This window comes from Shewanella decolorationis S12 (genome assembly GCF_000485795.1).
In the GTDB taxonomy this organism is placed as follows: Bacteria; Pseudomonadota; Gammaproteobacteria; order Enterobacterales; family Shewanellaceae; genus Shewanella; species Shewanella decolorationis.
Map to the genome: position 1 here is coordinate 1 of NZ_AXZL01000059.1, position 57671 is coordinate 57671.

General features: G+C 46.1%; 50 protein-coding genes (1 of these 50 running past the window's edge). 16 read left to right on the forward strand and 34 right to left on the reverse strand.

Annotated features, from left to right (window positions below; all coding sequences use genetic code 11):
* Window positions 1-102 precede the first annotated feature (102 nt).
* The 3 genes from SHD_RS07630 to SHD_RS07640 form a co-directional block, all read right to left on the reverse strand.
* Complete coding sequence (locus tag SHD_RS07630; protein WP_023266578.1) at window positions 103-393, reverse strand: hypothetical protein; 291 nt, start codon at window positions 391-393, stop codon at window positions 103-105.
* Window positions 394-454: 61 nt separating this feature from the next.
* The gene (locus SHD_RS07635; RefSeq protein WP_023266579.1) at window positions 455-979 is read right to left on the reverse strand and encodes a class I SAM-dependent methyltransferase; all 525 of its coding nucleotides are present in this window, start codon (window positions 977-979) and stop codon (window positions 455-457) included.
* On the reverse strand, window positions 976-1386 hold the full coding sequence (locus SHD_RS07640) for a hypothetical protein (protein WP_023266580.1): 411 nt from the start codon (window positions 1384-1386) through the stop codon (window positions 976-978). The genes SHD_RS07635 and SHD_RS07640 overlap by 4 nt, the downstream gene beginning before the upstream one ends.
* Before the next feature lie 498 nt (window positions 1387-1884).
* Here SHD_RS07640 and fccA point away from each other — a divergent pair, with 498 nt between their 5' ends.
* The 3 genes from fccA to SHD_RS07655 all read left to right on the forward strand — a co-directional run bounded on the left by fccA (window position 1885) and on the right by SHD_RS07655 (window position 5714).
* A complete protein-coding gene (fccA, locus tag SHD_RS07645) occupies window positions 1885-3675 on the forward strand; it encodes a fumarate reductase flavoprotein subunit FccA (protein WP_039977819.1) in 1791 nt (596 codons plus the stop codon).
* Window positions 3676-3919: 244 nt separating this feature from the next.
* Window positions 3920-4909, forward strand: coding sequence for a lactate dehydrogenase LdhA (gene ldhA / locus SHD_RS07650; RefSeq protein WP_023266582.1), 990 nt, complete (start codon window positions 3920-3922; stop codon window positions 4907-4909).
* Between the two features lie 67 nt (window positions 4910-4976).
* Complete coding sequence (locus SHD_RS07655; protein WP_023266583.1) at window positions 4977-5714, forward strand: dienelactone hydrolase family protein; 738 nt, start codon at window positions 4977-4979, stop codon at window positions 5712-5714.
* 104 nt (window positions 5715-5818) lie between these two features.
* Here SHD_RS07655 and SHD_RS07660 read toward each other — a convergent pair whose 3' ends face one another.
* Both SHD_RS07660 and SHD_RS07665 read right to left on the reverse strand, forming a co-directional pair.
* Window positions 5819-6346, reverse strand: a complete 528-nt coding sequence (locus tag SHD_RS07660; protein ID WP_023266584.1) for a DUF3332 domain-containing protein — start codon at window positions 6344-6346, stop codon at window positions 5819-5821.
* 247 nt (window positions 6347-6593) lie between these two features.
* Window positions 6594-7139 carry a mechanosensitive ion channel family protein gene (locus SHD_RS07665; RefSeq protein ID WP_023266585.1) on the reverse strand — a complete coding sequence of 182 codons (546 nt, stop codon included), beginning with the start codon at window positions 7137-7139 and terminating at the stop codon, window positions 6594-6596.
* A gap of 98 nt (window positions 7140-7237) precedes the next feature.
* On the opposite strand from SHD_RS07665, the gene SHD_RS07670 reads away from it, so the two are divergent.
* The 4 genes from SHD_RS07670 (at window position 7238) to ahpF (ending at window position 12387) form a co-directional block, all read left to right on the forward strand.
* Complete coding sequence (locus tag SHD_RS07670; RefSeq protein WP_023266586.1) at window positions 7238-7981, forward strand: spermidine synthase; 744 nt, start codon at window positions 7238-7240, stop codon at window positions 7979-7981.
* An 89-nt stretch (window positions 7982-8070) separates the two neighbouring features.
* Entirely contained in the window at window positions 8071-9606 is a 1536-nt protein-coding gene (locus tag SHD_RS07675; protein WP_023266587.1) for a leucyl aminopeptidase, read from the forward strand.
* Window positions 9607-10003: 397 nt separating this feature from the next.
* Complete coding sequence (gene ahpC, locus SHD_RS07680) at window positions 10004-10573, forward strand: alkyl hydroperoxide reductase subunit C (RefSeq protein WP_011718128.1); 570 nt, start codon at window positions 10004-10006, stop codon at window positions 10571-10573.
* Between the two features lie 230 nt (window positions 10574-10803).
* The gene (ahpF, locus tag SHD_RS07685; protein WP_023266588.1) at window positions 10804-12387 is read left to right on the forward strand and encodes an alkyl hydroperoxide reductase subunit F; all 1584 of its coding nucleotides are present in this window, start codon (window positions 10804-10806) and stop codon (window positions 12385-12387) included.
* A 311-nt stretch (window positions 12388-12698) separates the two neighbouring features.
* Here the strand turns inward: ahpF and SHD_RS07695 are convergent, their stop codons facing one another.
* The 6 genes from SHD_RS07695 to brnQ all read right to left on the reverse strand — a co-directional run bounded on the left by SHD_RS07695 (window position 12699) and on the right by brnQ (window position 18620).
* Window positions 12699-13118: a GNAT family N-acetyltransferase gene (locus SHD_RS07695; RefSeq protein ID WP_023266589.1), complete on the reverse strand. Its 420-nt coding sequence runs from the start codon at window positions 13116-13118 to the stop codon at window positions 12699-12701.
* Between the two features lie 35 nt (window positions 13119-13153).
* Window positions 13154-13531, reverse strand: coding sequence for a hypothetical protein (locus SHD_RS07700; RefSeq protein ID WP_023266590.1), 378 nt, complete (start codon window positions 13529-13531; stop codon window positions 13154-13156).
* Complete coding sequence (gene recJ, locus SHD_RS07705; RefSeq protein WP_023266591.1) at window positions 13528-15252, reverse strand: single-stranded-DNA-specific exonuclease RecJ; 1725 nt, start codon at window positions 15250-15252, stop codon at window positions 13528-13530. Before recJ ends, SHD_RS07700 begins: the two co-directional genes overlap by 4 nt.
* Window positions 15253-15344: 92 nt before the next feature.
* Entirely contained in the window at window positions 15345-16070 is a 726-nt protein-coding gene (gene dsbC / locus SHD_RS07710; protein ID WP_023266592.1) for a bifunctional protein-disulfide isomerase/oxidoreductase DsbC, read from the reverse strand.
* A 150-nt stretch (window positions 16071-16220) separates the two neighbouring features.
* Window positions 16221-17123, reverse strand: coding sequence for a site-specific tyrosine recombinase XerD (xerD, locus tag SHD_RS07715; protein ID WP_023266593.1), 903 nt, complete (start codon window positions 17121-17123; stop codon window positions 16221-16223).
* An 81-nt stretch (window positions 17124-17204) separates the two neighbouring features.
* Window positions 17205-18620, reverse strand: coding sequence for a branched-chain amino acid transport system II carrier protein (brnQ, locus tag SHD_RS07720; protein ID WP_023266594.1), 1416 nt, complete (start codon window positions 18618-18620; stop codon window positions 17205-17207).
* A gap of 523 nt (window positions 18621-19143) precedes the next feature.
* Between brnQ and SHD_RS07725 the strand changes: the two genes are divergently transcribed.
* Window positions 19144-19869: a tRNA1(Val) (adenine(37)-N6)-methyltransferase gene (locus SHD_RS07725; RefSeq protein WP_023266595.1), complete on the forward strand. Its 726-nt coding sequence runs from the start codon at window positions 19144-19146 to the stop codon at window positions 19867-19869.
* Window positions 19870-19925: 56 nt separating this feature from the next.
* Here SHD_RS07725 and SHD_RS07730 read toward each other — a convergent pair whose 3' ends face one another.
* The gene (locus SHD_RS07730; RefSeq protein ID WP_023266596.1) at window positions 19926-20921 is read right to left on the reverse strand and encodes a response regulator; all 996 of its coding nucleotides are present in this window, start codon (window positions 20919-20921) and stop codon (window positions 19926-19928) included.
* A 2-nt stretch (window positions 20922-20923) separates the two neighbouring features.
* Complete coding sequence (locus SHD_RS07735; protein ID WP_023266597.1) at window positions 20924-24268, reverse strand: MHYT domain-containing protein; 3345 nt, start codon at window positions 24266-24268, stop codon at window positions 20924-20926.
* Window positions 24269-24642: 374 nt separating this feature from the next.
* Here SHD_RS07735 and srmB point away from each other — a divergent pair, with 374 nt between their 5' ends.
* The 5 genes from srmB to SHD_RS07760 all read left to right on the forward strand — a co-directional run bounded on the left by srmB (window position 24643) and on the right by SHD_RS07760 (window position 33832).
* Window positions 24643-25905, forward strand: a complete 1263-nt coding sequence (gene srmB / locus SHD_RS07740; protein ID WP_023266598.1) for an ATP-dependent RNA helicase SrmB — start codon at window positions 24643-24645, stop codon at window positions 25903-25905.
* Between the two features lie 244 nt (window positions 25906-26149).
* On the forward strand, window positions 26150-27367 hold the full coding sequence (locus SHD_RS07745) for an efflux RND transporter periplasmic adaptor subunit (protein WP_023266599.1): 1218 nt from the start codon (window positions 26150-26152) through the stop codon (window positions 27365-27367).
* Entirely contained in the window at window positions 27367-30570 is a 3204-nt protein-coding gene (locus SHD_RS07750; protein WP_023266600.1) for an efflux RND transporter permease subunit, read from the forward strand. Before SHD_RS07745 ends, SHD_RS07750 begins: the two co-directional genes overlap by 1 nt.
* A gap of 188 nt (window positions 30571-30758) precedes the next feature.
* Entirely contained in the window at window positions 30759-31463 is a 705-nt protein-coding gene (locus SHD_RS07755; protein WP_052030991.1) for a TatD family nuclease-associated radical SAM protein, read from the forward strand.
* 131 nt (window positions 31464-31594) lie between these two features.
* Entirely contained in the window at window positions 31595-33832 is a 2238-nt protein-coding gene (locus tag SHD_RS07760) for a PAS domain-containing protein (RefSeq protein WP_023266602.1), read from the forward strand.
* Here SHD_RS07760 and SHD_RS07765 read toward each other — a convergent pair.
* The 3 genes from SHD_RS07765 to SHD_RS07775 form a co-directional block, all read right to left on the reverse strand.
* Window positions 33813-35213 (reverse strand): hypothetical protein, encoded by a 1401-nt coding sequence (locus SHD_RS07765; RefSeq protein WP_023266603.1) that lies wholly within the window; start codon window positions 35211-35213, stop codon window positions 33813-33815. The genes SHD_RS07760 and SHD_RS07765 overlap by 20 nt on opposite strands.
* A gap of 84 nt (window positions 35214-35297) precedes the next feature.
* On the reverse strand, window positions 35298-35828 hold the full coding sequence (locus tag SHD_RS07770) for a hypothetical protein (RefSeq protein WP_023266604.1): 531 nt from the start codon (window positions 35826-35828) through the stop codon (window positions 35298-35300).
* Window positions 35821-36564: a winged helix-turn-helix domain-containing protein gene (locus SHD_RS07775; RefSeq protein ID WP_039977829.1), complete on the reverse strand. Its 744-nt coding sequence runs from the start codon at window positions 36562-36564 to the stop codon at window positions 35821-35823. The genes SHD_RS07770 and SHD_RS07775 overlap by 8 nt, the downstream gene beginning before the upstream one ends.
* A gap of 441 nt (window positions 36565-37005) precedes the next feature.
* Between SHD_RS07775 and SHD_RS07780 the strand changes: the two genes are divergently transcribed.
* Both SHD_RS07780 and SHD_RS07785 read left to right on the forward strand, forming a co-directional pair.
* Window positions 37006-37827 carry a cytochrome c3 family protein gene (locus tag SHD_RS07780; RefSeq protein WP_039977831.1) on the forward strand — a complete coding sequence of 274 codons (822 nt, stop codon included), beginning with the start codon at window positions 37006-37008 and terminating at the stop codon, window positions 37825-37827.
* 10 nt (window positions 37828-37837) lie between these two features.
* On the forward strand, window positions 37838-38359 hold the full coding sequence (locus SHD_RS07785) for a hypothetical protein (RefSeq protein WP_023266607.1): 522 nt from the start codon (window positions 37838-37840) through the stop codon (window positions 38357-38359).
* A 66-nt stretch (window positions 38360-38425) separates the two neighbouring features.
* Here the strand turns inward: SHD_RS07785 and SHD_RS07790 are convergent, their stop codons facing one another.
* The 13 genes from SHD_RS07790 to SHD_RS07840 form a co-directional block, all read right to left on the reverse strand.
* Window positions 38426-38965: a hypothetical protein gene (locus tag SHD_RS07790; RefSeq protein WP_023266608.1), complete on the reverse strand. Its 540-nt coding sequence runs from the start codon at window positions 38963-38965 to the stop codon at window positions 38426-38428.
* A gap of 1 nt (window position 38966) precedes the next feature.
* The gene (locus tag SHD_RS07795; protein ID WP_039977833.1) at window positions 38967-39713 is read right to left on the reverse strand and encodes a winged helix-turn-helix domain-containing protein; all 747 of its coding nucleotides are present in this window, start codon (window positions 39711-39713) and stop codon (window positions 38967-38969) included.
* A gap of 164 nt (window positions 39714-39877) precedes the next feature.
* The gene (gene nhaD / locus SHD_RS07800; RefSeq protein WP_023266610.1) at window positions 39878-41347 is read right to left on the reverse strand and encodes a sodium:proton antiporter NhaD; all 1470 of its coding nucleotides are present in this window, start codon (window positions 41345-41347) and stop codon (window positions 39878-39880) included.
* A gap of 240 nt (window positions 41348-41587) precedes the next feature.
* Window positions 41588-42325 (reverse strand): DUF481 domain-containing protein, encoded by a 738-nt coding sequence (locus SHD_RS07805; RefSeq protein WP_039977835.1) that lies wholly within the window; start codon window positions 42323-42325, stop codon window positions 41588-41590.
* Window positions 42252-42485, reverse strand: coding sequence for a hypothetical protein (locus SHD_RS21955; protein ID WP_023266612.1), 234 nt, complete (start codon window positions 42483-42485; stop codon window positions 42252-42254). The genes SHD_RS07805 and SHD_RS21955 overlap by 74 nt, the downstream gene beginning before the upstream one ends.
* Window positions 42486-42602: 117 nt before the next feature.
* Window positions 42603-43772 (reverse strand): tetratricopeptide repeat protein, encoded by a 1170-nt coding sequence (locus tag SHD_RS07810; RefSeq protein WP_023266613.1) that lies wholly within the window; start codon window positions 43770-43772, stop codon window positions 42603-42605.
* Entirely contained in the window at window positions 43762-44652 is an 891-nt protein-coding gene (locus SHD_RS07815) for a hypothetical protein (RefSeq protein WP_023266614.1), read from the reverse strand. The genes SHD_RS07810 and SHD_RS07815 overlap by 11 nt, the downstream gene beginning before the upstream one ends.
* A 26-nt stretch (window positions 44653-44678) precedes the next feature.
* On the reverse strand, window positions 44679-45245 hold the full coding sequence (locus tag SHD_RS07820) for an HD domain-containing protein (RefSeq protein ID WP_023266615.1): 567 nt from the start codon (window positions 45243-45245) through the stop codon (window positions 44679-44681).
* Window positions 45246-45611: 366 nt separating this feature from the next.
* Window positions 45612-46469, reverse strand: a complete 858-nt coding sequence (locus SHD_RS07825) for a hypothetical protein (protein WP_039977837.1) — start codon at window positions 46467-46469, stop codon at window positions 45612-45614.
* A gap of 355 nt (window positions 46470-46824) precedes the next feature.
* Window positions 46825-47889, reverse strand: coding sequence for a hypothetical protein (locus SHD_RS07830; protein ID WP_039977852.1), 1065 nt, complete (start codon window positions 47887-47889; stop codon window positions 46825-46827).
* Window positions 47890-48174: 285 nt separating this feature from the next.
* Window positions 48175-48558: a hypothetical protein gene (locus SHD_RS07835; RefSeq protein ID WP_023266618.1), complete on the reverse strand. Its 384-nt coding sequence runs from the start codon at window positions 48556-48558 to the stop codon at window positions 48175-48177.
* Window positions 48559-48764: 206 nt separating this feature from the next.
* The gene (locus SHD_RS21790; RefSeq protein ID WP_161629209.1) at window positions 48765-49055 is read right to left on the reverse strand and encodes a hypothetical protein; all 291 of its coding nucleotides are present in this window, start codon (window positions 49053-49055) and stop codon (window positions 48765-48767) included.
* An 8-nt stretch (window positions 49056-49063) separates the two neighbouring features.
* On the reverse strand, window positions 49064-49411 hold the full coding sequence (locus SHD_RS07840) for a hypothetical protein (protein WP_235056960.1): 348 nt from the start codon (window positions 49409-49411) through the stop codon (window positions 49064-49066).
* Window positions 49412-49800: 389 nt separating this feature from the next.
* Between SHD_RS07840 and SHD_RS07845 the strand changes: the two genes are divergently transcribed.
* Window positions 49801-51279 carry a histidine kinase N-terminal 7TM domain-containing diguanylate cyclase gene (locus tag SHD_RS07845; RefSeq protein WP_023266620.1) on the forward strand — a complete coding sequence of 493 codons (1479 nt, stop codon included), beginning with the start codon at window positions 49801-49803 and terminating at the stop codon, window positions 51277-51279.
* On the opposite strand, the gene SHD_RS07850 is transcribed toward SHD_RS07845, so the two are convergent.
* The 5 genes from SHD_RS07850 to tkt all read right to left on the reverse strand — a co-directional run.
* Window positions 51257-52840: a response regulator transcription factor gene (locus SHD_RS07850; protein ID WP_235056961.1), complete on the reverse strand. Its 1584-nt coding sequence runs from the start codon at window positions 52838-52840 to the stop codon at window positions 51257-51259. The two genes, SHD_RS07845 and SHD_RS07850, sit on opposite strands and share 23 nt — an antisense overlap.
* Before the next feature lie 248 nt (window positions 52841-53088).
* A complete protein-coding gene (gene fba, locus SHD_RS07855) occupies window positions 53089-54156 on the reverse strand; it encodes a class II fructose-bisphosphate aldolase (RefSeq protein ID WP_011621571.1) in 1068 nt (355 codons plus the stop codon).
* A 199-nt stretch (window positions 54157-54355) separates the two neighbouring features.
* A complete protein-coding gene (locus tag SHD_RS07860) occupies window positions 54356-55531 on the reverse strand; it encodes a phosphoglycerate kinase (RefSeq protein ID WP_011718153.1) in 1176 nt (391 codons plus the stop codon).
* 133 nt (window positions 55532-55664) lie between these two features.
* Window positions 55665-56681, reverse strand: a complete 1017-nt coding sequence (gene epd / locus SHD_RS07865; protein WP_023266622.1) for an erythrose-4-phosphate dehydrogenase — start codon at window positions 56679-56681, stop codon at window positions 55665-55667.
* 128 nt (window positions 56682-56809) lie between these two features.
* Window positions 56810-57671: the 3' portion of a transketolase gene (gene tkt / locus SHD_RS07870; RefSeq protein ID WP_023266623.1), read on the reverse strand. The gene runs 1133 nt beyond the window's last position; 862 of the gene's 1995 nt are visible here — the last part of the coding sequence; its start codon lies beyond the right edge, outside the window; it ends in the stop codon at window positions 56810-56812.

The window sequence follows — 57671 nt, forward strand, 5'->3', positions numbered from 1 at the left end:
TCGACAGAGCGCCACTATGCCTTCAAGCCTTTGCCTTGTCTAAAGCCCGTTTAACTCCCGCTGAATGAACAGATATTTAATACGATTGGTATAACCCCACCACTAAGAAAAGGCATTGCCATTGACATGCATAATGGTGAATGTCCACACCACAAACGCGAGAGGAATATGCACTAAGGCGTAAAAGCATTGATCCAGCCGACTCATCCCTTTGGCTAGCCAAATCAAATACAGGTGCAGACCAATCACCATAGGGAACAACATAAATAACGGATATAAGGCAAACGGGCTGGCATCGGCCAATAGGCTGTGACTCAACAGCGCCCAAGCCACCATCAGCGCCGTGGTTAAAGGTGGCGTGGCAACACGATACTGCTCTGGATACGGGAACATCCTTGGCCTCTTACACTTCTTCAATACTAATATGGTCAGTCGCCCCGCGATGGGGTGACGTCTAGGGTTTTCGTGCGATTAGCTGCACCTTGGCACTTTCAGTACCCGCAGCATCGCTTAACAGCCCTTCAAAGTAATGCAAAGGTTGCCAGTTAGCAAATACGGATTGCAGTTCGTTCTCTCTGAGTAAAAAGTCAGGGTTGCGAGGTCGACCAATTTGCGCCTGTTGCCAAGTAAAGGTCTCATACACAATGAGTCCTCCGCGCTTAAGGCTCGCAGCGATTTGCGGAAACAGTGGTCGATGTAAGTAATTAAAGACTAATACAATATCAAAAGACTCTTTGGGTAACTGAGGCGCGCTGCCGTCTTCTAAATTCCACTGCCATTGATGTGCTTTGTCGTGAGTAAGCTCGGCCAAGGCACCCAAATCCTGGTCGATAAAGGTCACTTCACAACCTTGGGAGAGAAACCACAGACCATTTCGGCCCGAACCACAGGCTAAATCCAATACCTTAAGCCCTGTAAGCTCAGGCCATGGAAACTGGGTAATTAAGCTCGAGGCGGTGCTGAGTGTAGCGTGTGTCATCCCTTTATCTCTTTTTTAGTGTCTATCTGTTTGCGATGCACTATCGAATAGTGCCTCAGCCCCGATGGGCCATGGGATACTATCACAGATAAAAATAACACTAAGATAAACAGTTCTGGCTTGTAGCTGGCAAGCGGCACAAATAGGCAAAGTAGCCCTAATTTCCCGAGGGTTAACACCCCCTTGAGTTGAATTAACCAACGCCAATCTCGAATAATTTCCCACAACATCAATATGCTGCCGCTAATCATCGCCAAATACCAATAATTGAGCCATAGGGATTTCTCAACGGAAAGTAATATTCCGCCGCCCGCACCAACAATCCCCAATATATGTAAAGCCCTGAAACTCGTTTTAGTGAGTCGCTGCATCCAAAAACGTTTTTCAGATATCTGCTGCCTCGCCATAGATTTAACCCCTTAACACCACTTAAGTAACATTTTGGAAAAATATATTGTATTTTTTCAAAAATACACTAGCGCTCTATTATTATTTATTGAATACTCAATCTGCGAGCAAAGAATATTTCAAACGATAAACGCATCAAAATACACAAATAAAATCAAAAATTTAAAAACAACCAACTAACTACAATTTATTTTACCATTGATTATTCAAATATAATTTAGCCCATCAAAATATGTTAACTCGTGCAAGTTATACCGTACTTACCGAGTGATTAACTTCAATTTCATTAATATTTTCAGCCATATTGCACATTTCTATTATGTAATTTTCAATGTAACAATCGTTATGTGACCTAAGCACACATATACCTCTTTAGATAGTGATAACTTTGTTCATGGAGAATGCTCTAAAAGTGCGTGAGCTACGCAAAATATAAATATCACGCCATAATTAATACCCCTTATTAAGTAGATGAAATGTACGGCGGAGGAACAATTATGTTCACAAGAAAGATTCAAAAAACAGCACTAGCCATGCTGATCTCTGGTGCAATGGCTGGCACAGCCTATGCTGCACCAGAAGTACTAGCCGATTTTCACGGTGAAATGGGCGGCTGCGATAGCTGCCACGTATCAGACAAAGGTGGCGTAACCAACGACAACCTGACCCATGAAAATGGCCAATGCGTTAGCTGCCACGGTGATCTAAAAGAACTGGCTGCAGCTGCGCCAAAAGATAAAGTTTCTCCGCACAAATCTCACTTAATTGGTGAAATCGCTTGTACCAGCTGCCACAAAGGCCATGAAAAATCTGTCACTTACTGTGATGCTTGCCACAGCTTCGGCTTCGATATGCCATTTGGCGGCAAGTGGGAACGTAAGTTTGTGCCAGTTGATGCAGACAAAGCGGCTCAAGATAAAGCCATTGCCGCTGGCGTGAAAGAAACCACTGACGTCGTAGTTATCGGTTCGGGTGGTGCAGGTCTTGCTGCCGCCGTTTCAGCCCGTGATGCAGGCGCGAAAGTGATCCTGTTAGAAAAAGAACCTATCCCAGGTGGTAACACTAAACTGGCTGCCGGTGGTATGAACGCCGCCGAAACTAAGCCACAGGCTAAGTTAGGTATCCAAGATAAGAAACAAATCATGATCGACGACACCATGAAAGGTGGTCGAAATATCAACGATCCTGAATTAGTAAAAGTTCTGGCCAACAACTCTTCAGACTCTATTGATTGGTTAACCTCTATGGGTGCCGACATGACTGACGTGGGTCGTATGGGTGGCGCAAGCGTTAACCGTAGTCACCGCCCAACCGGTGGTGCGGGTGTGGGTGCACACGTTGCACAAGTGCTGTGGGACAACGCCGTTAAACGTGGAACTGACATCCGTTTAAACAGCCGTGTTGTACGCATCCTTGAAGATGCAAGCGGTAAAGTGACTGGCGTGTTAGTGAAAGGTGAATACACTGGCTACTATGTGATCAAAGCCGATGCAGTCGTGATTGCTGCAGGTGGTTTTGCGAAAAACAACGATCGCGTCGCTAAGTACGATCCTAAGTTAAAAGGCTTTAAAGCGACTAACCACCCAGGTGCAACGGGTGACGGCTTAGACGTTGCGCTGCAAGCGGGCGCTGCAACTCGTGACTTAGAATACATCCAAGCTCACCCAACTTACTCACCAGCCGGTGGTGTGATGATCACCGAAGCGGTACGTGGTAACGGTGCTATCGTGGTTAACCGTGACGGTAACCGCTTTATGAACGAAATCACGACCCGTGATAAAGCGTCTGCTGCGATTCTGCAACAAAAAGGCGAAAGCGCTTACCTCGTATTCGATGACTCTATCCGTAAGAGCTTAAAAGCCATCGAAGGCTATGTTCACTTGAACATCGTTAAAGAAGGTAAAACCATCGAAGATTTAGCAAAACAACTCGATGTGCCTGCCGCTGAACTGGCGAAAACCGTTACTTCATACAACGGATTTGTGAAATCAGGTAAAGACACTCAATTCGAACGTCCAAACCTGCCACGTGAAATCGCTACTGCGCCTTTCTATGCCTTAGAAATCGCACCAGCGGTTCACCACACTATGGGTGGTATCGTTATCGATACTAAAGCCGAAGTGAAGAGCGATAAAACCGGTAAACCTATCGAAGGTTTATACGCTGCTGGTGAAGTGACTGGTGGTGTTCACGGTGCTAACCGTTTAGGTGGTAACGCCATCTCTGATATCGTGACCTACGGCCGTATCGCGGGTGCATCTGCCGCGAAATACGCGAAAGATCACTAATATCAAACGTTTTTAGGTTAAGGGACTAACCTAAGGCTCACATAGCACGACCATGAGAGCCCAGCTTGAATCTTCAAGCTTATCAGTACAAGCGAGCCGTCAGGGGCTCGCTTTTTTTATGATTTTTTGTGCAATTGATGACAAAGCTCACTCTTTTTGCGGGGTAAATTCAACACCAGAGGACAAATGTCGCCGAGTCACATACACTCAGTGCCAGTAACAATGTAACCTTTAGGTGATTGAAATGAGAATTGGATTTTTTAGCGCAAAACACTATGACATGCAGCATTTTAACCGTACAAATGCCGCATTTGGTGCGCAAATTGAGTATTTCGATTATCGCCTCTGCATGCAAACCGTTAAGCTTGCCGAAGGTTTTGAGGTAGTGTGCGCCTTTGTTAACGATTCCCTCTGTGAAGAAGTGTTAGTCGAGCTTGCCAAGGGTGGCACTAAAATCATTGCCATGCGCTGCGCGGGTTTTAACAATGTCGATTTAGTCGCCGCCAAACGCTTAGGCATGCAAGTGGTCAACGTGCCCGCTTATTCGCCCGAATCTGTAGCCGAGCACACAGTCGCCTTGATGCTGACCCTAAACCGCAAAATCCATAAGGCCTACCAACGCACCCGTGATGCGAACTTCTCCCTCGAAGGCTTGGTCGGTTTTAACATGTTTGGCAAAACCGTTGGCGTAATAGGCACAGGTAAGATTGGGGTCGCCACAATTAAGGTCTTGCTCGGGTTTGGCTGTAAAGTCATAGCCTTTGACCCTTATCCAAATCCTGCGGTAAAAGCGCTCAATGTGGAATATCAGGATCTGGACACCATTTATGCCAACAGCGATATTATCAGCCTGCACTGCCCATTAACCGCCGATAACCACCATTTGCTGAATAAAGAAAGCTTTGCCAAGATGAAACCCGGCGTCATGGTGATCAACACCAGCCGCGGCGGCCTACTTAATGCCTTCGATGCGATGGAAGCCTTAAAGCTCGGCCAGATTGGTTCCTTAGGGCTTGATGTGTATGAAAACGAAAAAGAATTGTTTTTCGAAGACAAGTCGAACCAAATCATTCAGGACGATGTGTTCCGTCGCCTATCCGCCTGCCACAACGTGATTTTTACTGGTCACCAAGCCTTCCTCACCGAAGAAGCGCTAGGCGCGATTGCACACACAACCCTGAGCAATGTCAAAGCGGTACTCGCGGGTGAGCGCTCTGGTAACGAACTGTTTTAACTGACAGAACCATACCTGACTGCTAAAGTGAGGCTTCAACATTGAAGCCTCACAGAGGAAACTAAATATGTTAGTGACTCAGCAAACTCAGGATATCAACACGCCCACAGGGCCGATGCGCACTTATGTCTATCGCCCAGATGCCCCAGGGCAATTCCCTTGTATACTGTTCTATTCTGAGATTTTTCAGCAAACCGCGCCCATCGCCCGCACCGCGACTATTCTCGCAGGCCATGGTTTTGTGGTGTTAGTGCCAGAAGTATTCCACGAGCTAAATCCGATAGGCACAGTACTAGCCTATGATGATGCGGGTAAAGATAAAGGCAATGCCGATAAATTTGCCAAACCCTTAGAGCAACACGACAGCGACACCCAAGCCCTTATCGACTTTGTCCGTGAGCAGAGTTATTGCACCGGTAAGGTCGGCAGTATGGGCGTGTGTATTGGCGGCCACTTAGCCTACCGCGCTGCACTCAATCCCGAGATTTTAGGCGCCTTTTGCCTCTATCCAACCGACATTCACTCCAATACCCTGCCCTGTGCCTACGGCAATGATTCACTGAGTCGCAGCGGCGATATTCAAGGGGAATTAGTGTTAGTGTTTGGCAAGCAAGATCCCCATGTATCGCCCGAAGGTCGGGTATTGATCCACCAACAATTGATGGCTAAAAACCGTAATTTCAGTTGGTTAGAGGTTAATGCTCAGCATGCCTTTATGCGTGATGAAGGTGAGCGCTACGATCCCGCGCTGGCGCTGCAAATGTATCAACAATCCGTGGCGTTTTTTCACCGTGTATTGAGATAGGCGAAAGTATCAAGCCAACCCCTTAACCAATATTATTAACGGGTTGGCTTAGCCAAATGCTTAACTCTGAGAGCTTAAGCCTCTATATCTTCACACCTCAGGGCTTACCCTTGTAAACGACTTTGGCTATAGGCCACCAGCTCCTGGTTGCTCACGCGGGCAATAAAAGTCTCGTCGAGGAAGAAGTCCACATCATCCCCCGATTTACGGCCCGACAATAATTGAGTGCTGCCATCTTCGTAGGCTAAGGTCATAGTCACAGTGTGCTCATCGGGATAGGCAATTTGTGCCTGAGTCAGTTTAACGGGCGCCGATTTCAGCTCATCACTCACATGGGGATTCACCTTAAAAATCGCGTCCACAGGCATATCAACGACCGCAGGGGATTTATCGGTGATCGGGTTCTTACCCGTCCAAAACTCAATAGTGTTAACGATAAAGAGATCGCCCGTTGCCGCCAAACCATACACAGGACTTAACAGAATAAATAAGCCCGCACGGCCATAACGGTTATCTACAGCGCTTAAGTTGCCCTTAGTCACCATTTGGCTCAGGCCCATTTGTCCCATACAACCTGTTAGTTGTGTGGTTAACAGCGCGCTAATCGTCACGGCTAAGAGTTTAGATTTCATTCGATTCGTTCCCTTGGTAAAAACAAAAACACGAATTCTAAGGATTAGACAGGGCTAAACCGTGCGACGGGACACAAACCAAGGTAAACAAAAGGGAATGGATGTAAGCAATAACGCTGATTTTGTTATGAAAAACACTTCAAGCAAGTAAAGTTCAGGGGAAGATAATAAATCTCATCAGTTCGCGAAGCGCCGACAACAGTTTGCTAATAAATGTACTGCTCCGGCGCACATAAAGGAGAATATGTTACTCGAGGTCGAGTTTCTTTTTGCCATCTTGCAACGCTTGGCGCTCGGCGAGCGGCGCCTGATCCGCCAGCTTCAACACAGCCTTTTGCAGCATCAAATTGTTGGGATAGGTGATGGTATCGCCATTGTCCCTAAGGATAAGTACATGAAACAGCGCGATTTCAATAATCACGCCACTGATATCTTCATCCTTATCTACTACCCGAATACGCTCACCAATCCGATACGGAAACACAAAGAAAATCAGCACGCCTGCGGTTAAATTACTTAGTATCGACCACTGAGCGACTAAGGCGACGCCCATCACCGCAAATGCTGATGAGACAAACAGCGACACGTCCTGATAACCGAAACCGAGGGACACCGCCATCAAAGACAGAGTGATAAAAAACATCACATAGGAAATAAAACGAGTAACAAGGCTGGTACGCGCCGCACTCACCTGCTTCATTAGTGAGAGTTTTTTCACCCATTGGGTTAAAGCACGCTGCAAAAAGAGAAACACCGCAAGATAAATACAGGCAAGCAGGATTTGATTTGTCATAATAGCCACTTAAAAAACGAAACCAGCTGAATTCTAACTTTTTTGCACCAGCAGTTATAGAGTCCCAGATCAGCCCAACGCAAATAGAGTAATAAGTCATGGCCGACGCCACTTTGCTACACGAAACCCAAGATGCCCTAGGGCCAATCCGCGTGCTCGACTATGGTGATACTCGCGTGCTGTCCTTTGGCGACAACGATGAGCAGAGCAAAATTCTTAAAACCGCCCCGCACATCCCACAACATACCTATGTGCAAGGCATGCTACTGGTGTTGTTATTTTGCCAACCCAAAAGCGCCATCGTACTCGGTCTTGGCGGCGGCGCCCTCATACATGCCCTGCGCCGCTTCGATGCCGCAATTAAACTTACCGCAGTTGAACTTCGCCCGGCCGTGATTGAACTTGCCAAGCGCTACTTTCAATTACCGATTGGCAAAAAGCTTAATCTAATCAACCAAGATGCCGTCGCCTTTATGGCATCGGCCGAACATAAAAAGGTCGATGTGATTTTTGCCGATATCTACAGCGCCAAAGGGGTCGATACGGGGCAACTCTCGCCAATCTTCCTTGAGCAATGCACACAACTCATTAAACCCAATGGTTATTTAGTGTTGAACTGCTGGAAGGAACACAGCCAAAATCGCGAGTTACTCGCCGATCTGCAACGCCATTTTGCCCACGTGCATGCCTGCCTCACCAGCGGTGGCAATTGGGTGATATTTGCCAGTCAAACACCCCAATCTTTGGGCGCGTCGGCACTAAAGAGTCAGGCGCAAACCCTGTCACAGCAACTGGATTTTGCCCTTGAGCGTTCACTGACACGCTTTGGTCCTTGGAATTAAGATTAATCTCAGTCAAATGACTTAAATTAGTTAACCCTAAGACTCAGCTTTGCTATGCTTCTCACTCTCTACCGATTTGAGTTGTCACCATGAAAAATAAGAATAAATTTTTGTTAAGCGTTATGGCTCTGGCGTGCCTTAACTCTCTCAATGCTAACGCCGAAACCTTTAGTTTTGACACTCGTAACTCACTCAATTCCGACACATTAGTGCTGTTCCAAAGCGCTGATTCGACAACCTATAGTCTCGATTTTTTACCCCAATCGACTCAAGACCAACTCAACCTTGCGGTCGCCGACAACAGTTTTTCGGGTAAACGCGGTGAAATCTTAGAAATCCTAGTCCCGAGCGAAATCGATGCTAAGCGGGTTTTATTAGTTGGAATTGGTGATGCTAAGACCTTAACACCCGGTGAAATCAACATCTTAGGGGGCAATATTGCCGCCAAGCTTGAAACCGTGCCTCAAGCCACTGTGCGTGTACTAACCCAAGGCTTAAGTAACGCGCCGCTGTTTGGCTCCGAATTAGCCCATGGCATTGAGCTGCGCAGCTACCGCTACACTCAATTTAAAGCCAGCAATCGCGCTGAGAAGAACTATCAAATCGGGGTTGATGACTTAAGCCTAAACCAAAAACACCATAAGAATCTGCAAGCTATTGAAGCGGGTGTGTTTTTAGCACGGGATCTCACCAATGCGCCAGCAGGCATTATGTATCCCGAAAGCTTCGCCAACGAGGCGCGTAAGCTTAAGTCCCTCGGCGTAAAAGTCACAGTGCTCGAAGCCAAAGATATTGAACGTTTAAACCTCGGTGCGTTAGCCGCGGTAGGTAAAGGCAGTGAGCGTCCACCTAAGCTGGTTGTCGCCCATTGGCCCGGCAGCAAAGAAGCCCCTATTGCTCTGGTGGGTAAAGGCATTACCTTCGACTCTGGCGGCTACAATATCAAGGCCACAGGCACCTCTATCGCGCGGATGAAGTCCGATATGGCGGGCGCAGCGACCGTGCTCGGCACAGTCAAGGCCATGGCTATTCAAAAGGCGCCGGTAAACTTAGTTGCGATTATGCCGATGGCGGAAAACATGGTATCGGGACATGCAATGATCCCAGGCGATGTGATTAAAACCGCCCAAGGCCTTACGGTTGAAGTGCTCAACACCGACGCCGAAGGCCGCTTAGTGTTAGCCGACGGTCTCTGGTATGCCCGTGAGAACTATCGTCCTTCGATTATCGTCGATGTGGCGACCCTAACAGGCTCGAAAGTGGGCGCGCTGGGTAGTGTGTATGCGGGATTATTTACCGATTCTGAGCCGCTAGTGCAGCAGCTCACCTTTGCGGGTCAACAGGTGGGAGAAAAAGTTTGGCGCTTGCCCTTAGATCAAGCCTACGACGATGAGCTGAAATCCACCATCGCCGATTTGAAGAATACCGGTAAAGAAGGCAGCGCTGGGGCATCGTCTGCCGCCATGTTCCTCAAACACTTTGCGGGTGAGCAACCTTGGGCTCACCTCGATATCGCTGGCAATGCCTTAACCGCCACCGATACTGCCGTGGTGCCCGCTGGCGCCACTGGCTATGGTGTGCGCCTACTCAGCACTTGGTTAACTCAGCCTAAGGCGCAAAACTAGAACCTAGAACCTAGAACCTAGAACCTAGAACCTAGAACCTAGAACCTAGAACCTAGAACCTAGAACCTAGAACCTAGAACCTAGAACCTAGAACCTCAGTAGCTTGTTGTAATCGTTTTGATGTTTGAAGGGATATCGTCGATATCCCTTTTTTATTGCCCTGCTCTTTTACTACTTCACCAAAGTAAACAATCAATTAGCCGCTAACGCGCGCCAGTACTGCAAAATCGATTAATCCTCCCTCTCAAACCTGCTTAATTCGTCAAAATCGATTAGGATGATAGTTTTTATGCGTTATATTTATCATTCTGGACTGGGTAATATGCTTCACATCAACGGGACACAAGTTAAGTGACTCGTACTTAATTCACCATAATCAACTAAATGGAAGCATAAAATGACTCAGTCAATTATCAACAGCACAATCAAACCATTCAAAGCCACTGCTTACCACAATGGTGAGTTCGTTCCTGTAACTGAACAAGATCTGTTAGGTAAATGGTCAGTTGTATTCTTCTATCCAGCAGACTTCACTTTCGTTTGCCCAACTGAATTAGGCGACATGGCGGATCACTACGCTAAGTTACAATCTATGGGCGTTGAAGTTTACTCAGTATCGACTGACACTCACTTCACTCACAAAGCATGGCACGATACTTCTGACACCATCAAGAAGATCAACTTCCCAATGCTGGCTGACCCAACTGGCGTGATCAGCCGTAACTTCGGTGTGATGATCGAAGAAGAAGGTTTAGCACTGCGTGGTACTTTCGTTATCAACCCAGAAGGTCAAGTGAAAGTTGCTGAAATCCATGACCTAGGTATCGGCCGTAGCGCGTCTGAACTGGTTCGTAAGATCCAAGCAGCTCAGTACGTTGCAACTCACGATGGCGAAGTTTGCCCAGCTAAATGGCAACCAGGTGACGAAACCTTAGCACCATCTTTAGACCTAGTAGGCAAAATCTAATCTAGCCTAAAGGTCAACCCCGCCAACCTAGTATCTCAAGCTAGTTGGCAGCGCAGTAAGACGGCAATTGCACGCACCCCGATGAGCTTAGTATCTAAGTGATTGGGGTGAGTAAATGCAGCCAACGCAACTGCGGTGCCAAATAGGAAGAGAGAACCGCCCCCTGCAAGGTTCTAGGTTGGCCCCCTCGCGTTTTCAATTATTTCATTTTCAAAGATTTTGGAGTCATCATGTTAGATGCGAATTTAAAAAATCAACTGCAAACCTATCTGCAAAACCTCAAGAGACCAGTTGAACTTGTCGTGTCAGCAGATGAAAGCAAGAAGTCTCAAGAATTAAAAAGCTTAGCCAATGACATCGTTAGCCTTTCCTCTTTAGTGAGCATCAAAGAAGCTCAAGGCCAACGCACGCCTGCGATGACAGTGGTTAACCCTGCACTCAATACTCAGATTAGCTTTGCTGGTCTGCCTATGGGTCATGAATTCACCTCACTCGTGTTAGCCCTGCTGCACACGGGTGGACACCCAATCAAACTCAGCGATGACATCATCGAGCAGATCCGTAATCTGCCCGGCAAATATGAGTTTGAAACCTATGTGTCACTCACCTGCCAAAACTGCCCTGATGTGATTCAGGCGCTGAATATGATGGCTGCGATTAACCCGAACATCACCAACGTGATGATCGACGGCGCCCTGTTCCAGGACGAAGTAGCGAGCCGCAACATCATGGCCGTACCGTCTGTATACTTAAACGGTGAAGTATTTGCCGCCGGTCGCATCAGCATTGGTGAGATTTTAAATAAACTCGATACTGGCGCAGCCAGCCGTAAAGCCGAAGAACTGAGCCAAAAAGCCCCATACGAAGTCTTAGTCGTCGGTGGTGGCCCGGCTGGCGCAGCAGCTGCTATTTACGCTGCCCGTAAAGGTCTGCGTACCGGTGTGGTTGCCGACAAATTCGGTGGTCAAGTTGCCGAAACCGTTGGTATCGAGAACTTTATTTCGGTTAAAGCGACCGAAGGTCCAAAACTGGTGGCTAACCTTGAAGCCCACGTTCGTGACTACGAAGTCGACATCATGGATAACCAGAAAGCAGTTAAACTGGCGAGCGATGGATTATTCGAACTCGAACTGGCAAGTGGTGCTAAACTGCGCAGCCGTACCATACTACTGGCAACCGGTGCTCGCTGGCGCGAAATGAATGTCCCTGGCGAGAAAGAATACCGTGGTAAAGGCGTTGCATACTGCCCACACTGCGACGGTCCATTATTTAAAGGCAAACGTGTTGCAGTGATCGGTGGCGGTAACTCAGGTATCGAAGCTGCTATCGACTTAGCTAACATCGTTGAGCATGTGACCGTACTCGAGTTTGATAGCAAACTACGCGCCGATGATGTACTGCAACGTAAAGCGGCCTCTATGGGTAACATCAAAATCATTACTCAGGCGATGACCACAGAAGTGACAGGCGATGGTACTCGGGTGAATGGCCTAAACTATACCGACCGTGCAACAGGTGAAAACCACCATATCGCGCTGGCAGGGATCTTCGTACAGATCGGTTTAGTGCCCAATGCCGAATGGTTAAAAGGCACAGTGGATTTGACTCCTCGCGGCGAAATCATCGTCGATGAGCGCGGCCAAACCTCAGTACCAGGCGTATTTGCCGCAGGTGACGTGACTAACTCACCTTACAAGCAAATCATTATCGCTATGGGTAGTGGTGCCAATGCCTCTCTGAGTGCATTTGATTACTTAATTCGCCATAGCGATGACAGTACCGAAACCAAAACCACAGACACCAAAGCGGCTTAATCGTTAATCATTAACCGCATAAGATAAGAAGCCAGCGCAAGCTGGCTTTTTGTATTTAATAGCATTTATTTCGAATCTTTTGATTTTATTGACCGCTTTAAACTATGGTACAAACAAGCAAATCCCATGGTTGAAAGTAGCAAAATATAGCAAAGCAGCCTCACCCAAGGCGCTTGTCCCTCAAGTAACCAATTCAATAAAGCGGACGAAACAGCAAAGCTAGCAAGATAGGCATAATGTAATTGTGTCATGCAGAACCTCCTTATCTTAATCATGACTATTTCAACGAGGATAGCGCTAGCAATCCTGTTCTACAGGTAAGCATTCTCAAGCCTTATTTGCATTAGGGTTTCTGGTGTATCGACCGCTTTGAAACCAAACTGGGCGTAGAGTCCATGGGCATCGCGGGTGGCGAGCATTATGCGTCTTAATCCTTGCAGATCAGGATGTTCCATAATCGCTGCCATCATCATTTTACTTAACCCTAAGCCTCGGTGGGATTCGAGGACAAACACATCGGCAAGGTAGGCAAAGGTGGCTTTATCAGTAATCATGCGCGCAAAAGCAAGCTGTTGATTATCTCTATCAAATACTCCAAAACATAAACTGTTGCTAAGCGCCTTTTGCAGCAGCGCGGCAGGCATACCCTGTGCCCAATAACTGTTGGCAATAAAACCATGGATAACATCAAAATCCATTTCCGATAGCTCACTGCTGACTCGATATTCCATTTGTCGCTCCAATATAGCGTTAAATATCGTTTAATCTAGGTATGCTTTGCACTCATAAATATCATCAACACCATGCCCAGCAACACCACTTTTGCCAATGAATACATGGCTCCAGCAAAGGAGCCTCCACCGTGATAGCTAAAAGCAAGATGGCGATTGATCTCAAATCGAAAAGAGTTAGCCAAATGGCGATAAGCAAGAAAATAAAATAATGAGGCTGCAGGCCAAATGCCAATAATCAAGGTTTGCCCCTGTGCCTTTGTGGTCAGGACCGCCGAAACCCAGGGAATACAAAGGCAAACCGCATATATCCAAGCAAAACGCTTAAGTAACTGGCGAATCTTTTTGTCTGATAGTGACTTCAATCTAAAATTCCTTTTCACCTTTATATGCCCGCTATCAGCGCGGATCACATCGGCTCAATTTGCTCGACCATCAACTGCAGGGTGAAATTACCGCGATATTCGTTCACATCCAGCTTATATACGATGCGCGCATGTTGAATCGTCGCATCGGGCCAGGTATGTAAATCCACGTTAAAGGCAATCGCGTCTAACATCACGGTACTGCATGGGGTTTCAAGCACTAATTTAAGGTGGCGCTCCCCCACAATCCGCTGCTGGATAATCTTAAAATAACCATCGAATAATGGCTCCTCGAAGGACTGACCCCAAGGCCCCGCATTGCGGAGTAACTGGGCGATTTCGAGGGTAAGTTCCGTCGGCGTTAATTCGCCATCGGACCACAGCTCGCCCGTGAGCTGCTCAGGCTTTAATAGTTCACGCACCGCATCATCGTAGGCTTTGGCAAAGGTAGCAAAACCACCGGACTTTAAAGTTAAGCCTGCAGCCATTGCATGGCCGCCAAATTTGCTGATAAGCCCTGGATGGCGAGAGTTCACCAACTCCAGCAGATCGCGCATATGCAAACCTTTGATGGAGCGTGCCGAGCCTTTAATTTCACCATTACCCGCGTCGGCAAAGGCAATCACGGGTCTGTGGTATTTATCTTTAATCCGCGAGGCAAGGATACCGATAACCCCTTGGTGCCAATCCTCTTGAAAAAGGGCAATGCCCCATGGGAGTTGCTCTTCATTAAGCTTTAGATATTCAAGACTTTTAAGCGCTTCTTGCTGCATCCCCACCTCAAGCTCACGTCGCTCTTGGTTGAGGCTATCAAGTTCTGCCGCCATCCGCCTTGCATACATGATGTCTTCGCACAGCAGGGTTTCAACCCCAAGCGCCATTTCATCCAGTCGGCCGGCGGCATTAAGCCTTGGGCCTACCGCAAAACCAAAGTCCGAGGCGACAATCCTAGCGGGATTACGTTTCGCCACTTCGAGTAAGGCGGTAATACCCACGCGGCATCGACCACTGCGCACCCGCGCCAATCCCGCCTCGACCAAAATACGATTGTTGGCATCGAGCGACACCACATCGGCCACAGTGCCAAGGGCAACAATATCCAGCAGAGTGCCGAGGTTTGGCTCAGCAATGCCGCGGACTTGATACCAATCACGAGCGCGCAGCTCAGCCCGCAGCGCCGTCATCAGATAAAAGGCAACCCCAACGCCAGCAATGGATTTACTGGCAAACTGGCAACCGGGCTGGTTGGGATTCACTATGGCGTCGGCATCTGGTAACTCATGGCCGGGTAAGTGATGGTCGGTGATCACCACCTGCATACCAAAGGCCTTGGCGGCGGCTACGCCCTCAATCGAGGAAATGCCGTTATCCACTGTGATAAGCAATTCTGCCTGTTTAGTTGCCGCCACGGCGACAATCTCAGGGCTTAGGCCATAACCGTAGTCGAAACGATTGGGGATCAAATAATCGACCTTACTCGCGCCCATCATTCGCAGCGCAAGGATACACACACTTGTCGAGGTGGCACCGTCAGCATCAAAATCGCCGACGATCAGGATCGACTTCTCCAGTTGCATTGCATCGGCAATCAACTTGGCGGCGCTATCCAATCCCTTCATAGTATCGGGTCTTAACAGGCCTTTAAGCACTAGCTCGCACTCGTTGGGCATAACACCACGGCGGGCATAAAGCTGTCTTAATAACGGCGGAAGGTGCGCGGGTAAATGGCTATCATCAACGGTTGGACGACGGACTATCTTATGGATCAAGGGAGCAAACTCTTAAACAATCATGGGGCTAAGATAACAAAAAGGTGAGCTTTTAGCTCACCTTTAATGGGGAAAATTTACCAGAATCAGGACTATTCACGCGCATCTAAAGTACGCAATAAATCAGCAGGTGGTTGATAACCAGGGATCATGCTGCCATCTTCCAATATGATGGCGGGTGTGCCGTTTACACCGAAGCTAGTGCCTAACTCATACTGCTCGGCAATTTTGGCATCACAAGTCGCCGCGGAGACTTTTTTACCGGCTTTAGCTTCTGTCATCGCTTTTAATGGATCCTTAGCACACCAAATGGCCTGCATTTCATCAGCATTGGCAGATGGCACGCCTGCACGTGGGAAGGCTAAGTAGCGCACTGTAATGCCCAGCTTGTTGTAGTCAGCCATTTGGCTATGCAACTTGCGGCAATAGCCACAGCTTACATCGGTAAATACCGTCACTACGTGTTTTTCATCCTTGGCCTTGTATACCAACATATGATCTTCAAGCGGCTTCATCATCTCTAGACGCGGGCCAGCAAGTGCGGCTTCCGTCAGGTTTTTCATCCCCTTATCGAGATCGTACAAGTTACCGTGGAACAGTTTTGTGCCATCACGGCTGATATAGAGCACACCACGATTGGTCATGGCTTGGTATAAACCTTCAATCGGCGAGTCCTGCATTGAAATCACCTCAACGTCTAACATTTCGCTGAGTTTTTGCTTAATCGCAGCGGTGTCGGGAGTGGTCGCCGTAGCGGCGCTGGCCAGAGGCGCAACAACAAGCGCGATAACTAAAGATAATGCTCGGGTCAACTTCATGGGACTTCCTATTAAGTAAATCGCTACTGCGAAATATGGGTCTGCTTATTAGACCTTGTATGGGGGCAAAAAGTTACAGACAAGCCCGCTAGAATGCAAATTTATACTGTAACTAAATTCAACCATTCACCGTTTTGTGATCTATAAAGTCTAACCACGGGGATGATGTTGTTGATGTAACTCGTGTAATCTCGCTCGAGCTACATGGGTATAAATTTGAGTGGTCGATAAGTCACTATGACCTAAAAGTAATTGCACCACCCTAAGGTCGGCGCCATGGTTAAGCAAGTGGGTGGCAAAGGCATGGCGCAGTGTATGGGGCGAAAGCTCAGTTTCGATGCCAGCGCGGCTCGCATAGAGCTTGATACGATGCCAAAAGGTTTGCCTTGTCATCATCTGTGCCCGCTTCGAAGGAAATACCACATCTGACTGAATATTGCCCAAGAGTTCGTGGCGTGCAAAGCTTAAGTAACGCTCAACCTCGGTAATGGCCAGCTCGCCCATGGGCACTAAACGCTCTTTACCGCCCTTACCCACAATCCGCACTAAACCTTGGCGCAGGCTCATCTGTTCCATGGTTAATCCCACCAGCTCACTCACCCGCAGCCCGGTGGCGTATAAGAGTTCAAGCATGGCTTTATCACGGCACTCGACGGGGTCATCCACATTGGGCTCGGCCAGCAATCTATCGACCTGAGATTCACTTAAAGAATCGGGCAACTGCCGACTCAATTTGGGCGATTCAATCAGCGCCATAGGATCGCCAGCAATCTGTTTGGTCTGCAATAAATAAGTGTAAAAACGCCTTAAACTACTCAGCAGACGTGCGCTACTGGTGCGGGCAAATTGTTGCTCGAGGCGGTAAGCTAAATAGGCACGCACATCGGCTTGTCCCACCTCAATTAACCGCAGGCCTTGGCTCTGTTGGTAGCGGTCAAAATGGCGTAAATCGGTGCGATAGGCACTCAAGGTGTTATCACTTAAGCCCTTGCTAGACCAAAGATCATCGAGAAAGGCGTCGATAAGCGGATCGCACTGATAGGTTTTAGCCACAAAAACTCCATAAAAAACGGCGCACTCTAAAGATACGCCGTTGATATTAACTCAATTATTCTGCTTCTGGCAGCGTCTTATTTATGCAGCGCTGACTGTTTTCGCACCGCTACCACGAATAATTAAACAGAGCACAATCACCACTAGCGTTGGTAATAACCACGCCATGCCCTCTTCATACAGTGGCAGGATAGACAGCGTTGGAGACATACCACTGACTAAGTCGATAAAGCTCTGCGCCGCTTCAGTCACGCCTTTACCGTCTTCACCAGTGAGGCTTTTCGCCGCGACTTTCATCCCATCGAAAATACCAAACAGCAAGGCTACCGACAGTGCTGCGCGATGGGCAAACTGTGGACGCGGGAAGTATTCGGTCAAGAAGGTCACCGCCACTAAGGCAATCGCGACAGGGTAAACCGCCATCAACACCGGAATACTGATAGTAATTAACTGCGACAGACCAACGTTTGCGATCAAGGCACAAATGGCGCTCAGCAGAACTACTAAGAAACGGTAAGACAACTTTGGCATCAGCTCATTGAAAAACTCTGAGCAGGCACTCACTAAACCGACCGCCGTGGTTAAACAGGCTAAGGTCACGACGGTAGACAGCAATACAGTACCTAAACTGCCAAACTCGCGAGTCACATAGTTAGTTAAAATCTCGCCACCGTTTTTCGCGCCAACGGCAATATCACCCGCCGTCGCACCTAAAAAGAAAAGTGACACATAAACAAAGGCCAAACCTGCCGCCGCGATAAAGGCTGCGCGGATCAAGTATTTAGTCTGCGCGCTTGGCTGATCGATACCCTTTTTACGCAGCAGATCGATAATCAACATACCGAACATCAAAGACGCTAGGGTATCCATGGTGTTATAGCCTTCGAGGATACCTTTGGTCAGCGGATGGTTTTGATAATCACCGACGGCAGCACCAACATCAGAAGCGGGTAAAAACACCACAGATAAGGCTAAACCGACCAGCAATAACAATAGGATAGGGGTTAATACTTTACCGACGCTGTCGAGTAATTTACCAGGGAACAATGCCAGCAGCATAGTCACAGTAAAGAAGCACAGAGTGTAGATAAGTTGCGACAGATTCAGCGACAAGCTACCGAGCATAATGGTCGCCGTAGTGTTGTCGATAAAGGGCTTAGCACCGATTTCATAGGCCACAAGACCGGTACGCGGCGCCGCAAACGCTGGCCCAATAATGATATAAATCGCGATGGCCAAAGCGGTTGCCGCAAACACTGGCAGCATTGCCATAACCTTACCTTGAGCCTTAGCAACAGCAATAAGCCCGACTAAAGGTAAACCTACGGCAGTGATGAGAAAACCAAACATGGCAAGGAACATGTTTTCCCCGGCCAACATACCCGCAAAGGGTGGAAAAATTAAGTTACCCGCCCCCAAAAAAAACGCGAAGGTCATAAAACCTAAGCCTAATGTATCCCCAATACTCATCTGATTGTCTTGCACGGAAAGCCCCATCTTGTCTTATTGTTTTTTAATAAACTTAAGTGATTATGTGTCGATTAGCCATAGCTAAAACAAAGCCCATCCGGAGTGCAAATCTATGTTTACACAATTCCGTGGTAAATATGTGCGATATCTGCTGAGTTTATAAACAAAAATGAACTAAAAATTGGCTTCACTGCCGATTTATTCACCTAAAAACCCGTTCACCTATCCGTTAATCATAAAATTGATTAAAAATGGGGGCGAAACTAATATCAGAATTCAAAAACCAATACAACAGACAAGATTGTTTTTAACAAAAAAAGCCCTGTAATGCTAATTAACTGCTAACAATGCGTTGCCGAGGTAATAAATTAAACCGTTAATTAAGTGAACTGCGGCTCAAAACAGCATAAAAAATACAAAAAATAGATCTAAATGGAAGAATAGACTTATTTCACGCCCCCATAAAAATCTTAGCGAAAGCGCGAGCAGCCCTTTAAAATAGTGGCAATCTAAAATCGTTCCCAATAATTCACTCGATAGTCTGGTATTCATGGCATTTACCTTTAAACAATTCCACATTGACGATCTTAATTGCGGCATGCCCGTCAGCACCGACGGCGTGATATTAGGCGCATGGGCTCCGCTATCGCAGGCCAAGCACATTCTCGATATTGGTGCGGGAAGTGGATTATTAAGTTTAATGGCGGCGCAGCGCAGCCAAGGGCAGATCACAGCCGTTGAGTTGGAAGAAAAAGCTGCCGCGGCGTGCCAATACAATATGACGCAAAGTCCGTGGGCGGATAGATGTAAGCTCATCCATGGCGATATTCAGCACGTTTGCCAACAAGCTGAGTATCAAGGATATTTCGACCATATCATCTGCAATCCGCCCTACTTTGAGCATGGCCCCAAGGCAAATGAACAACACAGGGCGATGGCACGTCACACTGACAACTTAGGCTTTACGCCCTTACTCGAGGCGATCGGTCAGTGCCTGTCACATGAGGGCCACGCCAGCCTGATCCTGCCCACCCAAAGCTTGACGCGCTTTAAAGCTTGCCTACATCAGACTAAGCTTTATCTTGTGCAAGAAGTGAGCGTAAAAAGCGTGGAAGATAAGATTGCAAACCGCGTGCTGCTGCTCTTGGCTAAGACTCTGTTGACTAAAAGTCAGGATGAACCCTATCAGCACACAGAGCTCACCATACGTGGGGAAGATGGCCGTTATACCGAGCAAACGATTGAACTAACGAAAGATTTTTATCTAAAGCTTTAATTCGATTAGCAATAAGGCTCGCATCAAGAGCCTTATCTTTTGTAGCGAATCTAATATCAGCTATCTATCCATTTATTTTTAATCTCAAGCACTTTGTCTAAGTTTTCGGTAAATAAGCGCACTAACTCAGGATCGAAATGCACGCCGCTCTGCTGGTGGATATATTCCATGGTCTGCTCAATTGACCAAGCTTCTTTATAGGGACGCTTACTGGTAAGCGCGTCAAACACATCCGCCAAGGCAACTATCCGTCCCTCTAAAGGAATGTCTTTACCCTTTAATCCATTTGGATAACCAGTACCGTTCCACTTCTCATGGTGGGTCAGTGCGACGGATTTGGCTAATCGCAACAATTCGGAATCAGCTTCTCCAATAATTTCGGCACCGATATGGGGATGGGTCTTCATTACGGCAAACTCGTCATCAGACAACTTAGCGGGTTTAAGCATAATGCTATCTGGAATGCCTATTTTGCCAATATCGTGCATGGGCGCCGCGTGCAATAAATCATCCGCCTGCGCCTCATTCAGGCCGTAAGCCAAAGCCAGTATTTTTGAATAATGACTCATGCGCAGCACATGGGTGCCGGTTTCATTATCTTTATATTCTGCAGCGCGGCCTAAACGTTGGATAACTTGAAGCCGGGTGCGTCGAAGTTCTTCAGCCTGAACTAATGACAAGTGCGTCTTTACCCTAGCTTTAACGACGGTTGGTGACACAGGTTTTACAATATAATCCACGCCCCCTACCGCAAAACCTGCCGCTTCATCGTGCTCATCGTTCAGCGCGGTCACAAAAATAACTGGAATTGATTGCGTCTCTTTAACACTTTTGAGTGCTTGGCATACCTCAAGCCCTGTCATATCTGGCATCATAATATCGAGCAAAATCAATGATGGCTGTTCAATTTTGACCAACACCAAGGCTTCTTCACCACTTTTGGCAAAAATTAGCCGATAGTCTTGCTGCAATATTTGTTTTAGGACTCGCAAATTAACAGGCTCATCATCAACCAGTAATAAGGTCTTCTTATCCTCTGTAACTGTCTGCATAGCTATTCCTTATTAGAACTGATGGCAAGCCGCAAGTTAGTCAGTGCATCATGGGCAATATCAAAATCAAAATTATCTAAAGCATCAACTATGGCGCTAACCGAAGACTCATAATCTTTATTAATATGAATTAAGGCAGCCAAATCAGCCTCGTCAAAGGTATGGTGAGTTACTGCTATAAGTAAAGAATCAATATGGGCTAGCACTTCACTTGGATCACTTAAGTCCACAGAATGCGACTTATGCAAGGAGCTATCGGCATGCTGAATGTAGAGAGAAACTTGAGCTAAGGTCGCAACAATTTCAGCCATAAGCTGTTGAATAGATAGAGCAGACTCACCACTTGCATCGACCTGCTGTTCTAATGAAGCAAATAGACTCATACAACGAAATAAGCCTAAATTACCAGATATGCCTTTTAGCCCATGGGCTAACTGCTTGATAAGCTGATTCTGCTTTTCGTTTAAGGCATGCTCAAGCTGTTGGTACTTATCTGGCCATTGAGCGATAAATTTTGCTAACTCGCGAATAAATGCTTCTTTGCTTCCCCAAAGCTTTATTCCTCTTTGCTCATCGACAATAGCATTGCGGTCTGGTTCATTCGCATGATTAGGCAAACTAGGCAGATTCAACGTTAAGACTCGAGCTATTTCTTGATTTAATATTTCAAAATCAATGGGTTTATTCGCAAAACCATCCATACCGGCTTGCTTAGCTTCAATTCTATCCTGCTCAAGCACACTCGCCGTAAGTGCAATGATAGGCATAGGTTTTAACCCAAACTCGAGTTCCTGTTGGCGTCTATGTTTTGCCGCAGTTAATCCATCCATAACCGGCATTTGCAGGTCAATGAGGGTGACATCGATATCATTTTTTTGCATCCGCAACAGCGCCTGCTCACCATCACGGGCGGTGATCACGCTATGCCCTTGGCGACTCAAATAAACCGAAAGTAAATCGATATTTTGCTGAATATCATCAACAACTAAAATAGTTAGCGGCGGTAGCGAGATTTTTTCACTCTGTGGCAAGGCTAAGTCTTCAATACTCGGGACTAAGGGAATGGTAAAGCGGAAGGTACTTCCTAGACCTAATTGACTCTCCGCCTCTATGCTTCCCCCCATTAACTCAACTAATTGCTTGCTAATCGTAGTCCCTAAACCTGTGCCACCGTATTTTCGACTCATGGAAGCATCGGCTTGGGCAAATGCCTCAAATACTCGATTAAGCTGCTCCGGCGACATGCCGATCCCTGTATCTATAACCTCAAATGTTACCTTGTGTTTTTCTTGCGGAAACACTCTTACCGTGACTTTTCCTTGGGCTGTAAATTTCACTGCATTACCAATCAAGTTCAGTAACACCTGCCGGATCCGCTCCGGCGAGCCAATGAAGTTGGCATTCATACTTGGAGCGATATCCACCTCAAGTAATAAGTGCTGCTTCTTCGCCTGCAACCAAAGGGTTGAAATTACAGTATCGATTTCATCAGTTAAGGAAAATACGCGGTTTTCTAGCTCGAGTTTGCCTTTATCTAACTTCGCACTATCGAGCACATCGTTGAGCAGATGCAGTAAGGATTTAGCGGAGCGATTGATGGTTGTGAGCTGTTTTTGCTGTTCACTATCCAGTGTCGACTCTAACAAAATATCACTAAAGCCAATGATGGCGTTCATTGGGGTTCGAATCTCATGGCTCATATTGGCTAAGAAGGCAGCGCGAGCCGCTGCGGCTTGCTCGGCATTATCTTTAGCGGTGAGGAGATCCTGCTCCATAGCCTTACGCTCAGTAATATCCATCAAGAAGCCGTCAATCCATCCCTCCTCACTATGTTCATCAAAAATGAAATTTCCATGCTCAAAGAGCCAGCGAACTTCGCCATCTGCACGAATGATCCGATATTCCATTGAAAATGTTGGTGGCTGAACCTGAGCAAAAATAGCCTCAACATCCTCTGGATAATAAAGCTCTGAAAAAGCACGTTTAGGCTGTGGGAGTTCAAAATCTGAGGCTGGATAACCCGTTACATTCAATACCGCGTCGCTGATATAAACCATCGGCCAACCATCAACATTCTTACAACGGTAGGCAACCCCTGGAATATTACTGATTAAGGATCTGAACTTGGCCTCGTTATTTTTTAACTCTAACTCCATCTCATGTCGCTGGCTGAGATCTGATATAAATCCCACAAAATAATGGGATTTCCCCAGCATCATATGGCCCAGACCTAAGCGAACTGGCACTAAATGACCATTCTTATGTTGTGCTAATACCTCACGTCCAGTACCAATAATTTGTGCTTCACGGGTTTTAACATATTTAGCAATATAGTTATCGTGATGGATTCGAATCGATTCGGGCACAATTTTTTTGACATTATGCCCAAGCAAATCTTCGGAGGACCAACCTAAGATCATGGTAACCGCTTGGTTGACGCTGATAATAATACCTTGACCATCAATGGTGATAATACCATCCACTGCGGTATCCATCATCGCACGCATTCTGTCTTCATTAGATTTAGCCAGTAGAGACAGATCTTTATATTTAAAAATCACATTCACAATCAGCACCAAGCTGATAATTAGCACAGTGCCGACAGAAACACCCAGGGCAAGATAAAAGGAAATAAACGATGACTGAAGGCTTAATTCTAATCCTTCTGGTTTAACAAAACGTGCAGCAGCCATGCCAGTATAATGCATGCCTGATATAGCTAACCCCATGACAATGCTAGCAATAAAATTACTTTTACTCGTTCGCATTTTAGAGGAGAAAAACTGATTTAACCCAGTTCGAACCCATAGAGCAATCACGGCGAGTATCACTGCGACCACAATGGATAGGGCAAAAAATACCGGGTCATAACGTAACAATGGTGCCATTTCCATGGCTGCCATCCCCACATAATGCATGGTCCCAATCCCTGCGCCCACTAACACACCGCTAACTAATACTTGGGCAAACTTAAAACTGGGCTTTGATAATAGATTAAGAGCAACCCATGAAGCGGCAATGCTGGGTAATAATGAGAGTGCCGTCAGACCGAATTGATAGGTTACTGGCGTACACAAATCAAAGGCCAACATGCCAATAAAATGCATTGACCAAACACCACCACCTAGGACAACACTCCCAGTCAGCAACATAATTTGTTGGCGAGATTTAGATTGCGTATAGGCTGCTTGGGTCGCCACTTGGAATGCCATAAAAGCCGAGAAAATGGCAATCAAAATCGAGATAACCACCAGTGACGGGTCGTAATAGACGTTCAGCAATAAGCTGTCTTGGGAGGAGATAAAAAACTGTGACAACCAATCTAAAGCCATAAAATTCAAGCCCATATAAAATATTCAAAACCCAAAAATCTGCCAACACAAGCAGGGCTAACGCTTGAAAACCAAAGAATAATGACCATTATCTATGGGCAGCATCAATTTATTGTTAAGACTCCATACAACGACGAGTCAATCCTTCGAATACTCTCAACAAAAGCCATAAATTTTACAACATCACTTTTATCTTATACATCTTATGCCAAATGTCTGCCTCAAGATGCAATAAATCTCGGCAAAACACCTAAAACGCTGAATACATTTTCACAAATAAACCTCGATCCTAGACCCTGGCTTAAAAGTAAATTGATTGGGATTAAGTTATTTAAGTTAATGGGCATAAGCCGTATAATACATGGCTATTATTCGTCGAGACGCCGCGCATGCAATTTGAAGATTTTCAGCTTGACCCTAGCTTATTAGAGTCACTTAAAGCCATGGGGCACCTGTCGCCCACCACTATCCAACAAGAAACCCTGCCACACGCCCTCGAGCAGCGGGATATTTTAGCGCGCGCCCCGACGGGTACAGGTAAAACTGCCAGTTTCTTATTGCCAGCGCTGCAGCACTTAATCGACTTTCCCCGTCGTTATTCGGGTCATGCGCGGATTTTGATCCTCACGCCTACCCGTGAGTTAGCCAGCCAAATTCACCGTTATGCCTGCCACTTAGCCACAGGCCAAGGGCTGAATATCGCCATTATCACCGGCGGTGTGCCCTATGGTCCGCAGGAAGAAGCCCTAAAAGACAATATCGATATTCTGGTGGCGACCCCTGGCCGTCTGATGGAATATTTAGATAAAGGCAAATTCAGTGCGGAATCGGTCGACATACTGATCATCGACGAAGCCGACCGCATGCTCGATATGGGCTTCTCCGCCGTAGTTAAAGCTATTGCCCTCGAAGCCCAAGGTCGTAAGCAAAATATGCTGTTTTCGGCCACCCTCGAAGGCAGTGGCGTTATCCGTTTTGCTCGTGAAGTACTTAACGACCCTATCGAAATCGATGTCGACGCGCCGCGTAAAGAGAAAGCCAAGATCCACCAATGGATCCACCTTGCCGACGATAAAGAACATAAGTTTGCCCTGCTGTGCCATCTACTCAAGCAGGAAGAGGTTAAACGCGCCATCGTATTCGTAAAGACTCGCGATGTGGTATCTAGCCTCGAAGGTCAGTTGCTTAAAGCTGGTATCCCCTGCGCCTTTATGCGTGGCGATATGGAACAGAAGAAACGTTTCCAAGCCTTAAGTCGCTTTACCAAAGGTGAAGTGAACGTGTTACTCGCGACTGATGTGGCCGCCCGCGGTATCGATATCGATGATATCACCCATGTGATTAACTTCGACATGCCACGTTCTGCCGATAGTTACATCCACCGCATTGGTCGTACTGGCCGAGCGGGAGCAAAAGGAACGGCAATTTCATTGGCCGAAGCCCACGATATGCGGATTGTCGGTAAGATTGAGCGTTATATCGAACAACCGCTTAAGCGCCGTATCATTGAGGAACTGCGTCCTAAACACAAAGAGGCGCGAGTACCAACCAAGAAAAAGGCCAAAGTAAAAGCCAAAGAAGCGGCAAAGCGGACCAACAAAAAAGAGGCTGCTAAAAAAGCCACTAAAATTGCCCGCAAGAAGCAAGCTTAAACCCTCCCGAAAGCCGCGTAATGCGGCTTTTTTATGCTCGCCATACCTGATAGAGACGAAACCAATAGTGACCCAAACGCTCTAACAATCCGTATTTCATCACTGTTATCAAAAAAGACATGGCATCTGGTACTCACTTGCCATCATCTTTAGACACATTTTATTTACAAAAATAAATTTATTGCACTGCCTGACTCTGATACTTTAGGCGCATTAAGCGATTTAGCACGGATGTAACAATCATATGATCAAAACCTTACTTAGGAGATTATCTCCTTTTTTTATACTACTGCTCTTTATTGTGGGCGCTGGTTTGTTAATGAAAACCAAAGAAACACCGGAGCAGAAACCCGAAGAAATGCCTATCCCTATTGTGGATGTCACTCAGGTTGAGCAGCAAACCGTATCGCTTAATCTTCCCTCCTACGGCGTGGTTACCCCTAAATACAAGACGCAACTAGTAACTGAAGTCCAAGGGCGAATGCTAAGCATTTCACCGCAATTTGTGGCCGGTGGCATAGTGAAGAAAGGTGATCAGTTAGCCCAAATCGAACCTTCGGATTACGAAGCCGATTTAATGCAAGCTGAGGCCACTTTGGCTCAAGCAACCGCAGCACTGAATGAAGAAATCGCCCGTGGTGAAGTCGCTAAAATCGAATTTAAGGGTTATGACAAAGGCTTGCCGCCAGAGTTGGGTTTACGCATTCCACAGCTGAAAAAAGAACAAGCTAATGTGAAATATGCCCAAGCAGCACTAGCACGCGCACAGCGCAATTTAGAACGCACCGTTATCCGCGCACCCTTTGATGGCATTATCAAAGCAAGAAATGTCGATTTAGGTCAGTATGTTACATTAGGCACTAACCTCGGTGAGTTATACGACACTAGCATTGCCGAAATTCGTCTACCTATCTCTAACGATGATTTAGCCTATTTGGAATCGGTCGATAATCCTGATACCCAAGTCACCTTAAGCGCCTCATTGGCGGGTAAGGAAAACACTTGGCTGGGTAATATTATTCGTAGCGAAGGCGTTATTGATGCCGATAACCGCATGGTTTACCTCGTGGCCGAAATTAAAGATCCGTACCTGCGTGAGCACAAAACCCAAGGCAGTTTACCGCTGAAATACGGTAGTTTTGTCAACGCCGTGATTAAGGGACGCACTGTTGATGGAATCGTTAAGCTGCCGCGCCATGTAGTGCGTAATGAGCATGTCGCCTTAATTAACGAGCAAAATATTGTCGAGATGCGCCATGTGAATGTCGTGCGCAGTGATCTTGAAAACGTATTTATCAAGGACAGCTTAAAAACTGGTGAACGTGTCGCCATCACGCACTTTAGCAATATGGCGAATGGTCAATTAGTTAAGGTGATCGGTGAAGATGCCAAACCCGTGCAAACGCCCACACCTAAGGAAGATGCTCCTGAGTCGAGTCTTGCGGCCGCTGGAGTGAACTAATGGATACTCAAAAAGGGATCTTAGCCTGGTTTGCCCGCAACAGCGTGGCAGCCAACCTGTTAATGTGGGCGCTGCTGATTGGCGGTCTATTTAGCACAGTATTGATTAATAAAGAGGTATTTCCCTCTTTTAACCTTAATCTATTGAGCATTACCGTTGCTTATCCCGGCGCTGCGCCACAGGAAATTGAAGAAGGCATCAACATCAAGATTGAAGAAGCCATCCAAGATATCAACGGCATCAAAAAAGTCACCTCGGTAGCCAGTGAAGGTGTAGGTTCAATCACAGTTGAAGTGGAAGACGACTACGACGTCCAAACCGTACTCGACGAAGCCAAGTTACGATTGGACGCGATCTCCACCTTTCCGGTGAACATCGAAAAACCGCAAATCTTTAAAATCGAACCTGAAAACAACGTAATTTGGGTGTCGGTCTACGGTGATATGTCACTGCACGATATGAAGGAGTTGGCCAAATCAGTACGTGATGATTTGACCCAGCTCCCCGCCGTGACCCGCGCGAAGGTTACAGGTGTACGCGACTATGAAATCGGTATCGAAGTCTCAGAAGATAAACTGCGGGAATACGGCTTAACCTTCTCGCAAGTCGCCATGGCGGTGCAAAACTCTTCTATCGACTTACCCGGCGGCTCGATTCGCGCGGAGGATGGTGACATTCTGCTGCGTACCAAAGGCCAAGCTTACACCGGCGATGATTTTGCCAATATCGTCGTCACCACGCGCCCAGATGGTAGCCGGGTAATGCTGCCTCAGGTCGCAACCATTAAGGACGATTTTGAAGAACGTTTAGAGTACACCCGCTTCAACGGCAAGCCAGCGGCGATTATTGAAGTGACCAGTGTTAACGATCAAAACGCCTTAGATATTGCCGACCAAGTTAAACAGTACGTAGAGAAACGCCGTGCCACCCTGCCAGCCAATGCCAAATTAGATACCTGGGGAGACTTAACCCACTATCTCAAAGGCCGCTTAAACATGATGATGTCGAACATGTTTTATGGCGCCCTACTAGTGTTTGTGATCTTGGCCCTGTTCCTCGACCTCAGACTCGCCTTCTGGGTGATGATGGGATTACCCGTGTGTTTCCTCGGCACTATGCTGATCATGCCGTTGGAACCTTTCTCCATGACCATCAACATGCTGACATTGTTCGCCTTTATTCTCGTCTTGGGGATAGTCGTCGACGATGCAATTGTAATAGGTGAAAGCGCCTACAGTGAGGTCGAACGGCATGGACACTCGATTGATAATGTGATCCGCGGGGCGCAAAAAGTGGCCATGCCCGCCACCTTCGGAGTACTGACCACTATCGCCGCCTTTATTCCGATGTTGATGGTCTCTGGCCCTATGGGGATTATTTGGAAATCCATCGGCATGGTGGTCATCATGTGTCTGGCATTTTCACTGGTGGAATCTAAATTTATCCTGCCAGCGCACTTAGCCCATATGAAGTTTAGAAAGCCGGGGGAACCCACGGGTTTCTTTGGTCGCTTCAAGGACAGATTTAATAATCGCGTTCAGCACTTTATTCACCACAGCTACCGCAACTTCCTCGAGCGCTGTATCCAACATCGCTACAACGTCGTCGCGGCTTTTATCGGCGTGTTGATTTTATCCATAGCCTTAGTCGCTAGTGGTAAAGTGCGCTGGGTGTTCTTCCCCGATATTCCATCGGACTTTATCCAAGTACAGCTAGAAATGGATGAAGGCAGCTCAGAGCAGAACACCCTCAAGGTGGTACAGGACATTGAAGAAGCCCTGTACAAAATGAACGCCAAAATGGAGAAGGACAACGGTAGCGAAGTGGTGAAGCACAGCTTTATCAACATGAGCTCGCGCACCTCCGCCTTTATCTTTGCGGAACTGACCAAGGGAGAAGACAGGGACGTAGATGGAGAGACGATTGCCGCCGCATGGCGCGAACAATTGCCAGAATTACTTTCGGTGAAAAAGCTCGACTTCAATGCCAGCGGTAATGGCGGTGGCGGTGGCGATATTTCCTTTAGATTAACCTCAAGTGATTTAGAGGAATTATCCACAGCAGCCCGTGAACTCAAGCAAAAGCTCGCCACCTACGAAGGTGTGTATGATATTGCCGATAACTTCTCTTCGGGCAGCCATGAGATCCGCTTAAAGATCCGCCCCGAGGCCGAAGCGCTGGGTTTAACCTTGTCTGATTTAGCTCGCCAAGTCCGTTATGGCTTCTATGGTTATGAAGCACAACGTATTTTGCGTAATAAAGAAGAAATCAAAGTCATGGTGCGCTACCCCTTAGAGCAGCGACGTACCGTTGGTTACCTCGAGAATATGTTGATCCGCACGCCGCAAGGTAAGTCAGTACCTTTCTCAACCGTAGCCGAAGTCGAAAAAGGCGAATCTTATGCGTCTATTACTCGTGTCGATGGTAAGCGAGCGATAACCATTACCGCTAACGCAAATAAAAACAAGGTTGAACCTTCTAAAGTCGTTAATGAAATCCAGAAAGATTTCCTGCCGCAATTGCAGGCCAAGTATCCCAAAATCCAAACAGCCCTCGATGGCGGCAGTTTGGATGAACAAAATGCCATGGTCGGCTTGATGCAAGGTTTCTTTTTTGCGCTATTTACCATTTATGCCTTAATGGCGGTACCGCTCAAGTCTTACAGCCAGCCGCTGATCATTATGTCAGTCATACCCTTCGGGATTATCGGCGCGCTATTTGGACATTTGATCCTAGGGCTAGCGATGAGCGTCTTGAGTCTGTGTGGTATCGTTGCACTCGCTGGGGTGGTGGTAAACGACTCCTTGATCTTGGTGGATTTTGTTAACCGGGCGCGGGAGCAAGGGCAATCGGTCAGACAAGCGGCGGTGGATTCAGGCTGCTATCGTTTTAGGGCGATTATCTTGACCTCATTGACCACCTTTGTCGGTCTTGTACCTATTATTCTTGAGCGCAGCTTACAGGCGCAGATTGTGATCCCTATGGCGACCTCCCTCGCCTTCGGTATCCTGTTTTCGACTGTGGTGACCCTAATTCTGGTGCCTTTGCTGTATATCATTCTCGATGATGCTAAGCGCCTAGGTAGCCGCTTCTATCATTGGTGGTGGCGCCCTAAAAAAACGCAGGATATACATTTACATACCAATGAGAGCCACAAGGTATCCTTAAGTGCCTTAAATGAACCGGACTATAAGCAAGATTAGTAGCATTCGGTCATTGCATTTTTCCCTTTTAAAAAGAGAGCCTAGGCTCTCTTTTTTGCCTCTGACATCTATGAATAGGAAAACACGTAGTGCGATCTAAGTGGCAGTTATCCTGCTGGTCATTGGTTACACTCAACCTAAGTGACCGCCAAGATGCCAATAAAGTCGATAGTATGAAAATAGATCGAATGCCAACCTCGCAGCCAGCCCAAATTAAGCCCACACAACTCAAAGCCACTGAAACCCTAGCCAATGGCAACATTACTGCGGAAGTGTGCACCAATGAAACCTGTGCTACTGAAACCTTAGTCTATGATATTCGTAGGAGTCGTTATCTGAATATCACGGGGCGTTGTACGCTGCGCTGTGCTTTTTGCCCTAAACATAATGGCAGTAAACAAATTCATGAGTATCAACTGGCATTAAGCCACCAACCCAAGCCTGAAGAAATCATCCCGCTACTAGGAAATGTGGAAGACTTTGAAGAATATGTGTTTTGCGGCTATGGCGAGCCAACACTGAATCTACCAACTCTACTGGCTGTGGCCAAGGAAATAAAACGCCGCGGCGGCCGAGTGAGGGTGAATACCGATGGTTTAGGTAATCTGGTTCACAGACGTAATATTCTGCCCGAACTTGCTGAGTGTGTAGATGCGTTATCGATTTCACTCAATGCCGATAATGAAGCGGCCTACAACCAACATTGTCGCCCAAAACTTGCGGGTTCCTACGCCGCAGTCAATGCCTTTATCGCCCTCGCACCTCATTACATTGAACGCGTGCAAGTCTCAGCCATTGAGGGATTAGAAGGCGTCGACATCGATCTGTGCCGCGAGCAAATACTCGCTTCGGATTGCGAGTTTAAGCATAGAGTACTCGGTGCGCTTGGTTAACTTATTGGCTTAGCCTAGGTCGAGAAAATTCTGGCTTTGGATACACTCGCAGCGAGCAACTTGCCACTGTCGTAACATTTCATTCGTGTTAACATAGCCAAATTAACAGTTCATCAACTCAAAATCGGCCCATGCTGAAGAAAAAACCAAGCCTACACCCACTCGCGACATTACTTTCATTATCCCAAGGACTGCATTGGTCGCACCAACGCATGCTGGCTGTCGCGAGTCAGTTATCAATGTTAGTGATAGGCATGATTATTTTAACTAATTTAATCATCACCTTAGGTGAACATAGGTTACAAGAAGAATGGGCAACCCAAAGGTATAGCGAATTGCAGACCATAGGTACGCTCATTACCGATAAGGTCACCTTTCAGCAGTTTCGCACTCAGCTATTTGCCAAAGACGAATTACTCAAACAGTACCTCAAAAATCCAACTGCCTCATCTCAGCAAAAATTACAGGAAAGTTGGCAAGAGTTGGTGCAACATATTCCCGAACTCCTCGGTATTGCCCTGTTCGATCCCCAAGGTAATTATAAGTTTGCGACACCTTCAAATTTTAGTCAGGATGCGCTTCCTGCCGCACTGTTAGGTTCTAGCCGAAATTTAGGTGGCAAAGAAGTCTTTACTTCGTCCTTAGAGTTTGTCCCCCTCAATGGCATGCTCGAACCCTATATGTATCAAATGGCATTGCTTGAGAAACCCGATCAAAGCTCGCTAGGTTATTTGATTACCTACAACTCGATTGTGCAGATGCTAGAAGCAATAAAACCTGCATTTTCAAGCAATAAATCGCCGATGCTAGTGCTGGATACCCAAGGCTTGCTCTATGCAGGTGTGAGTGAACTGGCGCCATTATCCCATATTCCAGACACCTTAGGTGCCAGTTTACGTCAGAGCTATCCGGCACTGTGGCGGGAAATGTCGATGAGCAACTTTGGCCAATTCCACGGTGAAGATGCCACCTTCGTGTACCTCAAAGTCGAGCTCACCAATCAGCCAGAATTGCGCCGCGAGTACTTTTTACTCTCCTATATCCGTAACGATGATATCGCCTCGAAATTTTCCCAGTGGCAGAATATTGTGATTATTGCGTCGTTAATCCTAACACTTCTGGCCGCCTGGGTTATCCTGCTGAGCCACATGTATCGCCTGCAACATCGTTCGCGCCAATACAGTATCGATGTGGCAAATACATTATTTAATAACAATTTAGGCTTTATCTTAGCCAACGAACAGGCTCGTATTATCAGTGCCAACACTAAGGCCGCAGAAGCCACACAAGTCCCACTCGATGAACTGACTGACCGTAGCCTACAGCGAACACTTAATCTTGACGACCTCACCTCGGCGCAAATGCTTGAACAAGTCTATCGTGAGGGCGAATGGAGCAAGGATTTGTCACTTGATAATGAGATGGGTTCGACCCTAAGAGTAAAAGTGCAACAAGCACCGCGATTGGGCCGTGGTTTGCCTCATTTGCTTGTATCCCTTGAAGATATCAGCACCATGCTCGATTATCAGAATCAGGCCTTCTTAAGTGACCTACTCTGCGACACCACTGTGGCAACAGCATTAACTGACGCTAATGGTAAGTTGATAAAAATCAATCCGGTGTTCGATCAGCTGATGCAACTTAATGGTGATTTAAACCATGATTTAGCCTCACTGCTCGCTAACGATCTGGGGAACCAATGGCAGCGGATCACCGCCCAAATCAGCATGCAAGGCCAGTGGCAGGGGCAAATACTTTGTTCACCGAATCCTCGCCATTCCAATTGTTTGCAGGCCACGCTAAAGGGCCATGTTGCTGCCGATGGTGAAATTGATTACATCATTTGCACTTTAGAGCAAGCCGCTGACAGCCAAAGGGGAGCAGAACCCCGCAACTTTGTGCCACACCGCAGTACTATTTTGCAGCACCTATCCGATTTAGAACGCTATTTTGCTTCGCTATCGCCCCAAAGCCGCAACCACTCAAGCTTATTAGTGATGGATATCAACCCAGAAGGCTTGCTCAGCCATATGAGTGATATTGACCAACTCGAAACGCGTCAGCAGGAAGTGGAAGTACAGCTGTTGTTAGAAATTCCAGCCCATTATCAAATCCTTCACTGGCAACTCGGTAAACTGCTGCTGTTACTGCCTGATACCGATGCCACAACGGCGCATCACTTCGCACTCAATACCATTGAAAAGCTGAATAGTAATGGCCTAGGTGAAGGGATCAGCATGGGGATTGCAAGCTATCAGGAAGGACAAAGCTTAGAGCAATACCTCAGCAATGCTGAGGTGGCACTCAAACGGGCAAAACAGAATAATGATCAAAATATCGGTCAGGCCTTTACACGTCATCAGCCTTAGCGGGCGGATTAAAGGAATCAGGCAACTTACTTTGGGTGATCTCGATAATGGCCGAACGGTTCATGGTGATTTTGTAGCGCGCATACTCCGGCTCTTCGCGGCCATCACGCAGCACTAAAATCAGATTGACTTGATAACGGCGCTCGACCGACTCGTGACTGATCTTGCCTTCAAGTTCTTTATAAATCTTGGCCTTGCCCCGCTCTAAATAGCGGGCAAAAGGTACAAAACTAAAGTTGACTTGCTCTTGTATCGTCGAGTATCCCGCTTGAAACTCACCGTGGTTTACCCGAGTAGCAATCTTGTAATGCAGGATTTCGGCATCGACCTTATTCTGGCTATGCCGTTGTTTTAAGATTTCGTTGACCTTATCAGGCAAATCCTGAGGTCGCATAAATTCGAGCCACACCAATTGCTTAGCAATGACAGACTGATTGGTCGTATCCCTCAAAATGCGGCTCCAGCGCGGCCGCCCCCGTTGAATATAGCGCCACAGGGCATTACGTACATCGTCCTTAAAAATTTCACGAAAGCCATAAATCACCGCCAGCGTCAGCACCAACGCAATGGTAAAGCCACTAAAGACCCCCTGAGCTTCGATGATCAGCGCCGACACCACCAACATCACCAGGGCGGTCGCCAGCCCAGTCGTGAACTTTTTAAGGCCGATGCCCAAGGGTTTTAACTCTTCTTTGAGCACCACACCTTGCTGAATTAAACGCCGTAATAACAGCATTTTATTCGAAATCCGATTGGGATCTTGCTTAGTTTGTGCCGAGTTATAGTTGTTGGCGTCGCGGTAGGCGCATTCGTTGCGGCACAGGGTCAACACCCGTTCTTGGATGTCAGCAAAATCACTGGTGCGAGTGGCGTGGGCGAGCACTTTTAACAGTTGCTGCTCGCAAAACCAGGAGAGATAGTTATCGGCGTTTTCAAAGTAGGATTTCCATTTAGGATCGCCCGGCTCATTACGGCGAAACTTTTTCAGCAGTTGCGTCACCTGCTCGCACAGCTCATCAAGCGCAAGATAAAAGTGCTCTACATCGGCGATGCGATTGAGCTCTTTGACATCGTTTTCAACCGCGACAGCAAACTGATAAGCAAACAGGTTTAAGTACAGCCGAAATTCTTCCACAGTGCGACGATTCATACTGGCGAATCGCCCCTGCACCAGGGGCAAATGTAGCCCTTCGGAGTAGTAGGAGCGGCGTCCCACAATCGCGCTGTGGTAATACTCTTCTTCGTTTAAGGTATGCGCGCCTATGCCCATTTCCTTTGGTAAAAAGAAATAGAGATCGAGCTGACGATTATCGCCCTTTTCCATCTGATGGCTGAACTTAATCGACAGGGATTCTTCTTGTTTGACACGTATCTTAAACACAACAACCTTATGATTGAGATGGAAGAGTCGGCATTAACACCACGGAAAAGATAATCTAAACCGAAAGCGCAGCAAATTCACTGATTAAATTCGACTATTGACGATTCGGCAGCCACAAACAGTATTACTCGGTTGGAATAAGACAACCGCATAATCTTGATTCGTGTCGCTATCGAGCACCTCAATACTGAGATTGTGCCTACCCGATTCACTAAAATGTAAGCTGCTAATGTAGGAAAGGTATTTCATATGCTCGGGCCAAGACTTTTTGTCGATATCTTCGGATTCCGTCTTGGTTTTGACCGACACATTGTAGGTCATGCGATTGAGCTCCATGCTTTTGACCTCACCCTGCATCAGGATCGCGCCCGCACTTGAGCCATCAAGATTAAAGTAGCGGTAATTGATTTGCGCATTACCCGCCGAGATCAATACGTCAACTAAAAGGTAGTATTTCCCATCATCCACACGTTGAACGTGACGGTCAAAAAGCTCGGAACTGCAATTTAAGATCACCGCCTTGTTAGAGACGGATTGCAGGTAAATCACACCGCAGGCCACAATCAGTGCCGTGAGAATGGTGAGATTTATCGTCCACTTAAGCCATTTAGCCACAGATCCCAATCTCCTGTAGCCAGTTTTCATCAATAAATGTTTTTGGCCGCCTAAAATCGCTAATCTTCAAATTGCGAATAACAGACTGTCCGAGTTTGTGCCCACGCAGAGTAATATTAAGCACCTGTTTATCATGGGAAAGTGAAGAGTAAACCTCTGACCAATCACTCTGTCCACAACGACTTAATCCTTGGCCCAAACGGTCGCCTAATTCAAACAACAAAGTATTATTAGTTTTAGAATTAGCATACAGGTGCAATCGAATATGCTGACCCGAGGCTAATGGCAACTCAGTGGATAGAAGAGGTTCAGTTGGTACGCTATGGTCGATGCGGCTTAAATAAAAGCCTGAAATAGCAAGCATAAAACCAAAGACTAATAGCGCACTCCACCAAGGTAATGACTGCAATCTATGGTAATGAAAACTTTTTAGCCGCTGTCCCTGAGTGCTATGCAGTAGGTAGCCTTGCCCCTTGACGGTTTCAATCAACCCTTCATATTGTGGCCCAAGGAAAGAGCGGATCATAAATACCGCCCGCGCTAATGAAGTATCGGTGAGCGGCGGGTGCTCTCCATCGCCAGTCTTAAGCTCATGCTTGGAGACCAGTTTACCTTGATGTTCAACCAATAGGCTCAACACTTGCAACTCGGCACGGGGAAGGTGCCAAGATTCATTTCGAGCCTGTTCGACGAGTAAGCCACGCTCCCGGTCAAACCAACAGCTCCCCACTTGCATAAAAAACTCCAACCCATAAATCATCGAATTAAGTCTATGCAAGGCATCTAATGATTACTGTGATCCCGTTAACCCAAGATACTAAATAATTAATTTTCGTGAGCTTCCCCCGCAAGTAGATGAGCATAAAACAAAAATCTGCGTTAGCTCACAGCAATAAATGACCTTTGTGACGGCTTTGTTTGCTAGCAAATCCGCATAAATTTACATAAATGTCACAAATAATGTGCTCCCCCACAGATTGAAATCGATAAAAATAAGATAACCAAGTTACAGCAATCAACTAAAGCGATTGATATCCCTCTGCTTACCTTGCTTCATCACAGCGAAATATCCCCTGCGACAAATCACACTATTTATATTTGTGCTTCATAGAATGATGCCATCAACCAATGGTTAATGATTGATAAATAAAAGCAATTACTCAAGAGGATATTCATGATGAGCATTAATCGACGCCAAGCATTAACTCGTATTATCGGAATTAGCACAGCGGCTGCGGGCGCAACCTTAATGGGAACTTCAGCGTTTGCAGCCACCAATGCCGACGGCCAATATCAATTAGCACTCGGTGAAAAACTAAAATACGTGCCACTCGATCCAATGGCAACGGCCAAACTCGCCTACGAGACAGGTGGTGGTTGTATGCATCAAGTCTTTCACTCAGTTGTCACTATGCTAGCGCAATCAACGAGTGCCGATGCCGATAAGTTTAAGTCCATCCCAACCGCATTGGCAGGCTATGGTTTTGCAGGGGTTACAGGCCAAGGAACTCTGTGCGGCAACCTCAATGCTATCGGTATGCTGGTCAATATCTTAGATGATATCAATGGCCAAAATAACGCCGTAATTGCAAATGCATTCCGTTATTACGAAAACACCACTTTGCCACTTTCTTCCCCAGAATTTATTGCTGGCATAGGTTCAACCGCGGAAAAAACAGCGCTTGTAGGCAGTTCATCAAAGGCGATGAGCGTATTGTGCCACTCCTCAATCAGTAACTGGTCTCGGGCCTCAGGACTGCCATTCGCCAAGAAAGGTGAGCGCTGCTATCGCCTATCTGCTTCTATGACGTATCACTTAGTCGAACTGCTAAATCGTGCCTATCAAGGGGAGATTATTGGGGCATTACCGGGTAGTAAACCTTCACTTGAAGCGCAAGATTGCCAAGTGTGCCACGGCAGCACAGGCACCTTAGGTTCGGCCGCCAGTGTAAAAACCGATATGGAATGTACCACTTGCCACACAGGACACTTTAATTAAGGAGGCAGTGATGAAATCCCCATTACTGATATTAACTCTAGGTACGCTCGCACTAGTCGGCTGTGGTAGTGATGATAAATCAGAGGAAATCACTCCTCCGCCACCACCGCCGCCAGTGGAAACCAGCGTCAGTATCAATGACGCAACTCAGATTAATCTGACCGTAGAGCAGTTTGATCCTAAGACTGGTACATTAAACTTTTCGCTGACGGATGCGAACAAAGCATCAATTACCGAGGCGACAAGCTATGATATCTATTACTTTGGCTTTCCTGACAAGAGTAAATCTTCGTCAAATGCCAAGGCATGGAAGCGTTGGCATGTTACCCAAAACTATCGCTGCCAGAGCAAAGGTGAGTGCAGTGGTAAGTTGACTGAGGTAAAAAATGGTCAATACCAGTTTGAAATAGCAGGACTAGATTGGCAGTCAAAGGATCCGAGTGGCGCAGTGTCCCAAATTAAAGTCGCGATTCAGATCTATGGCACGAAAGCCAATAATGAACTGGCATTAGTCCCTGTCGCTCCGTTGTAATCCCTTTCATCGCGTCCCAATAGATAGGCATCCACTTCAGGGAGGAGTTGGATGCCTATATTGTTATTAGCGACTACTGCATGCCCATAAATTACCACTGGGGGTAAATTTAATTAGGGTATAGTCATCGAGACGATTAATATCCACTATCTGCATATTAAAGCTCATTGTCCCCAGCGCCATTAATGCCTCCCTTGAACGTTGAACATCATCTCGAATGGGTTCGGGGAGCTCTATCTGTAGCAGATCCATTTGGACGTTTGCCTGAGCCAAACCAAATTGATAAGTCATTGAGCCAATATCAAAATTTTTAACTACGCCAGAGTAATTAATGGACGCAAGCTCCTTATCATTACTGCCGTAACGATAATTTAAATTCACTTTTTTGTCCTGCACTTCTACTGTAAGTGATAAGGAATGATGCAATGAAGACGAGGTGGCATCCCCAAAAGGCGGTTGATACAGCTGAGCCAGGCAGTTTAAGTTCAAACTTTTATGGCTAAAACTCGCCGTATATCCGAAGACTAATATTCCAACTCCGCTGACGAAGATAAGCAAAAGTTGCCACGGCTTAAAGCGGCCCAATGCCAGAATGGTATTGTTCATTTTAGCTACAAATCCCCGATAAAATGAGCCAATCTGGCTGCGAGGTATCTGCTATAAAATTATCTGACATTAATTTTACCGTCTGAAATTTCAGCCCATTCTCCCGATTATTTCGCAAAATGAAGCTGATCAATTTTCGGTCTGTTGACACATTGGCTGCAATTGACTGCCAAGGAGAAACAGCGCAAGCCTCCATTTGACCAATCATTTGCTTGACGAATAATTTCATATTCGCTTCGTAGTGCTGACCAGTGTAGAACTTTATCTCTGAAGACGAGCCATTGTGCATCATGATCTGCTGTCGATAATTAGGCGCTATTACTGTGGGATGAGATATATGCATATTAATCCCATACAAAGTCATTAGGCTGACAAGAATGATAAACAAAAACTGTAACGAATTTATTTGGGATGTTGGAGAGCTAAGCAATTTATATCTCATTGATGCTTGCGAAGGGTACAAAATAAATCCTTCACCTCTCACGGTATCAAGTAGAGAATAAGGTTTTTTCCCTAATATAGTGCGTATACGCTTAATCACATCATCAAGCTGATCATCACACCGAAGTGAGTCTTTATCATAGGACGACAATAACTGAATTAATTCGAAGCGGGAAACCACCTTCCCTTGATTCTTAGCCAATACACTCAACACTTGAAACTCATCGACACTCAATATCCAGCGGCAGCCAGAAGCATCAACTAACAAATGTTCATGCGCATCAAACCAACAATCACCAATTTGCATCTCGGCTCCTCTCACCATTTAACTTGGAGCCGAGTATACAATTTGAACTTAAATGACGCAGTGATCCAGAAGCATCTCGCTTTAGCAGATTAATAATCTGTGAATTGCATCAATAAAAAATTAAATGCTAAAAAACACAAAGATACACTGCGTTTCATTTGTTTCTAGAACATTGCTGCATTTAACCACATATGGACTAAAATACTCGCCACGTAGCCCAATGCAATGACAGGTGTCCAACGTAAGTGGGCGCCAAAGGTATAAATCCCCCTTGCCTGCCCCATTAAAGCCACCCCTGCAGCACTTCCAATCGACAATAAACTTCCGCCGACGCCCGCAGTCAACGTCACCAATAGCCATTGACCAAGCGCCATCTCGGGATTCATAGTCAACACAGCAAACATCACCGGAATATTATCGACGACCGAAGACAATAGACCGATAGCCACGTTGGCATAGGTCGCATCCCAATGGGAATACATCGCCTCTGAAACCAAACTTAAATAGCCCATAAAGCCTAGGCCACCCACACATAACACCACACCGTAGAAGAACAGCAGGGTATCCCATTCAGCACGGGAGATACGGCTAAATACATCGAAGGGCACTACGCTACCAAGCTGTTGAAGACGTTGTTGATCTTGACGCAACTCCGCCTTAGCACGTTCACGGGCAACTGATTTATCGAAGGTCTTACGCAGGTAATAACCGAAGAATTGCAGGAAGCCCAACCCTGTCATCATCCCAAGCACTGGTGGCATGCCGAAGAAGGAGTGAGCACACACAGCCGTCGCAATGGTCAACAGGAATAACGCTACGATACGTTTAGCACCGGGTTTAGTGTACACCTGCTCTTTTTCTGGCTCAGGCACATAACGTGGGATAAACACGCTCATAATAGCCGCAGGCAAGACAAAGTTGACCAAGGCAGGAATAAACAGATGGAAGAAGTCGGCAAAGTGCACTAAACCCTTTTGCCACACCATTAAGGTGGTGATATCACCAAAGGGACTAAAGGCACCGCCCGCGTTCGCCGCAACCACAATGTTGATACACGCCAGCGTAATAAATTTGCGCTGCCCCGCGCCGACCTTCATCACCACAGCACACATTAATAAAGCCGTGGTTAAGTTATCCGCCACTGGCGAAATAAAGAAGGCCATAAATCCCGTTAGCCAGAATACGGTCCGCAAACTAAAACCGCGTCCCACGAGCCAACCGCGAATCGCATCGAATAAATTACGTTCCTCCATGGCATTGATATACGTCATCGCCACTAATAGGAAGAGTAATAACTCGGCGTATTCCAGTAAATTGTGCTTAAAAGCCGCCTCAGAGACCTCGGACATCCCATGTTGCACATACACAAAGCCTATCATGCCCCAAATAATGCCGGCTGCGACCAATACGGGTTTGGATTTACGCAGGTGCAGCGCCTCTTCGGCCATCACCAAAATATAGGCAAGTACGAAGACACAAATGGCAAGATACCCCACTGCTGCAGCGGTTAAATCGAGCCGTTCTGTTCCTTCGGTCATAGCCCAAACTGCTGGTGAGAATCCGCTCAATATTGCAATGCAGAATAGGCTAAACAATCCTACTCCACCGTTCTTAAACCACCGCTGTAATTTCATCAAAGTTGATCTCTGCAAGGGAAAGAAGATCGCAAATTACCATAGCTCTCGTTCTGTAAATTTTGATAAATCGCAACTTTCTATGCATTTCCCGATAACCAAAGGCACTTACAACATTAATTTTTGTATAACTACAGGCACAACTAATAAAGAATTAACTAACTTTGTTTCAAGTTAGTCCAAAAACAGTCAATAAAAAAGCACCTCTCGGTGCTTTTTTATTGATATCAATCACATTGATTAGAACGAATAGAGCAAGGTCATATTTGTTTCAGTATCTGTGCTCTTTTTATCATCTAAAGGCTCACTGTTGTAACGCACAATAATGGCAAATTTCATTGCCAAAGCGCCAATAATATTCGCCGTAAGCGAAGTTTCTGAGCGTGCATCCAACTTATCACCATAGTCGGCCACAAAACGTTGCTGGAATTTTGAGGTTTCAGTGATTTCAGTTTCGAAGTTGATCACGCCGTGGGCAACCACGCTGTCATTCGAATCAGTACCTTCTAACAGGGCTTGCTCTGAATCGAGGCGTTGATAGATGTAACCGGGACCGATTTCCACATCCAGGAAGGTCTTACTGGTGTCATAGAGTCTGTGACCATAACCCGCCGCGCCTGATACTGTGTAGTCATAACCGGTAAAAGGGTCGACTTCGTAATTAGCATTGGCAAACAAGTAACTGCGGTCATTCATTCTATAGTTACCCTGGGCACCCGCTAAATAACGTTTAGCCGTGACCTCACCCGTATCTTCTTTGTATAAACCTTCTAAAAGATACTGGTTTTCCCAGTCACCTAATTCATGCTTGAAGTTTAAGCGACCTTTGTAAGATGAGGTATCAGTGTTGCCTGTGGTTAAGGTTGCCCCTAGCTCTGCTTCACCTGCGAATGTCTTGTCGCCCTTAACAAAATCGGCTCCAGCATTCGCCATAAATGGCGCAGTCATCAACAATGCCGCGGTCAGTACTTTCTTCATGTTTATCCGTTCCTGTTCCGTTTAATCCCCTAAAAATCTGCGCAATACTAACATTTACGATTGAAAAATAAAAATTCATCGATTTTTCTATTAAAGCCAAGGCATTCATAAATACATTGAGTATCACCAAATCCACATAAGCAGTTTCAAAATATGCCATGGAATCTCGCCATCATTAAACCTTAACAGAATGAGTAAAAATCATATGTCTTTATCGAAACTCAAGATCTAAAAACAACACCACAATTATTTGCAGCTCTCTTGATATTAATACCAATTACTCATTAGATTTAAGGGGATACGCAGAACACTGCCACTGTCCGCTTTGCTCGAGGACTTGATAACGCAAGCCCTGATATTTCCATTCCAAGGGTAACGTTAACGTACCACGATTCAGCTGCAAATAGGTTTGTGCATTCGCCCCCGAAAAGGTATCGACCCAAATCAGTCGATTTAACCAAGTGCAGGCTTTTTCTAACTGCTCTCGGCTTTGAGCCGTGGCGGTGATCTTCTGCCACTCTTTATCGTTCAATTGCACTTGCAGCATAATCTCTGCCGTTTCATCCTCAAAATACACAGGTACAGGTAACAAATGCTTGGCTCTGTCCTCTAAAAGATGACGCTGTTCGACCACACTGCCTTGGCGTAATGCTTGCCAATGCGCTTGTTCGGCGCTGCGGCCAATCAGCAAGGGATGCGATAACACGCTGGCACATTCACTTTCTTGCCAACTGCATTGGCTAAAGTAATAGCGGGCTTTGTCTAAGTCGCGCTCGGTATTGAGGTAATACACGCCAAGGTTATATTGAATATCGCTATCGTAGGGGTCGAGCTTAGCGGATAACTGCCAATAACGGCCGCCTAAGCCTTTATCTTGCTTCACTAACCCGTTGTAATAAAGCGTACCGAGATTAAGGTAAAGTAAGGCACTTTCGTTGTCAGGAAGACAGCTTAAATACTGAGCCTCGGCTTGTTGATATTGCTGGCGCTGCTCATAACTCGCACCTAAGTTAACACAAGCATCGGCACTGCCTTTGGCTATCGCACGGCGATACCAAGTTTCACTCTCAGCCAACTCACCAAGCTGCGCATAGCTGTATCCTAACTGATAGAGCAAGCTCTGCTGACTGAACTCGTTCAGTTTATCTACATCCGCATAGGCTCGATTAAACCATTCAATCGCTAACGGGTAATGCTGCGCCTGCGCACTGTAACTGCCGAGCAAATACGCTTGATATTCCACTGGATGTTTTTCAAACAGCTCCAAATCCAGCGACGCGCCATTTTGCTGCAATAGTGCGTAGGCCTGTTGAAAAGATGCGGAGTTTTTATCCAGTGGGTTAGTGCTTTCGTGGGCAGCATAAGCAGAACTACTCATGGCAAGTAATAGGAGTAGGCAGCCAAAACATTGAGGGAGACCTTTGATTTTCATTGAGCTAGCTGTCATAAGGGACTCCATTCTCGGTTTTGGGCAGATCACCCAGTAAGCGCGCGAATAGCTCATCACCGAGCTGCACATGCAGCAACTGATAGAGATTGGTGAATGATTGATACGCCTCTAGCCAATACGCCGCCAGCGGTTGGCTGCGTCTGACACCTTGCCAATGATGTTGATAGCTTTCATGAAAATGGCGTTGAGTCCGCTGCGTAATGTTATCCGCCAACCGTTGCCATAATGGTTCACTTTGCACCAGCCACAGCAGATTAATCCAGTCGCTGGTCTGAGCTTCACGCAGTAACGCTTGTAACTGTGCATCGCTTAAATGGGCGAACAAAAAAGCGGCGCGCCACGGGGGTTGATCGCCGGGCACGTGGTTCTCTAACTCTTGTTGTAGCTGAGCGTCAGTGAATGGCTGCCAGACTAATGGTGCAAGCGGATACTCTCTTTCGCGCGCCTGCTCTGCCTCTTCCAAAGCCGCTTGCCATTCAAAACCGAGTGACGCGAGCATGATGTCGCGCAGATAATCACGTGGCCTGCCCTCGCTCAGTGCCAGCATACCATCGCTAAACAACAGCAGCGCCAGTTGTTCAAACGCCGAAAAAGGCTGATTCAACAACCCTCTCTGGCATACTTGCGCCACTGCGCTGGCATCATGCCCCCACAGCAAAAGTTCGATTACTTTGTCACAATAACTTTGTGCAGCTTGGCTCAAAACCGGTTCGCCAAAGGGTTGATACGCCACTTCCAGTACTAACCAACCTTGGCGAGCCACTAAATCGCGATAGTGCAGTACCTGCTGCACAATAGGCAGCAGCGAAGCCCTTTGCGCTTGGTTTAACGCCTGAATATTTCTGTGTGTCGCTTCACTTAGCGAGAGTTGGCTCATGCGCTTTTCACTCCCTTCATTTACTGCTACTCAGCTTGCGGTGAACAAAACGCCGCGTAATCGGCAATACGTGCGCTTAACCGCTGGGCAGCGCCTGCATCGGCACGGCCCAAGGCATCTAAAATACGCTGCGCTTCATCGCGATAGGCAGCAATTTTTTCACGGCTCCAGTGGTGTGGCGGTGGTGATAAGTTGGTGATGCGATCGCACAGCTTCACCAGCCATATTTCATCTGGCTGCTGTTGTATCCTCGCCAGTGAATCGGCCATTTGCGCTGCCTTATCGCCTACCTGCTTATTTTTGCTCAGTGCCAACACGCCTTGCGCCACTTGCTCCCCAAACGCTTCTTCCACTTGCTGATAACGGGTTGAAGTATCTTCAATCACATCATGCAGCAGCGCCACTTGCAGTGCCAAACGGCCATCAAGATCGGGGCGCGATTTAAGTGCATGTATCACCTCCATTGCCACCGCGCCTAAATGCACACAATAAGGCAAGTGCTCATCAGGCCGTTGGCCTTTGAAGGTTTGCCCAGCATGGGCGCGCGCCGCAAAGTACCACGCGGCTAAGTAATCATCGGGGTTCCAGTTCATCGGATCTCCTAGGGCGTTAAGATTTCAGCGTAACTTTGCAACAAGTTAGCAGACATTGATGCAAGGCAAAATCCGTACGATGTCGTTACTCATCTTAACCACATGATAAAAAGGCGGAAATAGCAACAACACGATCCCCTAAGGAGTCGTCCAACAAGCGCACACAGATAGAACGACCTCTGCATACGATCACTGCCAATCAAATAGATTTAAACCACACCCTTATTATCGCAATAATCACATTTATCAGTACGAAGGTTTGTAACAATAAAGCACTTATTTATGCCTCAATGTAATATGCCAACATCATGAAAAAGAATAAAGTTGTAGCGAAAATGCTACAACTCTATCTCAAGATGGACTCCGCTAGAGGACTCCAATTATTACAGGACTTTTGTTTGACCTAATTTTCTCGTATAACTGTTTTAGTGTTAAACTATCTTTACTTTTGTAGGATACAAAGAGATTCAAACTTTCATCCTCTAGCGACTTTTTAATTTGCTCACCATCATTATTATTTAGCGTATAACCTAACTCATTAAGCGCAACATAAGCATTATTTAAATATGTATTAGTGACATGAGACATTAGTTCTTTGTCATTAATTTTCACTTCAGGCTTAGCATAACTCAAAAAATCCCTTGTTGCTTTAGCCTGAGCGGAAAGCAAACTATTATCATCAAGCTTCAACCTAAACTCTTTAACAATAGCTTTACTAAATAAATTATCAACATCTGAATCTTTTGTCTGTGAATAATCTAAAACCAAAGTACCTTTGGCTCGTTCTACACCACTAGACCTTAGCTTAAACTTTATATCTGCCATAGCTAACTTATCGTTATTGCGAGATAAATCGATAATGGCCTCAAAATTCCCATTTAATATATTTTCTTTGGCAACAAAATAGTTATAACGAGCCTCTAACTGAAGTTGTGTAGAACCAACTCCCGTGATCAGAACCTGTTCCAACTCTAAACTTGCTTTATTATGACTTAATTCAAGCTTAGAAAACCTTATTGAATCATCACCTTTAGCTTCACCAAAATATCCCATATTAATATTATATTTTTTGAATTGGTCTTTTACAGTAGCTAAGTTCGAATTTAACTCCCTTAAGTTAACCCATCCTTTTTCATCCTCGACATACATGAGATAATTCACAAATGATAGTCCTGCCGCATATAGCACGAGAACTATCAAAGCGATCTTTTTAAAAATTTTCAATTTACTTTTCTCCATTTACATTTTAAAGCTACTAAAGACTTTATCGTTTAACATAGAACACTACAAAAAACCAAACACACACCAAAATAGATTAAAAAAACAAAAGCATGATAAACATTCAATTCCTGTATGCAGACTGAACATTGTTAATAACAAGATAATTAATAACTCGCTATAAAATAATGGCGTAAATTAAACAGTGCATCAGCCATAAACTCAATATATGCAAAAACTTTAAGGTAAAAATTTTTACTTAATCTGCATTTCCCTCATGCCTCTTTGATTAATATTATTTATAAATAACTTAACCATGCTAAGTACATTCAATCAATTGGTATAAACCTCATAATTGTAATTATCCTTGTTCATACAACTGCCATAGTGTTAGGCAAGGCGCTTTACCTTGATAACAGCGCAAGCGATGTTGATTTTTGACAGAAATGTCAGTCAACTGAGTCTCTTTCGCAACCTGTTGGCGCAAGTACTGTACGCTGCGCAGCATAATGGCTTTATCGTCAGGGTAGTAATCAATATCGTCGATTTGCTGCAACTGCGCTTCGGCGTACGCCACGGCCTCGGTTTTATCTAAACCAAACAGCGTAATAAAGCCCAAATACTCATCAATATGCGCAATGATGTTGTCTTGCCATATGCGGGCATCGAGCAATTCAAATCGGATCACCTGCGGCCACACCTTGGCGGCACTTTGCACATCACCGCGCGCAAGGTATTGATCGATTTGATGCTCTAACAACAAAGCAAAAAAGTCATCAATGACAATGCCTTTGCCACCACCATTGTCGGTAAGGTAAATCGGCACTTGCGAGAGAGAGTCATCGTTTTGCATCCGCTTCGCCCATTGCAAGCAGTGATTATCGCTTGGCCAATCGGCCCACGGCCACCAAGGTTGACTCGCTTTTAGCTGATGATCCAACTGCTGAAACTGCTCAAGCTGTTTTGCCATCCGGTTTTTCAGCCAAGCACTGAAGGTGATGCTTTGCTCTGCAGTGCTGCTTTGCAATAGCGTTTGCAACTCGCCACGTAAAAAAGGCTGATCCTGCTTAAAACGAAAGCGTTCGTTCAGTAATGCAAGGCGACTTTTAAGATAGTCCTGCTGTGAAAACTCATTTTGATTTTGCAGCACTTCTTGCAATAACAGGTTATCGTAAGCGAGATAAGGCAAGGGCCAATAGTCTTCACCTTGGCACAGTGCCAGCGCATACTGTTTCTGCGCCCGAGGGATGAGACGGGCGTACTCGCCCTCTTTAAGGTTTAAATAATAAGGCACTGGCATGGGAGATAGTGAATCACTATCCCCCACTATTACCGCACCACGCTCTAGCATGCTCAGCGCGTAAACCACAGCGCCGAATAACCCTATACCCAGCAGAACTAACCCAAGCCTTTTTGTTTGCTTCAATTGCTGCATCCGTGCCTACTCTTATTTTTACACACTAAAATGCGCCATTAGTTTCCCACTTATAGACCATTGGTCTTTGTGGGAATAGCCTGTAATAACCATTACTACTCCAGCCATTTAACGTATCTTCCCCCCCCAAATATCAATGTATACTCAAACTACTTGGAGTTGCAGGTAGGCGGCAAGTGAGTGAATCCCCATGAGCATAGATACACTATGTGATTGGGGTGAACGAACGTAGCCAACACCGCTGCAGCGTCAAGTAGGAAGGGTATAGATATATTATTAATCAATTGTAATATTTAATATTACAAATAAAACCATCCCTAATAATGACATTATGATAGGAGGTAAAATGAGATTACGGGGCTGACGAGACATAAGTCGAAGAATGATGTAGGATGGCAAACCTATTAACAATGCCGCAACCGGACTAAAAATGACAAAATGTGCAACACCATAAACGAACATAAAAAAATCATCACTAGCACCACCAAAGGCACTCTCATAGAACTCAAAAAACACACCCCAAACAGACCGGAAAAAATCAGTATTGTGGTTGGCAAACGACATCAAAATCACACAAAAAATAATGTAAAAAAGCGCGATTAAAAGTAAAGAATATTGTTTAAACGTTTTCAAAAAATCCTGTTTAGCTGTTTGACTCATATATTTACACCTCTATTTTTAGACTAATTTTTTCGTATTTGACATTACACACTGAAACGCTTCTGTAACTTAAATGGCCAATAAGTCAATCACTATCATTTCGATAACCAATCCAAGCTGTATTGTTAGTTTCACTCGCAGCATCCGCATCAACTCTGCCTTTTTACCCCTTAAAATGCGCTACAAAGACGCACGGCCAAAGCCAATCACTGTCCAACACGCACCAAACGGACGTTAATGTAGCTCAACTCAAAACCGTTCTTATAATTGCGGTCGATGCCACCAACACCGAAGTGGACGAACCACCCAATGCTACTATCACTAGCATAGGGCGAAGACGACCAATAACTAGAATCACTCGACTCTGGCATATTTGGAAAAGCACAGGTATTAATGGTCGGCCTTTGGTAGTTGTGGCCAAGGCAACAGCCATCGGTATGGCCTGAATACTCACCATTGGGGTGTGCTAAGGGGGCTCGACCTTCCGAGTATTGCACCAGAGTATCTAATTGGGTACCCGCCAGTCGTTGTGGCCTGCATAGTTCAAACTCATTGCGGTTTTCAGCTCACCATTACAGCCAGTGATCTGGTCGATGGAATAGCCAGGATTGGCGCTAATAGCAAACCTGGCTGAGCCGCCTTTGTTGAGTTCAAGCTGTGCGGGCAATATCGAGCCGCCCTCTGAGGCGACCGAACTGATGGTGACCCGAGTAACGCCACCACCATTATCCGGTTGCTCTGGTGAAGGATTAGCCCCTGCGTCATCTCCGCCACAACCAGGAAGTACGCCACAGAGCATGGCAAACAAGGCTATTGAAAATGCCTGTGTAATTGGTTTTTTCGCTCGAATCACGGTTATTCCCTTTTCTGCTTTATCTGTTATTGCCAAGCCAAAGTCCACTCAGCGCTATCGTGATACTCAACAGCCCATTGTGCCCATTGAATATTGAGATAGTTGTCTTAAGCGATAACAGATTAACGACTGAAAAATAAAGTACTTGTATGTGAACTCAGTAGGGGATTGAACGCAATCACCTTGGCGTATAAGTCCGAATAGTTGGCGTAAAAGTGCGAATGAATAATGCGGTTTAGGTGTCAGCCTTTTGTTTTAGGCTTATTTCTTTCTTGTATCAATAACGTTAAGATAGCCACGTTTTGTAGAAGAATAGATACTTAGCGCATATGCGCTAGTTAGCTGCCCGTGATTAATGTTGAGAGGTGGCTTAGTGAAAAGGCGTTTGCATGTTTGCTGATTTTACGGTTTTCAGTTGGTTATTATTCCTTATCTCCGCACTATGCCTCATCCTTGCAGGGGCGACACTTAAAATCCGTTACCAAGCGTTCACGATTTGGTTTATTGGGCTGCTGCTGGCTTACGCCATTCAAGCCTTTGGTTATGCTTTTGAACTGACAAGTCATGAGCTAGATTCAATTAAATTTTGGCTCAATATTGAATTTGTAGGTGCCTGCTTTATTCCTACTTGTGTAGTCTTGTTTGCGGTGAGTTATCAGACCCGAACCTCGCCACCTTTATGGTTAGTGAGTAGTTTGCTTTCGATCAGTGCCATAGTGCTATTAGGCCAATTAACCAATGATTTGCATGGGCTAGGCTTTAATATTGTCGGGCTAGAAAAAGTGGATAACATCAGTGTCACGACCAATCATTTAGGATGGCTGTACTTAGCGTATTCGCTCTATATTCATTTGGCCGTTATCGTGAGTGTGATTATTTTTATCCGCTGCATGCAAAATACACATCCAGTATTAAGGCCACAGATTTTACTCATTCTGGTCGGCATTACCTTAACTTGGCTGAACTATATTTGGACGCTTATTGGCAATACTCCCTACGGCCTTGATATGAGTCCTTTTGGTTTATTTTTTTGTACTATCGCCTTTGCGATAAGTGTGTTTCGTTATGACTTAATTAAACTCACCCCCATTGCACGGGATCAAATATTTCACCAAGTTGAACAAGGTTATATCGTGATTGATGAGCAATCGCGCTTAATTGACTATAACCCAAAGGCAAAAATCTTCTTGCCAACACTATCGACGGGGAAAATAGGTCAACCATTAAGTAGTTTTATTGACCCATCACTGGTGGCTGATAACCAAACTAAGGTGATCAGATTAGAGGATGGTAAAAGAGTCCAAGTACAGCGTTCACTCATGGGAAAAAACGCTGCCATGGCGATTGGCAGTGTGATCATGCTGTCCGATGTCACCGAAAAAGAGCAACTGCTCGAAGAAATGGAAAGAATCGCCAATACCGATTCATTAACGGGCTGCCATAATCGCCATGCATTATATTGCCGACTTAAACAACAGATTATTGAAAGTCGCCATCAGTTAACGCCCCTTTCTATTGTTGCCTTGGATATTGTCAGCTTTCGTAAAGTGAATGAAGTTCACGGCTATACCATTGGCGATATGCGCCTAAAACAGTTAAGCCATATCCTCAATCATCACTTACCCAGTAATGCCATATTAACTCGTTATATTGGCGATATTTTTATTATTATTTTACCCGGCTATCGGTTAGAGGATGCCAATCAACTCGCGCAGCAACTAACAGATAAAGCCAAGCAACTGACCTCACTTGCTATCAGCACTTTTTGTGTTCAACACCTCTCTGAAGAAAGCGATCGACAAGTTATTGATCGCCTCTTAGGTGAAGCCATGCAATTAAAAAAACTTAGGCCAAGTTTGGCGGTTTAGTACTGGCATCCTTTTTAAATTGGCTGGGCGTTACCCCATATTCAGCCCTAAAGACGCGGCCAAAGTAATTTTGACTGGTAAAACCTGCATAGTAGGCGGCTTCTTTAACGCTGTGCCCTGCGACTAAAGCATCCTTAGCGATTTGTAATTGGGTTTGCTTTAAATATTGGGAATATGACAAGCCAAATACGCTTTGTACGCGCCGCTGCAATGAACGGCTACTGGTATGAAACTGCTGTGCAACAAACTCAACCGTCAATTCCTGTGTGGTAATGTGCTGATCAATCACCCATCTTAAACGTTTAGCGAATTGTTCATCGAGGCTTTCTGTTGTGCTTAGCACAGGTGTTGAAGAGGATGCTTGCGCAGAATTTGTGGCTAAGGAAAGCGATAACATTTGCTGCTGCACAAGTCGCCTATTTTCAATTAAAGCATTTAACCTCACAACCAATAATGCGGGATCGCTGTTTTTGCTGACATAATCATCGGCATAACACTGCCATGCCTGTAAGCGTTGCTGCGGATCATCAACCGCAGTTAACATCACAAAGGGAATGGCGGCATATTCAGGCTGATGTTTGAGTGTTGATAACCAACTGGCCGCATCACCATCACTTAATTGGGTATCACATAGGATTAATTCTGCGCCCTGCTCATCTAACTCATATTGCGCTCCTTGCCATGTTTGGCAAAGCGTGAGCCGAAAATCCGCAGCTAAATGGTAATAAAGCCAATCCATAAACTCTGGTTCGCTCTCGACGATCAATACTTTAGCTTTGGTCTCATCAGCAACATGATGCTGTAGATATCTAAAATCTGGCGTAAATTGCGGTAATTCAGAGACTGTCGCAGGTAAGTTAAGCGTATATTGCGCTATTGATTGTGAACTATGAAGGCAACAGAGTTCCCCCCCATTTTCTTCCACCCGCTTTTTTAACAACAGGTAACTAGCATCGGCACATTCTTCCCGCGTAGCCTCGACGTTACCCGTTAAGGTCAAGCTAAGCCCTTGCTGTGACTCTATCTCAAGCACATAGCCTGATATACCCGTTGATTGCCTGACGTCCTGACAAAACTTGCTGAAGACTTTTTCTAACAGTTCGAGATGGGTTTGAACCAGCAGTTCGGGGATCTCACTGATATGAATGGGTAAAGGTTGTTGGCTTTTTGCCTTCTCGAAACTTAATTGGTTTTTTAGCCAAGGTTGTAACAAAAATGGCGAGGACAACATCTGGCGAGATGACTCATTCCACTGCTTTGTACTGTCGAGAAGTTGGTTGATACGCTGCAATAAGGCATTCATCTCATCGGTATGAGTCTTTACGTTCGCAATATATGGCGCTAACCAAGTAACATTTTTTGTTATTTCAGCAAACAGTTGTCCGAAGGTGCGCTGTTCAGATTCACGTTGTTGCCTAAGCGATTGTATTATTTTATTAGCCTGAGTAAGTTCAGCCTGAAATGACTTCAGCTTTGCTTGGTAAGTTATCGCGAGTTTGACCAGATAAACACAAAAAACCAAGATGCTTAACAGTAACAGAAACCCAAAAAATGAGGACAACAGTGCTTCTCCAGATGTTCCATTCAACAAATCGATAATGTAGCTCGGCTATTGTGAAGATTTTTCGACCATTGGCAATCCAATTGACTCGATCAAAATCACATATAACCCCAAAATTCATTTAACTTATAAAACAAAAAGACAATACAAGTATCAACAATAAATACATTCAGGTTCCAATTAAAAGTCGCTAACTTATTAAAATAAAAAAGCCCGCTAATTGCGGGCTTTGAAAAGTAATGTAAGGCTTACAGGTTGATCTTAGGATCTAATGCGCCTGACTGATAAGCTTTGTACATTGCTTGTAAAGACAAAGGCTTAATCTTAGAAGCTTGACCCGCGCAACCAAAGGCTTCGTAGCGAACAGTACAGATGTCTGCCATCGCTTCCATAGAGGCTTTAAGGAACTTACGTGGGTCGAACTCGCTTGGGTGTTCGGCTAAGTATTTACGTACCGCACCGGTAGACGCTAAACGTAGGTCGGTATCGATGTTCACTTTACGCACACCATGTTTGATACCTTCAACGATTTCTTCTAATGGCACGCCGTAAGTTTCAGGAATTTGACCACCGTATTGGTTGATGATCTGTAACCATTCCTGTGGCACTGAAGAAGAGCCGTGCATCACTAAGTGAGTGTTAGGAATGCGGGCATGGATTTCTTTGATGCGGTCGATACGCAGTACATCACCCGTTGGTTTACGGCTGAACTTGTATGCACCGTGGCTAGTACCAATCGCAATCGCCAGCGCGTCAACATGGGTATCAGCAACGAAGCGTGCCGCTTCTTCTGGGCTGGTCAGCAGTTGGTCGTGGCTTAATACGCCTTCAGCGCCCACACCGTCTTCTTCACCAGCAGTACCGGTTTCTAAGCTGCCTAAACAACCGATTTCACCCTCTACAGACACACCACAAGCGTGGGCGAAGGCAACGGTTCTACGAGTTACATCGACGTTGTACTCGTAAGAAGCTGGGGTTTTACCGTCGGCCATTAATGAACCGTCCATCATGACTGATGACATACCTAATTGGATAGAACGCTGGCAGATATCAGGATCGGTACCATGGTCTTGGTGAATACAGACCGGGATATCGGGATACTGCTCAAGTGCAGCCGTCATCAGGTATTTTAAGAATTGTGGACGCGCATATTTACGTGCACCCGCTGAGGCTTGCACGATAACAGGGCTGTCTGTAGCTTCTGCGGCCTGCATGATGGCACGCATTTGCTCAAGGTTGTTTACGTTGAACGCTGGCACACCGTATCCATGTTCTGCCGCGTGATCGAGTAGTTGTCGTAGGGAAATTAACGCCATTTTTTAACTCCAATAATAGGGTGACTGTCACATCAACGTTAGGTCACCGAGGCCGCTATCGTTTGGATGGATTTTTATGCTCAATCGCTCTAGTGATGTGTAAATCCCTTTAGAGAAAGAGCGGTTTTTTTATAATTTTTTATCTTGTTTTTGTGCCATCGCGGCGCCCTGCCGCGATGGTGCAATACCTAAATCAATATTAGGCACCGCGTTGTTTTAGCATAGCTACAGCCGGTAACTCTTTACCTTCTAAAAACTCAAGGAAAGCGCCACCGCCAGTAGAAATGTAAGAGACTTTATCGGCGATATCATACTTGTCGACCGCCGCTAAGGTGTCACCACCGCCAGCGATAGAGAAGGCTTTAGAATCAGCGATAGCTTGTGCGATACGCTTAGTACCTTCACCGAATTGGTCGAACTCGAATACGCCCACAGGGCCGTTCCATACGATAGTGCCAGCAGACTCAATGATTTTCGCTAACGCTTCGGCGCTGTCGGGGCCGATGTCGAAAATCATGTCGCTATCGCCCACTTCATTGACCGCTTTTAAGGTCGCAGCGGCCGTTGGGCTAAACTCACCCGCAACCACCACATCGGTAGGCACAGGGATGTCGCCACCGCGGCTTTGGGCATTCGCCACTAAGCGCTTAGCTTCATCGATTAAATCCGCTTCGTATAAGGATTTACCTACATTGTGGCCAGCCGCAGCAATAAAGGTGTTGGCGATACCACCGCCAACCACTAGCTGGTCGACAATGCCAGATAAGCTTTCTAATACAGTCAGCTTAGTCGACACTTTAGAACCGCCAACGATGGCCACTAATGGGCGCGCTGGGTTGTCTAAGGCTTTGCCTAACGCTTCTAATTCTTGTGCTAATAATGGGCCAGCACAGGCGATAGGAGCGTGTAAGCCAACACCATTGGTTGAGGCTTCTGCACGGTGAGCGGTGCCGAAGGCATCCATCACATACACATCACATAAGGCCGCCATTTTCTTTGACAGGGCTTCGTCGTTTTTCTTCTCGCCTTTGTTAAAGCGAACGTTTTCAAACACAACCACTTCGCCTACCGCCACTTCAACGCCGTCTAAATAGTCGGTCGCTAAGCGCACAGGGCAAGACAGAGCTTTGGCCAAGTAATCGACCACAGGTTGCATGGAGAATTCGCTGTTGTATTCACCTTCGGTTGGACGACCTAAGTGAGACATCACCATTACCGCCGCGCCTTTGGCAAGGGCTAATTCGATAGTGGGAAGAGAGGCGCGCAGACGTGCATCACTGGTGACGACGCCGTTGCTGACTGGCACATTGAGATCTTCACGAATAAGCACTCGCTTACCTTGGAGATCTAAATCTGACATATTGATAATTGCCATGGTAACGCTTCCTTTTATAATCAAAAAAACAAACTGGTTTTTGCATCAATCGGTTAGCTTAGATAGCTACTCGGCACTCGACATCCCGTCGAATTGGCCACTAGGCTTAACCCATTGGTATAAATTCTTATCTTCAGCTTTGTTTAGCTGCAATCATCGCCAAACTGGTATCTAGCATGCGATTTGCAAAGCCCCACTCGTTATCGCACCACAGCAACAGTTTAACCAACTGCCCAGCGCTCACCCGCGTCTGGGTGCCATCGACAATACTTGAGCGCGGATCGTGGTTAAAATCACAGGATACGAGCGGCTCATCAGTATAGCCTAAGATACCGTTAAATCGTCCATTGGCGGCCAATTCTAACACTTGATTGACGGTCGCAATATCCACTGTTTTATCTAATGTTACCGAAAGATCGATAGCAGTAACGTTGATCGTGGGAACGCGCACCGAAATCGCCTCAAATTTGTCTTTCATGTGCGGTAAAATCCGCTCGATACCGCGGGCAAGTTTAGTGTCGACAGGGATGATGGACTGACCCGCAGCTCGGGTGCGGCGTAAGTCATCATGATAGGCATCAATCACTTGCTGATCGTTCATCGCAGAATGGATAGTGGTAATCGCGCCGCTTTTCACACCAAAGTGTTTATCCAGAACATCGATCACGGGCACGATACAGTTGGTCGTACAAGAAGCATTAGAAACCACTGTATGCTCGGCGCGCAGTAAGTCTTGGTTCACACCATAAACGATAGTACCGTCAACATCGGCCGAAGAAGGGTGACTGATTAAGACCTGTTTGGCGCCTGCGTAGATATGGGACTCGCAGCTGTTGCGATCTAAGATAGCGCCTGTCGCTTCATAGACGATGTCGATGTCCATCTCACGCCAAGGCAGCTTGGCTGGATCCGGTTCATGGAGAATTTTGATGACGTCATCACCGATCAGCATCTGATCATCGACTAATTTGACTTTGGGCTGAAATCGACCGTGGGTAGTATCGTACTGGGTCAAATGGACAATGGCTTCAGGCTTAGCTAACTCATTGATTGCGACAATTTGTATTTGCTGACGTTTTCCAGACTCGTATAAAGCACGAAGGATTGAGCGGCCAATACGACCATAACCATTGATTGCGACTCGGATCATTGAGGTCTTTATTTCCTCTTAACAATACTGCATATACAAAAACGGCCTGCAAACGATTGCAGGCCGCATTATACAGATTAACCTTTCAAAAGTTTAACCTTTTGTCGGTAATCCCATCACCTAAACAATTAGCCTAGTGATTTTGCAGCGTTCAGCACATTTTCAACGGTGAAACCGAAGTGCTTCAGCAGCACGTTGCCTGGCGCAGACTCACCAAAGGTAGTCATGCCAACAACTGTGCCTTCGAAACCAACATATTTGTACCAGAAGTCAGTATGGGCCGCTTCGATAGCAATACGTTTAGTCACCGCTTTTGGCAGTACAGATTCTTTGTAAGCAGCATCTTGCTTATCAAACTCAGTGTTTGATGGCATAGAAACCACGCGAACTTGTTTGCCTTGTTCAGTCAGCGCAGCCGCAGCTTCTACCGCTAATTGCACTTCACTACCGGTCGCAATCAGGATGTACTCAGGCGTACCAGCACAGTCTTGCAGTACGTAAGCGCCTTTTGCCACATTCGCTAATTGCTCAGCAGTACGAACTTGAGCCTTCAGGTTTTGACGGCTGAAGACTAGCGATGTTGGTGCATGACGACGTTCGATAGCCGCTTTCCAAGCAACTGCGGTTTCAGCCGCGTCACATGGGCGCCATACCGCCATGTTTGGCGTCATACGCAGGTTAGCTAATTGCTCAACTGGTTGGTGAGTTGGACCATCTTCACCTTGACCGATAGAGTCATGGGTGTAAACGAAGATGTTTTGAATACCCATCAGCGCAGACATACGGACTGCGTTACGTGCGTATTCCATAAACATCATGAACGTCGCGCCGTAGTTGATGAAACCACCATGCAGTGACACACCGTTCATGATGCCGCTCATACCGAACTCACGCACACCGTAGTACACGTAGTTACCCGCTGGATCTTCTTGAATGCCTTTAGAACCTGCCCACAGGGTCAGGTTAGAACCTGCTAAGTCAGCACTGCCG

Excerpts from the sequence above, each read along its gene's own strand:
- SHD_RS07630 (WP_023266578.1), bottom strand. The coding sequence starts at position 393 with ATGTTCCCGTATCCAGAGCAGTATCGTGTTGCCACGCCACCTTTAACC.
- SHD_RS07635 (WP_023266579.1), bottom strand. The coding sequence starts at position 979 with ATGACACACGCTACACTCAGCACCGCCTCGAGCTTAATTACCCAGTTT.
- SHD_RS07640 (WP_023266580.1), bottom strand. The coding sequence starts at position 1,386 with ATGGCGAGGCAGCAGATATCTGAAAAACGTTTTTGGATGCAGCGACTC.
- fccA (WP_039977819.1), top strand. The coding sequence starts at position 1,885 with ATGTTCACAAGAAAGATTCAAAAAACAGCACTAGCCATGCTGATCTCT.
- ldhA (WP_023266582.1), top strand. The coding sequence starts at position 3,920 with ATGAGAATTGGATTTTTTAGCGCAAAACACTATGACATGCAGCATTTT.
- SHD_RS07655 (WP_023266583.1), top strand. The coding sequence starts at position 4,977 with ATGTTAGTGACTCAGCAAACTCAGGATATCAACACGCCCACAGGGCCG.
- SHD_RS07660 (WP_023266584.1), bottom strand. The coding sequence starts at position 6,346 with ATGAAATCTAAACTCTTAGCCGTGACGATTAGCGCGCTGTTAACCACA.
- SHD_RS07665 (WP_023266585.1), bottom strand. The coding sequence starts at position 7,139 with ATGACAAATCAAATCCTGCTTGCCTGTATTTATCTTGCGGTGTTTCTC.
- SHD_RS07670 (WP_023266586.1), top strand. The coding sequence starts at position 7,238 with ATGGCCGACGCCACTTTGCTACACGAAACCCAAGATGCCCTAGGGCCA.
- SHD_RS07675 (WP_023266587.1), top strand. The coding sequence starts at position 8,071 with ATGAAAAATAAGAATAAATTTTTGTTAAGCGTTATGGCTCTGGCGTGC.
- ahpC (WP_011718128.1), top strand. The coding sequence starts at position 10,004 with ATGACTCAGTCAATTATCAACAGCACAATCAAACCATTCAAAGCCACT.
- ahpF (WP_023266588.1), top strand. The coding sequence starts at position 10,804 with ATGTTAGATGCGAATTTAAAAAATCAACTGCAAACCTATCTGCAAAAC.
- SHD_RS07695 (WP_023266589.1), bottom strand. The coding sequence starts at position 13,118 with ATGGAATATCGAGTCAGCAGTGAGCTATCGGAAATGGATTTTGATGTT.
- dsbC (WP_023266592.1), bottom strand. The coding sequence starts at position 16,070 with ATGAAGTTGACCCGAGCATTATCTTTAGTTATCGCGCTTGTTGTTGCG.
- brnQ (WP_023266594.1), bottom strand. The coding sequence starts at position 18,620 with ATGGGGCTTTCCGTGCAAGACAATCAGATGAGTATTGGGGATACATTA.
- SHD_RS07725 (WP_023266595.1), top strand. The coding sequence starts at position 19,144 with ATGGCATTTACCTTTAAACAATTCCACATTGACGATCTTAATTGCGGC.
- SHD_RS07730 (WP_023266596.1), bottom strand. The coding sequence starts at position 20,921 with ATGCAGACAGTTACAGAGGATAAGAAGACCTTATTACTGGTTGATGAT.
- SHD_RS07735 (WP_023266597.1), bottom strand. The coding sequence starts at position 24,268 with ATGGGCTTGAATTTTATGGCTTTAGATTGGTTGTCACAGTTTTTTATC.
- srmB (WP_023266598.1), top strand. The coding sequence starts at position 24,643 with ATGCAATTTGAAGATTTTCAGCTTGACCCTAGCTTATTAGAGTCACTT.
- SHD_RS07745 (WP_023266599.1), top strand. The coding sequence starts at position 26,150 with ATGATCAAAACCTTACTTAGGAGATTATCTCCTTTTTTTATACTACTG.
- SHD_RS07750 (WP_023266600.1), top strand. The coding sequence starts at position 27,367 with ATGGATACTCAAAAAGGGATCTTAGCCTGGTTTGCCCGCAACAGCGTG.
- SHD_RS07755 (WP_052030991.1), top strand. The coding sequence starts at position 30,759 with ATGCCAACCTCGCAGCCAGCCCAAATTAAGCCCACACAACTCAAAGCC.
- SHD_RS07760 (WP_023266602.1), top strand. The coding sequence starts at position 31,595 with ATGCTGAAGAAAAAACCAAGCCTACACCCACTCGCGACATTACTTTCA.
- SHD_RS07775 (WP_039977829.1), bottom strand. The coding sequence starts at position 36,564 with ATGCAAGTGGGGAGCTGTTGGTTTGACCGGGAGCGTGGCTTACTCGTC.
- SHD_RS07780 (WP_039977831.1), top strand. The coding sequence starts at position 37,006 with ATGAGCATTAATCGACGCCAAGCATTAACTCGTATTATCGGAATTAGC.
- SHD_RS07785 (WP_023266607.1), top strand. The coding sequence starts at position 37,838 with ATGAAATCCCCATTACTGATATTAACTCTAGGTACGCTCGCACTAGTC.
- SHD_RS07790 (WP_023266608.1), bottom strand. The coding sequence starts at position 38,965 with ATGAACAATACCATTCTGGCATTGGGCCGCTTTAAGCCGTGGCAACTT.
- SHD_RS07795 (WP_039977833.1), bottom strand. The coding sequence starts at position 39,713 with ATGCAAATTGGTGATTGTTGGTTTGATGCGCATGAACATTTGTTAGTT.
- nhaD (WP_023266610.1), bottom strand. The coding sequence starts at position 41,347 with ATGAAATTACAGCGGTGGTTTAAGAACGGTGGAGTAGGATTGTTTAGC.
- SHD_RS07805 (WP_039977835.1), bottom strand. The coding sequence starts at position 42,325 with ATGAAGAAAGTACTGACCGCGGCATTGTTGATGACTGCGCCATTTATG.
- SHD_RS21955 (WP_023266612.1), bottom strand. The coding sequence starts at position 42,485 with ATGGCATATTTTGAAACTGCTTATGTGGATTTGGTGATACTCAATGTA.
- SHD_RS07810 (WP_023266613.1), bottom strand. The coding sequence starts at position 43,772 with ATGACAGCTAGCTCAATGAAAATCAAAGGTCTCCCTCAATGTTTTGGC.
- SHD_RS07815 (WP_023266614.1), bottom strand. The coding sequence starts at position 44,652 with ATGAGCCAACTCTCGCTAAGTGAAGCGACACACAGAAATATTCAGGCG.
- SHD_RS07820 (WP_023266615.1), bottom strand. The coding sequence starts at position 45,245 with ATGAACTGGAACCCCGATGATTACTTAGCCGCGTGGTACTTTGCGGCG.
- SHD_RS07835 (WP_023266618.1), bottom strand. The coding sequence starts at position 48,558 with ATGAGTCAAACAGCTAAACAGGATTTTTTGAAAACGTTTAAACAATAT.
- SHD_RS07845 (WP_023266620.1), top strand. The coding sequence starts at position 49,801 with ATGTTTGCTGATTTTACGGTTTTCAGTTGGTTATTATTCCTTATCTCC.
- fba (WP_011621571.1), bottom strand. The coding sequence starts at position 54,156 with ATGGCGTTAATTTCCCTACGACAACTACTCGATCACGCGGCAGAACAT.
- SHD_RS07860 (WP_011718153.1), bottom strand. The coding sequence starts at position 55,531 with ATGGCAATTATCAATATGTCAGATTTAGATCTCCAAGGTAAGCGAGTG.
- epd (WP_023266622.1), bottom strand. The coding sequence starts at position 56,681 with ATGATCCGAGTCGCAATCAATGGTTATGGTCGTATTGGCCGCTCAATC.